This is a genomic window from Stenotrophomonas sp., from assembly GCF_035634915.1.
In the GTDB taxonomy this organism is placed as follows: domain Bacteria; phylum Pseudomonadota; class Gammaproteobacteria; order Xanthomonadales; family Xanthomonadaceae; genus Stenotrophomonas.
Map to the genome: position 1 here is coordinate 115,344 of NZ_DASQCB010000024.1, position 57,671 is coordinate 173,014.

At 67.4% G+C, this 57,671-nt stretch carries 46 protein-coding genes (2 of these 46 cut by a window edge); 21 read left to right on the forward strand and 25 right to left on the reverse strand.

From position 1 onward, the window contains the following. Together VER16_RS18985 and VER16_RS18990 are read right to left on the reverse strand one after the other, a co-directional pair. A protein-coding gene (locus VER16_RS18985) for an Ig-like domain-containing protein (protein ID WP_324810795.1) crosses the window boundary here: on the reverse strand, window positions 1–1,742 show its beginning. Its footprint begins 13,318 nt before the window's first position; 1,742 of the gene's 15,060 nt are visible here — the first part of the coding sequence; it begins with the start codon at window positions 1,740–1,742; its stop codon lies beyond the left edge, outside the window. A gap of 111 nt (window positions 1,743–1,853) precedes the next feature. Continuing rightward, complete coding sequence (locus VER16_RS18990) at window positions 1,854–3,938, reverse strand: hypothetical protein (protein WP_324810797.1); 2,085 nt, start codon at window positions 3,936–3,938, stop codon at window positions 1,854–1,856. Between the two features lie 396 nt (window positions 3,939–4,334). Here VER16_RS18990 and VER16_RS18995 point away from each other — a divergent pair, with 396 nt between their 5' ends. Further along, window positions 4,335–4,688, forward strand: a complete 354-nt coding sequence (locus VER16_RS18995; protein WP_324810799.1) for a helix-turn-helix transcriptional regulator — start codon at window positions 4,335–4,337, stop codon at window positions 4,686–4,688. Between the two features lie 18 nt (window positions 4,689–4,706). Here the strand turns inward: VER16_RS18995 and ung are convergent, their stop codons facing one another. The 5 genes from ung to rhlB form a co-directional block, all read right to left on the reverse strand. Then, window positions 4,707–5,420, reverse strand: a complete 714-nt coding sequence (gene ung, locus VER16_RS19000; protein WP_324810801.1) for a uracil-DNA glycosylase — start codon at window positions 5,418–5,420, stop codon at window positions 4,707–4,709. Window positions 5,421–5,430: 10 nt separating this feature from the next. Then, window positions 5,431–6,273, reverse strand: a complete 843-nt coding sequence (locus VER16_RS19005; protein ID WP_324810802.1) for a response regulator — start codon at window positions 6,271–6,273, stop codon at window positions 5,431–5,433. 7 nt (window positions 6,274–6,280) lie between these two features. Continuing rightward, window positions 6,281–7,228, reverse strand: a complete 948-nt coding sequence (gene ftsX / locus VER16_RS19010) for a permease-like cell division protein FtsX (protein ID WP_324810805.1) — start codon at window positions 7,226–7,228, stop codon at window positions 6,281–6,283. Between the two features lie 3 nt (window positions 7,229–7,231). Then, window positions 7,232–7,918, reverse strand: a complete 687-nt coding sequence (gene ftsE, locus VER16_RS19015; protein ID WP_324810807.1) for a cell division ATP-binding protein FtsE — start codon at window positions 7,916–7,918, stop codon at window positions 7,232–7,234. Between the two features lie 169 nt (window positions 7,919–8,087). Next, window positions 8,088–9,806, reverse strand: coding sequence for an ATP-dependent RNA helicase RhlB (gene rhlB / locus VER16_RS19020; protein ID WP_324810808.1), 1,719 nt, complete (start codon window positions 9,804–9,806; stop codon window positions 8,088–8,090). Between the two features lie 524 nt (window positions 9,807–10,330). On the opposite strand from rhlB, the gene trxA reads away from it, so the two are divergent. Beyond that, the gene (trxA, locus tag VER16_RS19025; RefSeq protein ID WP_025878607.1) at window positions 10,331–10,660 is read left to right on the forward strand and encodes a thioredoxin; all 330 of its coding nucleotides are present in this window, start codon (window positions 10,331–10,333) and stop codon (window positions 10,658–10,660) included. Window positions 10,661–10,887: 227 nt separating this feature from the next. After that, entirely contained in the window at window positions 10,888–12,654 is a 1,767-nt protein-coding gene (gene rho / locus VER16_RS19030) for a transcription termination factor Rho (protein WP_324810812.1), read from the forward strand. Window positions 12,655–12,756: 102 nt separating this feature from the next. On the opposite strand, the gene VER16_RS19035 is transcribed toward rho, so the two are convergent. Both VER16_RS19035 and VER16_RS19040 read right to left on the reverse strand, forming a co-directional pair. Then, window positions 12,757–13,824: a hypothetical protein gene (locus VER16_RS19035; protein ID WP_324810814.1), complete on the reverse strand. Its 1,068-nt coding sequence runs from the start codon at window positions 13,822–13,824 to the stop codon at window positions 12,757–12,759. Between the two features lie 138 nt (window positions 13,825–13,962). Further along, a complete protein-coding gene (locus tag VER16_RS19040; protein WP_324810816.1) occupies window positions 13,963–16,494 on the reverse strand; it encodes a glycoside hydrolase family 3 protein in 2,532 nt (843 codons plus the stop codon). Window positions 16,495–16,835: 341 nt separating this feature from the next. Between VER16_RS19040 and VER16_RS19045 the strand changes: the two genes are divergently transcribed. From VER16_RS19045 to VER16_RS19065, 5 genes are all read left to right on the forward strand, one after another. Beyond that, window positions 16,836–17,843: a LacI family DNA-binding transcriptional regulator gene (locus VER16_RS19045; protein WP_324810818.1), complete on the forward strand. Its 1,008-nt coding sequence runs from the start codon at window positions 16,836–16,838 to the stop codon at window positions 17,841–17,843. Between the two features lie 185 nt (window positions 17,844–18,028). Then, window positions 18,029–18,298: a hypothetical protein gene (locus VER16_RS19050; protein WP_324810820.1), complete on the forward strand. Its 270-nt coding sequence runs from the start codon at window positions 18,029–18,031 to the stop codon at window positions 18,296–18,298. Window positions 18,299–18,398: 100 nt separating this feature from the next. Continuing rightward, entirely contained in the window at window positions 18,399–21,386 is a 2,988-nt protein-coding gene (locus VER16_RS19055; RefSeq protein ID WP_324810822.1) for a TonB-dependent receptor, read from the forward strand. 82 nt (window positions 21,387–21,468) lie between these two features. Continuing rightward, window positions 21,469–22,485 carry a cupin-like domain-containing protein gene (locus VER16_RS19060; RefSeq protein WP_324810824.1) on the forward strand — a complete coding sequence of 339 codons (1,017 nt, stop codon included), beginning with the start codon at window positions 21,469–21,471 and terminating at the stop codon, window positions 22,483–22,485. Window positions 22,486–22,593: 108 nt separating this feature from the next. Further along, window positions 22,594–24,168: a sensor domain-containing diguanylate cyclase gene (locus tag VER16_RS19065; RefSeq protein ID WP_324810826.1), complete on the forward strand. Its 1,575-nt coding sequence runs from the start codon at window positions 22,594–22,596 to the stop codon at window positions 24,166–24,168. 48 nt (window positions 24,169–24,216) lie between these two features. Here VER16_RS19065 and VER16_RS19070 read toward each other — a convergent pair whose 3' ends face one another. The 7 genes from VER16_RS19070 to VER16_RS19100 all read right to left on the reverse strand — a co-directional run bounded on the left by VER16_RS19070 (window position 24,217) and on the right by VER16_RS19100 (window position 31,830). After that, window positions 24,217–25,089, reverse strand: coding sequence for an energy transducer TonB (locus VER16_RS19070; protein WP_324810828.1), 873 nt, complete (start codon window positions 25,087–25,089; stop codon window positions 24,217–24,219). A gap of 72 nt (window positions 25,090–25,161) precedes the next feature. Further along, the gene (aceK, locus tag VER16_RS19075) at window positions 25,162–26,892 is read right to left on the reverse strand and encodes a bifunctional isocitrate dehydrogenase kinase/phosphatase (protein WP_324810830.1); all 1,731 of its coding nucleotides are present in this window, start codon (window positions 26,890–26,892) and stop codon (window positions 25,162–25,164) included. Window positions 26,893–26,988: 96 nt separating this feature from the next. After that, window positions 26,989–27,348 carry a hypothetical protein gene (locus VER16_RS19080; RefSeq protein ID WP_324810832.1) on the reverse strand — a complete coding sequence of 120 codons (360 nt, stop codon included), beginning with the start codon at window positions 27,346–27,348 and terminating at the stop codon, window positions 26,989–26,991. 53 nt (window positions 27,349–27,401) lie between these two features. Next, window positions 27,402–27,818: a roadblock/LC7 domain-containing protein gene (locus VER16_RS19085; protein ID WP_324810834.1), complete on the reverse strand. Its 417-nt coding sequence runs from the start codon at window positions 27,816–27,818 to the stop codon at window positions 27,402–27,404. Next, window positions 27,811–28,359 carry a GTP-binding protein gene (locus VER16_RS19090; protein ID WP_324810836.1) on the reverse strand — a complete coding sequence of 183 codons (549 nt, stop codon included), beginning with the start codon at window positions 28,357–28,359 and terminating at the stop codon, window positions 27,811–27,813. The genes VER16_RS19085 and VER16_RS19090 overlap by 8 nt, the downstream gene beginning before the upstream one ends. Further along, the gene (locus VER16_RS19095; RefSeq protein ID WP_324810838.1) at window positions 28,352–29,299 is read right to left on the reverse strand and encodes a hypothetical protein; all 948 of its coding nucleotides are present in this window, start codon (window positions 29,297–29,299) and stop codon (window positions 28,352–28,354) included. The genes VER16_RS19090 and VER16_RS19095 overlap by 8 nt, the downstream gene beginning before the upstream one ends. A 308-nt stretch (window positions 29,300–29,607) precedes the next feature. Next, window positions 29,608–31,830, reverse strand: a complete 2,223-nt coding sequence (locus VER16_RS19100; protein ID WP_324810839.1) for an NADP-dependent isocitrate dehydrogenase — start codon at window positions 31,828–31,830, stop codon at window positions 29,608–29,610. A gap of 353 nt (window positions 31,831–32,183) precedes the next feature. Here VER16_RS19100 and VER16_RS19105 point away from each other — a divergent pair, with 353 nt between their 5' ends. Continuing rightward, window positions 32,184–32,540, forward strand: a complete 357-nt coding sequence (locus VER16_RS19105; protein WP_324810841.1) for a hypothetical protein — start codon at window positions 32,184–32,186, stop codon at window positions 32,538–32,540. 66 nt (window positions 32,541–32,606) lie between these two features. After that, complete coding sequence (locus VER16_RS19110) at window positions 32,607–33,380, forward strand: hypothetical protein (RefSeq protein WP_324810843.1); 774 nt, start codon at window positions 32,607–32,609, stop codon at window positions 33,378–33,380. Between the two features lie 66 nt (window positions 33,381–33,446). Here VER16_RS19110 and VER16_RS19115 read toward each other — a convergent pair whose 3' ends face one another. From VER16_RS19115 to VER16_RS19130, 4 genes are all read right to left on the reverse strand, one after another. After that, on the reverse strand, window positions 33,447–33,956 hold the full coding sequence (locus VER16_RS19115) for a hypothetical protein (protein WP_324810845.1): 510 nt from the start codon (window positions 33,954–33,956) through the stop codon (window positions 33,447–33,449). Between the two features lie 60 nt (window positions 33,957–34,016). Then, window positions 34,017–34,310, reverse strand: coding sequence for a LysM peptidoglycan-binding domain-containing protein (locus VER16_RS19120; RefSeq protein ID WP_324810847.1), 294 nt, complete (start codon window positions 34,308–34,310; stop codon window positions 34,017–34,019). A gap of 151 nt (window positions 34,311–34,461) precedes the next feature. Further along, a complete protein-coding gene (gene queF, locus VER16_RS19125; RefSeq protein ID WP_324810849.1) occupies window positions 34,462–35,280 on the reverse strand; it encodes an NADPH-dependent 7-cyano-7-deazaguanine reductase QueF in 819 nt (272 codons plus the stop codon). A 537-nt stretch (window positions 35,281–35,817) separates the two neighbouring features. Then, window positions 35,818–37,125 carry a M20 family metallopeptidase gene (locus tag VER16_RS19130; RefSeq protein ID WP_324810851.1) on the reverse strand — a complete coding sequence of 436 codons (1,308 nt, stop codon included), beginning with the start codon at window positions 37,123–37,125 and terminating at the stop codon, window positions 35,818–35,820. A gap of 186 nt (window positions 37,126–37,311) precedes the next feature. Here VER16_RS19130 and VER16_RS19135 point away from each other — a divergent pair, with 186 nt between their 5' ends. The 10 genes from VER16_RS19135 to VER16_RS19180 all read left to right on the forward strand — a co-directional run bounded on the left by VER16_RS19135 (window position 37,312) and on the right by VER16_RS19180 (window position 53,476). Then, a complete protein-coding gene (locus tag VER16_RS19135) occupies window positions 37,312–38,553 on the forward strand; it encodes an efflux RND transporter periplasmic adaptor subunit (protein WP_324810853.1) in 1,242 nt (413 codons plus the stop codon). Between the two features lie 74 nt (window positions 38,554–38,627). Next, on the forward strand, window positions 38,628–41,861 hold the full coding sequence (locus VER16_RS19140) for an efflux RND transporter permease subunit (RefSeq protein ID WP_324810855.1): 3,234 nt from the start codon (window positions 38,628–38,630) through the stop codon (window positions 41,859–41,861). A 31-nt stretch (window positions 41,862–41,892) separates the two neighbouring features. Next, window positions 41,893–45,015, forward strand: a complete 3,123-nt coding sequence (locus tag VER16_RS19145; protein ID WP_324810856.1) for an efflux RND transporter permease subunit — start codon at window positions 41,893–41,895, stop codon at window positions 45,013–45,015. Between the two features lie 236 nt (window positions 45,016–45,251). Then, window positions 45,252–47,309: a TonB-dependent receptor gene (locus VER16_RS19150; RefSeq protein WP_324810858.1), complete on the forward strand. Its 2,058-nt coding sequence runs from the start codon at window positions 45,252–45,254 to the stop codon at window positions 47,307–47,309. Between the two features lie 127 nt (window positions 47,310–47,436). Continuing rightward, window positions 47,437–49,617 (forward strand): YccS family putative transporter, encoded by a 2,181-nt coding sequence (gene yccS, locus VER16_RS19155; protein WP_324810860.1) that lies wholly within the window; start codon window positions 47,437–47,439, stop codon window positions 49,615–49,617. A 235-nt stretch (window positions 49,618–49,852) separates the two neighbouring features. After that, window positions 49,853–51,739 (forward strand): MFS transporter, encoded by a 1,887-nt coding sequence (locus VER16_RS19160; RefSeq protein WP_324810862.1) that lies wholly within the window; start codon window positions 49,853–49,855, stop codon window positions 51,737–51,739. Between the two features lie 174 nt (window positions 51,740–51,913). Further along, window positions 51,914–52,201: a CD225/dispanin family protein gene (locus tag VER16_RS19165; RefSeq protein ID WP_116862760.1), complete on the forward strand. Its 288-nt coding sequence runs from the start codon at window positions 51,914–51,916 to the stop codon at window positions 52,199–52,201. 36 nt (window positions 52,202–52,237) lie between these two features. Next, window positions 52,238–52,516: a CD225/dispanin family protein gene (locus VER16_RS19170; protein ID WP_324810866.1), complete on the forward strand. Its 279-nt coding sequence runs from the start codon at window positions 52,238–52,240 to the stop codon at window positions 52,514–52,516. A 43-nt stretch (window positions 52,517–52,559) separates the two neighbouring features. Then, on the forward strand, window positions 52,560–52,985 hold the full coding sequence (locus VER16_RS19175) for a DUF2752 domain-containing protein (RefSeq protein WP_324810868.1): 426 nt from the start codon (window positions 52,560–52,562) through the stop codon (window positions 52,983–52,985). Window positions 52,986–53,035: 50 nt separating this feature from the next. Then, the gene (locus tag VER16_RS19180) at window positions 53,036–53,476 is read left to right on the forward strand and encodes a hypothetical protein (RefSeq protein WP_324810870.1); all 441 of its coding nucleotides are present in this window, start codon (window positions 53,036–53,038) and stop codon (window positions 53,474–53,476) included. A 144-nt stretch (window positions 53,477–53,620) separates the two neighbouring features. Here the strand turns inward: VER16_RS19180 and ampE are convergent, their stop codons facing one another. The 5 genes from ampE to VER16_RS19205 all read right to left on the reverse strand — a co-directional run bounded on the left by ampE (window position 53,621) and on the right by VER16_RS19205 (window position 57,305). Beyond that, window positions 53,621–54,508: a regulatory signaling modulator protein AmpE gene (ampE, locus tag VER16_RS19185; RefSeq protein WP_324810872.1), complete on the reverse strand. Its 888-nt coding sequence runs from the start codon at window positions 54,506–54,508 to the stop codon at window positions 53,621–53,623. 144 nt (window positions 54,509–54,652) lie between these two features. Next, a complete protein-coding gene (gene nudC, locus VER16_RS19190; protein ID WP_324810874.1) occupies window positions 54,653–55,558 on the reverse strand; it encodes an NAD(+) diphosphatase in 906 nt (301 codons plus the stop codon). Between the two features lie 107 nt (window positions 55,559–55,665). Then, the gene (gene erpA / locus VER16_RS19195) at window positions 55,666–56,058 is read right to left on the reverse strand and encodes an iron-sulfur cluster insertion protein ErpA (RefSeq protein ID WP_079223859.1); all 393 of its coding nucleotides are present in this window, start codon (window positions 56,056–56,058) and stop codon (window positions 55,666–55,668) included. Between the two features lie 31 nt (window positions 56,059–56,089). Continuing rightward, complete coding sequence (locus VER16_RS19200; RefSeq protein ID WP_108747526.1) at window positions 56,090–56,557, reverse strand: bactofilin family protein; 468 nt, start codon at window positions 56,555–56,557, stop codon at window positions 56,090–56,092. A gap of 4 nt (window positions 56,558–56,561) precedes the next feature. Next, window positions 56,562–57,305, reverse strand: a complete 744-nt coding sequence (locus VER16_RS19205) for a DUF6776 family protein (RefSeq protein ID WP_324810877.1) — start codon at window positions 57,303–57,305, stop codon at window positions 56,562–56,564. A 178-nt stretch (window positions 57,306–57,483) separates the two neighbouring features. Between VER16_RS19205 and VER16_RS19210 the strand changes: the two genes are divergently transcribed. Beyond that, on the forward strand, window positions 57,484–57,671 hold the start of the coding sequence (locus VER16_RS19210) for a DUF4126 domain-containing protein (protein ID WP_324810879.1). 430 nt of this gene lie beyond the right edge of the window; 188 of the gene's 618 nt are visible here — the first part of the coding sequence; the start codon lies at window positions 57,484–57,486; its stop codon lies beyond the right edge, outside the window.

Below are 57,671 nucleotides of genomic sequence, written 5' to 3' on the forward strand. Positions count from 1 at the left end.
TTGGCGGCCACGCTCACGGTCACCGTCGCGGTATCGCAGACGCTGCCATTCGGTGCCGGCAGGCACAGCTGGTAAGTGAAGGTGTCCGGGCCGGTATTGGCGTTGGCCGGGGTATAGGTGAAGGTACCATCGGCGTTGACCACGGCCGTGCCGCGGGTGGCCTGGGTGCCCAGGCTGAAGATCGAGCCGCTGGCGAAATTGTCATTGCCCGCCAGGGTGCCGGTGACCGGTCGGCCACCGCCCGGGGTGCTCACCGCATCGTTCACCGCATCGGGGCTGATCACCAGGTTGGCGGTGGCCGTGGCGCAGTTGGTTGGCGTGGCGTTGTCGCAGAACCGGTAGGTGAGCGCCAGCGGCCCTGCCGTGGCGGTGGCCGGCACGACGATGGTGCCGTTGGGGTTGATCGAGAAGCCGCTGGGCGCGCCGACCAGGCTGAGCGTCACCCCGGCCTGCGGCACCGCATTGCCGTCGAAGGTGTCGTTGTCCAGCACGCTGGGCGTGGTACCGCCCGCGCCCGGCGGCAGCGGCGTGGCAAAGGTATCGTCGTTGGCGACCAGCACGTTGGCGTTGACCAGCACCGCGGCGGTCGCGGTGGTGCAGACACTGCCATTGGGCGCTGGCAGGCACACCTGGTAGGGAATCGATACCGGCTGGGTAATGCCGCCGGCGGGCGCGTAGGTCAGCGTGCCGGTGCTGCTGATGGTGGCACCCGCAACCGGTGCACCCGACGCGCTGTAGGTGGCGCCGGCAGGTGCGTTGTCGTTGGCCGCCAGATTGCCGGTGACCGTCGTGGCGCCTGCCTGCGCGTTGATGCTGTCGTTCACCGCGGTGGGCGCGATGACCAGGCTCGCCGTGGCGGTGGCGCAGTTGGTCGGCGAGGCGTTCTCGCAGATCTGGTAGCCGATCGACGTCGCACCCGCCGCAGCACCGGCCGGCACCGCGATGACGCCGGCACTGTTGATGGTGAAGCCTGCCGGCGCGTTCTGCAGCGAGATGATCAGGTTGGCCCCAACCACCGGCTGGCCGTTCAGGGTGTCGTTGCCCAGCACCGTCGGCGTGCTGCCACCGCTGGTGGAGGAAATGGGCGTGGCGAAGCTGTCGTTGACCGCGACCAGCGCGTTGGCCTGCACCGGCACGGCCGGCGTGGTGGCGCTGTTATCACCCGGTGTCGGGTCGGTCGTGCCCGAAGGCAGCACCAGCGAAACCGTGTTGGCCGGCACCGTGGCCGGGGTCGCTGCTGCCGGTGCCGTGCCATTCACCAGCAGCACCACGCTGTCACCCACGCCCACGTTGACCAGCACGTTCACCGCGTTGCCGCTGCCACTGGGCTGCGCGCACGACGATGCCGCCGTGGTCGGCTGGCAGGTCCAGGTCACGCCGGTCAGCAGCGAGGACACCGTATCGACCACGGCAACACCACTGGCCGCGGACGGGCCGGCGTTGTTCACCTGGATGCGGTATTGCACCGGGCCACCCGCTGCCACCGGCGTGGCACTGGTCAGGCTCTTGCTTACGCTCAGCTGTGCCTGCAGGGCCAGCGCGTTGGTGTCGGTAGCGCTGTTGTTGCCCGGCGTGGGGTCGGCCACGTCGGTCGGTGCGGTCACCGTGGCGGTGTTGTTCAGCGGGTTCGGGTAGCTCTGTGCAAGCAGCGGCGGCGGCAGCAGCAACGCCAGCACGGCCACGGCATGCGCGATGCCTGCCGATGCCCTGCCTGCCCTGCCCTGCCTGCCTGTTGCTGCCATGCGCCCGTCCTCGAATGCACGCCGTCGCCTGCTGCAGGCATCCGGCATCGGTGGTCCCGTCCTTCACCCGCGCACAGGGCATTCCCCGTGCGCACTGCACTGCACCGCGCGCTAGTACGCGCCCGGGTTGCTGCTGAAGCTCACTGGCACGCTGATCGTTGCCTGGCCACCGTTGACCAGGTTCACGCCCACGTTCACCGCGTTGCCGCCCACCGCGCCGCCACTGGCCGCCGCGCAGGTACTGCCGCTGGTCGCACTGCACGTCCAAGCGCCGCGCAGCGTGGTGCCGTTGGGCAGGGTGTCGGTGACCGTCGCATTGGTCACTGCATCGGGCCCGTTGTTGACGACCTGCAGCGTGTACGTCGCGGTGCCACCCGGCGTGTAGGTGCCGCTGCCATCGCTCTTGGTGATCGACAGATCGGCCTGCCGCGTACGGTTGGTGATGCGGCAGACCAGGGTGGTGGCGGTAGCCGTCATGGCCGGCGCCTGCAGGGTGAAACTGCTGCCACTGCCGGAGGACACCACCGTGCTGTTCTGGTCGGTGCACTGCCAGGTGCTGGCATAGCGGGTCAGCGTGGTGCCCGCTGCGGCGGCTTCGGCCAGCGCGTAGCTGCCGCCGGGCACAGTGATGATGGCGGCCGTGGCGCCGTTGTTGCCGACGTTGCTGGCCGAGCCGACCGTGCTGCCGTTGTAGGTGATGGACAGGTTGAAGCGGCCGGTGTCACTGGTCGGCTGCAGGTCCTTCACCAGCTGCAGGGTGGCGGCGCAGGCCTGGGTCACGCCTTCGACGGTGAACACCGCCTGGCCCACGCGGATGCCGAGCAGGCCGAGCAGGTTGTCGACCACCCCGCCCAGCACGGCAGTCAGCACCGGTGTCACCAGCGCGTTGACCAGGGTGCGTACCGGCGTCAGCAGGGTGTTGACGATGCCGTTGACCAGGTCGGCCACCGGCAGCGGCAGCGGCAGCGACCCCAGCAGGGTCACCTGTGGATTGCCGGCGGTGAGCTGGATGCTGAGTGAATTGACCAGGGTGGAAACGAGCGTGGCCGCGCTTACCGTGCCGGCGGTGAGCGTGCGCGTCTGTGGATACGGCCCGGTGAAGCTGGCGCTCTGCAGGCCCGGGGTCGCGGTGGCATAGCCGCGGATACCCACCGCGATGGGAATGGTGATGTCGGCCACCGGGACCACTGCGCCGAGCACGGTCACGCCTACCCGCACCTTCACGCTGAGGTTGGTCAGCGTGGCGGCGGTGAGCGCGGTGTCGGTCAGCACGGTGCTGCGGTTGAAGAAGGTGGCGTCGCTGATCTGGCCGACATACAGGTTCACCAGGCCCGGCCGCGCCTGCAGCGTCACCGCGTTGCCGACCAGGTTCACCGCCGAGATCGAACCTTCGGCGCGCGCGACATCGGCGTAGACCTGCAGGTGCAGTACATCGGCGCTGACGCTGGTGTTGGACAGCGATACGCCGAGCAGATTCAGGCCGTTCAGTGCGGCGGTGAGGGTGCCGGTATTCAGGCCCTGGACCAGATCCATGTCCAGCTTGATGCGGATGGCCGCACTGTGGAACGCCGCACCCACAGTGCCGCAGTTGTAGCTGGGCGGCTCGATCACCTGGGCCCACAGGCGCACGTTGGCCACGCCGTTGAGGCCCAGGGCAGCGGTGTTCACCGCAATCGGCGTCGGTGTGGTCAGTACGTTGCGGAAGTTGTAGAGCTGCACGCCACCGGTAATCAGGTCCAGTACGTTCAGGCGCACCGTGGTGAGCGAACCGGTGGGCAGCGAGACCTGCAGGATATCGGCCAGGCGGATGCTGCCGGACGTGCCCGCCACACCCAGCGGCAGTGCGTTGAGCACATTGGCGGCGGCGGTCTGGCCGTCGGCCTGCAGCACCTGCACCATGGCTGCACGCAGCTGGCCCAGGGTGATGTTGGTGTTGAGCACCTGGCTGGGGTCGCTGACGGTGACGCCGCCGTTGAGCTGGGTCAGCAGTGCGTTGAGATTGACGTTGGCGCCGGCCAGGCTGTTCCAGTCGGCCACGCTCAGGTTGAGACTGGTGCCGGGCAGCAGCGCACCGAACAGCAGGTTGAGGATCGGGCTCTGGGTCGAATCGACCGAGACCAGCCGCGGCCCGGCACTGACACAGGCCCCGGCGGTGCAGGCGGACTGGGCCGACGCGCGACCCAGGCAGGAGAGCATTACCAGAACGACAAGCAGCACCATTGCCGGCCAGCGCAATGACGATGCTTTCACGCTCTTCACATTAACCATGCATCCGTCTCCGCCGAATTGGGGCAGAGGCTTACCGTAGCGACGTCAATCCGCACGTCGCCCTGGCGAAATCGCTCTGCCGGTGTCGCTGCCCGTCCAGGACTGCGTTCATTGCCGGTTCGGTGTGATTAATGCGAGGCAACGAAATGCCGTCAAACAAGACGGCGTGAAATCAGGGGGAAGAGGCGCTTACTGGCACGCAATGACGGCGCGCAGGCCTCGGAAGGTGCAGAAAGGGACAGCAGTTCTGTACACGCAGAAAAAGTATTGCTGCCAGGGAAGCAGCGCTTACCGAACATGGAGAGGGGGTGAAAAATGCAGGCTATGTGCGACAGAATCCGTCGGGCCCGATTAACGGCTGGCCTATCCCAGATGCAGTTGTCGTTGCACTGCGGCGTCCGGCGTAGCGCCGTCGCTCAATGGGAACGTGACGGAGGTACCGTTCCCAGTGTGCAGCATCTCTCAAAAATTGCCATCGTGACCGAGGTTCATTTTGAGTGGCTGGCCACCGGGCGCGGCCCCGGGCGCCCCGAGGAGGGCGAACTGGCCGCTCCGGAATCTGTCGTGATCGACGCGGCACGCAACACCCAGGAAAGCGCGATCCTGGTGCTGCTGCGGCGGCTGCCGCCGCGCAAGCGGCAGGTCGCCCACGCCATCATCGAAATGCTGACCGAGTAGGGTCGGGCCCGCGCGCTGTCAGAGTGCGGCGCGCGGCGGCAGTGACCAGTCGATCGGTGCCTGGCCCTGGCGCTGCAGGTACTCGTTGGCCATCGAAAAATGCCGGCAGCCGAGGAAGCCGCGGTGCGCCGACAGCGGCGAGGGGTGCGGCGACTTCAGCACGCGGTGGCGACGGGTGTCGATCACCTTGCCCTTCTTCTGCGCGTACGCGCCCCAGAGCATGAACACCAGTCCGTCGCGCTCGCGGTTGAGCACATCCACCACATGGTCGGTGAAGCCTTCCCAGCCACGCCCCTGGTGGGCACCGGCCTGGCCCTCCTCCACCGTCAGCACCGCGTTGAGCAGCAGCACGCCGCGCTGTGCCCAGGGCACCAGGCAGCCGTGGTCGGGGCGGGCGATACCCAGGTCGCCTTCGATTTCCTTGTAGATGTTCAGCAGCGACGGCGGCACCGGTACGCCCGGCGCCACCGAGAAGCTCAGGCCATGGGCCTGGCCGCGGCCGTGGTACGGGTCCTGGCCGAGGATCACCACCTTCACCTGCTCGAACGGCGTGGCGTCGAAGGCGGCGAAGATCTGCGGGCCCGGTGGGAACACCGCCGCACCGGCCGCCTTGCGCTGGCGCAGGAAGGCGGACAGCTCGCGCATCTGCGGCTGCAACAGGTAATCACCGACGTGCTGCTTCCAGCTCGGTTCCAGCTGGATCGTCGGGGTGTCCACTACGTCATCGGTCATCGCGCCACTTCTATCGCAACAGGGGTCCATCATTCAAACGGGCCAGCCGCAGCTGGAACAGCACCTTGGTCACCAGCAGGCGCTCCTCGATCGGCTTGAGCACCAGATCGTTGGCACCGGCCTGCAGCAGCCCGGTCTGGTTGTGCGGGTTGCCGTCGCCGGTCATCACCAGCACCGGCAGGCGGCGCTTGCCGTAGCCGAAATCCACGCGCACGCGCTGCACCACATCGCGGCCGCTCAGTTCCCCCTTCAGGGTGACATCGGTCAGCACCAGGTCGATGCGGTGGCGGCTGCGGCCCAGCGATTCGGCGGTGAGCAGGGTGAAGGCTTCCTCGGCACTGACCACATGCAGCACGTTCAACTGCTGCCGCTCGAGCATGCGCTTGGTCGCCTCGGCCACCACACGGCTGTCCTCGACGTAGAGGATGGTGGCGCCGGGAATGGTCTGCGGCTGCACGTAGCCGCGGATGAAGGTCGCCAGCGCCTCGTGGCCGAGTGCCTTGTCGAAATAGTCGGTGACGAACTCGGTGAAGCGGCGTTGTTCCAGGTGCTGCTGCGCATCGCCGGAGACCACGATCACCGGCACGTAGGCCTGGCCGGCGGCTTCACGCACGCGCTTGGCCAACGCCAGGCCATCGCCGTCGCGCAGGGTCAGCGAGGTCGTGACCAGGTCCACCGGGCCCTGTGCCAGCACCTTCTGCGCTTCTTCGATGCTGTCGCAGCCGATCACCTCCACGCCCGGCAGGTCGCGCTGCAGGACGTCAGCGATCAGCTTGCGGACCAGCTTGGAACCATCGACCACCATCACCCGCGTCGCGGGCCCTTCAAGGTGCTTCAACGCTTGCGGCTGCATGCTGGTCTCAGGTGTCGGTGGGGCGGGTCTGGCGGAGGAAATGACCGGTCACCAGCCAGGCACCCAGCCAGCCCAGCAGCAGGGTGCCGAGCAGCACCAGGCTGCCGTGCAGCAGGTCCAGGCCGTGCAGGACGAACGGGCTGCCATAGCTGCGCGACAGCTCGGCCAGCGGCGCACGCAGGGCGGCACCGGCCACACCGATCAGGGCCAGCGCGACCGCGCCGGCGCCCAGGCCATACCAGGCGCCCAGGTACAGGAACGGGCGGCGGATGAAACCATCGCTGGCGCCCAGCAGCTGCAGCACACCGATTTCCTCGCGGCGGGCCTGGATGTCCAGGCGTACGGTGTTGCCCACCACCAGCGCGGCACCGGCGCCGAGCAGCGCGGACAGCACCTGCACCAGGCGCGCACCAAAGGCCAGCCAGGCATCCAGACGCTGCCGCCACAGGGCGTCGTGCTGCACCAGGTCGGCCCCCGGCAGGCTTTCCAGCGCGCGCGCCAGCCTCGCGTCATCCTGGCCCTGGCCCGGGGTGACCACCAGCAGCGACGGCAGCGGGTTGTCGTTGAGTGCATCGATGGCCTCGCCGAGGCCGGCATCGCGCAGTTCCTGCAGGCCCTGTTCGGGCGTACGCACGGCCACGTTGGCCACGTCCTGGCGGTCGCGCAGCTCGCCGGCCAGGCGCAGCGCCCCCGGTCCATCCACGTCGGCCTTCAGGAACACATTGATGTCGCGCGACTGCTGCACGCTGCCGGCGAACTGCTTGAGGTTGTCCAAGGCGATGGACAGGCCCAGCGGCAGGGCCAGCGCCAGCGCCATGACCATTACCGTCAGCAGCGTCGCCCACGGCTTGCGGCAGGCGCGGCCCAGGCTGAACACCACGCTGTGGGCGTGGTGGTGGAACCACACGCCCAGGCGCGAGGGTGCGGCGGCTTCGCTGTTTTCGTTCTTGCCCATGGGTTACTCCGCCAGGTCCTGCGGCGAGATGTCGTCCGCCAGCCGGCCATGGTCGAGGATCAGCACACGCTTGCGCATGCGCCGCAGCAGCGGCAGGTCGTGGCTGACCACCAGTACGCTGGTACCGCGCGACGGCAGTTCGGCGAACAGGGCCATGATTTCCGCCGCCAGCGTCGGGTCGAGGTTGCCGGTCGGCTCGTCGGCCACCAGCAGCTTGGGTTCGCCGACGATCGCGCGGGCGATGCCCACGCGTTGCTGTTCACCGGCTGACAGCTGCGAGGGCAGCGCCTTTTCGCGGTGCCCCAGGCCCATGCGTTCCAGCACCGAACGCACGCGCTTGCCGATGTCGCCGCGGCGGGTGCCGCGCAGGATCAGCGGCAGCGCTACGTTCTCGGCGATGGAGCGGTCCATCAGCAGGCGATGGTCCTGGTAGACCGCCCCCACCGCGCGCCGGTGGCGCGGGATGTCATCGCCGCGCACCTTCAGCAGGTTGCGCTCGTCGAACACCACGGCGCCGCGGCTGGGCCGCTCGTCCAGGTGGATCAACTTGAGCAGGGTGCTCTTGCCCGCCCCGGAATGGCCGGTGACGAACAGCATTTCGCCGGGGGCCACTTCGAAGCTGACATCGGTCAGGGCTTCGTGGCCACCGGCGTACTGTTTGCTGACATTGTCGAAGCGCAGGACACTCATGCCCCGATTATGCAGGAGCGGCGCGACATCGTGGAGATGGTGGGGCGATGGGTGGTAGCCGCAGGAGCAGCCGAGCGTAGGCTCGGCTCTACAGGGCGGCATGGGGGCTGTAGAGCCGAGCCCATGCTCGGCTCAGTGCGGACCCAGGTCCGCACCCACCATCGGCGGCTCAGTTGCCCGACAGCATCCGGCGGATCTTGCGGCCGATGCGGGTCAGGAACGAGTCACCGGTGTCGGCCGCGGTACGCACCGGCTTGGCCACCACCTGCACCGGGGTGACCGGGCCGTTGCTGTTGCCCTGCACGCCCTCGGCACCTTCGACCGGACGGCCGTGGCGACGACGACGACGCTTGCGCGGCTTGTGCTCGCCGTCCACCGCACCTTCCGGTGCGCCTTCGGCACGCGGCGGGCGCGGCGGACGCGGGGCCTGGGCGGCGGCGCCTTCGGCACCGGCGACCGGCGCGGCAGCGCCCTGCTCGCCTTCCACGCGCGGCTTGCGCGGGCCACGCGCGCGGCGTTCGCCGCTGCGCTCACCATCGCGACCACCACGGCCACCACCGCCGCTGCCGGAACGGCCGCCACTGCGGCCACCGCCTCGACGCTCTTCCTCGGCAGCGCGGGCTTCGCGCGCTTCGCGGAAGATCTGGCCCACGCTTTCGTTGTCGTCGCCTTCCTCGCCTGCGGCCGGGGCCGGGCGTTCCGGGCGCGGCAGCGGGGTCATCAGTTCCTTGGTGACCGGCTCGGACGGAATCTTCTGCTCGATGTACGCCTCGATGTCCGGCAGGCCCATCGCGTAGCGCTCGCAGGCGAAGCTGATCGCATCACCCTCTTCGCCCAGGCGCGCGGTACGGCCGATGCGGTGCACGTAGTCTTCGGCGTCGAACGGCAGGTCGTAGTTGTAGACGTACTTGATGCCGTCGATATGCAGGCCGCGGGCGGCCACGTCGGTGGCCACCAGGATTTCCAGCTGGCCCTTCTGGAAGCGGTTGAGCAGGCTCTCGCGCTTCTTCTGCGGCACGTCACCGGACAGCACGCCGACGCGGTAGCCGGCCTTTTCCAGCGAACGGGCCACGCGCTCGACGAACACCTTGGTGTTGACGAAGACCATGGTGCGCGCGCCTTCGCTGCGCGACAGCAGGCCCAGCAGCAGCGGGATCTTCTCGTCATCGGCCGGGAAGTAGATGCGCTGGCGCACGCGCGCGGCGGTGATGGTCTCGGCTTCGACCACCAGCTTCTGCGGCTCGTTCATGTGCTCGTAGGCCAGCTCCAGCACGCGGTGGCTGAGGGTGGCGCTGAACAGCAGGGTCTGGCGGGTGGTGCGCTCCGGCATGCGGCGCAGCAGGAAGCGGATGTCCTTGATGAAGCCCAGGTCGAACATGCGGTCGGCTTCGTCCAGCACGCAGATCTCGCAGGCATGCAGCGACACCACCTTGTGCTGCTTGACGTAGTCGATCAGGCGGCCCGGGGTGGCGATGATGACGTCCACGCCCTGCTGCAGCAGCTCGCGCTGCTTGTCGTAGTCCACGCCGCCGTAGACCAGGGCGAAACGCAGGCCCAGGTCAGAACCGAACTTCACCGCATCCTTGTGGATCTGGATGGCCAGTTCGCGGGTCGGGGCCAGGATCAGCGCGCGCGGGTCTTCCGGCTTGCGGTCGGCCAGGGCCGGACGGGTCAGCAGGCGGTTCACGACAGCAACCAGGAAGGCCAGGGTCTTGCCGGTGCCGGTCTGGGCCTGGCCGGCGACATCACCACCGGGCAGCGCGACCGGCAGGGTCAGCGCCTGGATCGGGGTGCAGCGGGTGAATCCGGCTCCTTCAAGGCCAGCCTGCAGGGCCGGATGCAGCTCAAAGGAGGAAAAGGTCAAATCGGTCAGCGGTTTGTCGCTCATGAGTCCGTCTTGGTATGGCCGCCGGCCCTCGGGGCGGCTGGCACTTCATCGTCTGGGGGGCACCGTCGCAAACTGCGGCCCCTGCGGCGGGTTGGGGGGCGGGGACCAGCCGGTCCGCACGCCGCACAATGACCCAGTTTAACGCACTCGGGCCGGCAAACCGGAACCACCCGTCTCACTGCTTCTGGAGACGCCTCGCAGGGACGGCATCTTCACCCAGCCACACGCCACTTGAACGGCACCGACGCGGCCACTGGCCCCGTCCCGATGCCATCCCCATCTGCTGGGAGACAGTGAAATCCGACACATACCGGGGTCCACCACGATCACGATACGCTGGGTTCCAGCCAGCAACTGTCCCCGCCCCGCGATAGGGGTACACTGCCGGCCGTGAGCGTCCAGGCATCCCGCCGAACGCACCGCGGCAGACCGCCGCGAGGCAACGACGAGGGTCGCGCCACCGGGCATGGCCCAGTTCACCCACCTCCGGCCTGGCCGGGTGCAATCCAAGACGAGAAACCAAGATGAGCGACAAGGTTGTACACGTCGGCGATGCCGACTTTGATAGCGCCGTACTGAATTCCAAGGAACCGGTGCTGGTCGATTTCTGGGCCGAATGGTGTGGCCCCTGCAAGATGATCGCCCCGGCGCTGGACGAACTGGCTGACGCCTACCAGGGCCGCGCCAAGATCGCCAAGGTCAACGTCGACAACAATCGTGCGCTGGCCGCCAAGTACCACGTGCGTTCGATCCCGTACCTGGTCGTCTTCAAGGACGGCGAGAAGGTCGGCGAGCAGATCGGTGCGGTGGGCAAGGCCCAGCTGGCCGGCCTGCTGGACAAGGCCCTGGCCTGATCCTGCTGTTCCACGGCAGCCGCTGACCGCGGCTGCCGCGGGGCGCCCCGCGCCCGCATGAATGCAGTTCCCCGCAGCCCTTGCATGGCGCTGCAGGCCGATGATAGTGTCGGCATATCCGGCCGCGTTCGCGTGCCGCACCCTCTGGACGCAGTTTCTTCCAGACCCATTCCCAACGTTCGCCGCCCCAGCCGGGCGCTCGCACCTTCAAGCGAGGAATAACGCTCTTGTCCGATAACACTCCTGAAACCGGCAGCGCCGATGCGCCCGCCGAAAAGCGCGTGCGCAAGCCCCGCGTGAGCAAGGCCGCCGCACCGGCTGCCGCCGAAACCAGTGCTGCCCCCGCGCAGCCGACCCTGCCGCTGGCAGCCGCGCCCGACGCGTCGGCACCGGCCGCAGCCGCCGCCCCCGTAGCCACCCCCGCGCCGAGCGCGCCTGCTGCTGAAGCCCCCGCCGCCGGCGGTGGTGATGGCGGCGAAGGCCGCGAATCCGGCCAGCCGCGCCAGCAGCACCATCAGGGCGGTGGCCAGAACCAGGGCCAGAACAACAACCCCTACAACCAGGGTGGCCAGAACGGCCAGCAGGGCCAGGGCAACCGCCGCGACCGCTTCCGCAACCGCCGCGACCGTGACCGCAACCGCGGTGGCCGCGATGACGGCATGCCGCAGGACGGCGGCGAGCAGCAGCCCTTCGTGCCGCGCCCGCACGCCAACGTGCCGGAAGGCTTCCCGGTCTATTCGCTGAGCGACCTCAAGCGCATGCCGGCGCAGAAGCTGCTGGAAATCGCCGAGCAGCTGCAGATTTCCGAAGGCGTCGCCCGCGCCCGCAAGCAGGACGTGATCTTCGCCCTGCTGAAGGTGCTGACCCGCCACGGTGACGGCGTCGCCGCCGACGGCGTGCTGGAAATCCTTCCCGACGGTTTCGGTTTCCTGCGCGCGGCCGAGGCCAGCTATCTGGCCGGCCCGGACGACACCTACATCTCGCCCAGCCAGATCCGCCGCTTCAACCTGCGCACCGGCGACCACATTTCCGGCCGCATCCGCTTCCCGAAGGACGGCGAGCGCTACTTCGCACTGAACATCGTCGACACCATCAACGGTGAGCCGATCGAAGCGTCGAAGAACAAGGTGCTGTTCGAGAACCTGACCCCGCTGTTCCCGCGTCGCCGCTTCACTCTGGAGCGCGGCAACGGTTCGTCGGAAGACATCACCGGCCGCATCCTCGACCTGATGGCACCGCAGGGCAAGGGCCAGCGCTCGCTCATCGTTTCCCAGCCGAAGGCCGGTAAAACGATGATGATGCAGCAGGTGGCCACGGCCATCACCACCAACCACCCGGACGTGCACCTGATCGTGCTGCTGATCGACGAGCGCCCGGAAGAAGTGACCGAAATGCAGCGCACGGTGCGCGGCGAGGTCATCAGCTCGACCTTCGACGAACCGGCCGCGCGCCACGTGCAGGTGGCCGAAATGGTCATCGAGCGCGCCAAGCGCCTGGTCGAGCACAAGAAGGACGTGGTGATCCTGCTCGACTCGATCACCCGCCTGGCCCGCGCCTACAACAACGTGGTGCCCAGCTCGGGCAAGGTGCTGACCGGTGGCGTGGACGCCAACGCCCTGCACCGCCCGAAGCGCTTCTTTGGTGCCGCGCGCAACGTGGAAGAAGGCGGCAGCCTGACCATCATCGCCACCGCGCTGGTCGACACCGGCTCGAAGATGGACGAGGTGATCTACGAAGAGTTCAAGGGCACCGGCAACAGCGAAGTGCACCTGAGCCGTCGCATTGCTGAAAAGCGCGTGTTCCCGGCCATCGACATCAACCGTTCGGGCACCCGCCGCGAAGACCTGCTGATCGAACCGGAACTGCTGCAGAAGATCTGGATTCTGCGCAAGCTGCTGCATCCGATGGATGAAATGGCCGCGATGGAATTCCTGCTGGACAAGATGAAGAACACCAAGTCCAACGACGAGTTCTTCGGTTCCATGAAGCGATAAGAAGAAAGCCCCGCATTGCGGGGCTTTTTTTTGTTTTCGGGAAGGCCCATCCACGCATGGCGTGGATCTACCGATAGCGCCGGGCCGTGCCCGGCGGGGGCACTATGCACAGACCTCGCGCGGGTCCAGGCCGAGGTCACGGCAGATGCGGTCGTGGGCCAGGCCGGCACATCGCAGGCTGCCGCCCAGCATTTCGCTGAGCTTGCTGTCGCCGCGATAGGCAAGGTGGCACCACGGTTCGACCGGCACCTTGCCGCCCTGCGCCTTCATCACCAGCCGCGCCTCTTCCCAGGCACCGGCGAAGTACAGCGCCAGCGCGAAGTCGGCGCGATAGCGGCGCTCGCGCGTGGACGTGCAGGCCGACAGCGCGCGCTGCAGACCAGCAGGCTCCACGTCCAGCCAGTCCAGCAGGGCCTTGCGCACCAGATCCGCAAGGCCCGGCACGTTGGCTGCACGCACCGCGCCGACAATGTCCAGCGGCGCGTCGCACTCATCCATCCATGGGTAGGTCCATTCCACGACGTGCGCCGCGATCGCCGCATGTGCGTCGCGGCCACGCGGGGCGTGTTCGCTGATCCAATGCAGGTACGCCCACATTTGCTCGTCGCTGCCGCTCCACTTCTCCATGCTGGCCTTGGCCATGATGTAGACCGAAGGTGCATGGAAGGGCGCCAGCGCCATCACCTGGGCGAACCGCTCGCCACGTGCATCACGTTCGATGCCGCACACCACATCACAGTGCAGCAGGCCATAGAACGCCAGCGGCGGTGCCTCCGCGCGTCCGGCTAGTTCCTTGAACAACCGCTGTGCAGCCTGGAACTTCAGCGGGAAAGCACGTTTGCGATCCTCGGGAATCTCGTGGTAATAGGTCTCGCCACGCAGGCGCCAGCCCTCGCCCAGCTCGGCAAAGGCCAGCAGCAGTGCGGCGTGGGGGGAATCGGGTTCGTGTGCGCGCCACTGCGCGGCCAGCGCAGGTGCCTGCACCTGTTGGCCGAGGTAGTAATAGAAATTCACCTCGCTGCCTTCGTGAAGCCCGGCCATCATGGCCGCAGCCTGCGCATAGGCACCCTTCTGCAGGTAATCCAGCAGGGCCCGCGCTTCGGTGACAGACGTGATGTCGATGGTGGAAGCGTAAGGCTGCAGCCTCACGCTCTGGAACAAACGTCGCATGATCGTCCTTGTGTGTGGATCCACGCCATGCGCGGATCGCTTCCTGGTGCGCCAGTGTAACGGCGCACCAGGATCAACGGACAGAACAGCATCCCGTTTTGCCGCCCGCACCGGCGTGCGCCGGCGCGGGCGCACGGCTCACGGGCAGGCCACCGCACCCTCGGCGTTGGCCGTGTTGGCGGTCAGCTTGACCTGGGTGAAGGCCGCCGCGAACGGCGTGTCCGCAGTCACCACGAACGGGGCTTCCACCGCGCCCAGGGCAACACCCTGTTTGGCGAAGCACGCCAGCGGCACGGTCACCGTCTGCTTCTGCCCGGGCGAGAGCTTGGCCAGCAGCGGGGCGATGTCCACCCCACCCTCGCAGCCACTGCCGCACTGCATGGTCACCTTCACCGGCGAAGCAGGTCGCTGCGCCAGCTGCACATCGAACTGCAGCGCACCGCTGCTGCGCGCCAGGGCGCCCAGGTTGCGGCGCGAGGTGCTGCGTGCGATCAGCTGCGCGGGGGCCAGCCAGGTCACTTCCTTGGCGTCCTGCTGGGTGTTCACCTGCACGGTGCGCACCTGCACCACCGGCTTGGCGGTGGGCCAGCGCAGGGTGGCGTTGAGGTCGCTGCCCAGCGGCTGGGTCGCACCGGCAGCCGCCACGTGCAGCGCGAACGGCGGCGTGTCGGCACGGTTGAAGATCGGCAGCACGGTCACTTCGCCGCAGCTGTCCGGGTCGGCCTCGGCCAGCCTGGCGACCTTGCCACCCTTGGCGTAGCTGAGGCCATAGCCGAGCGCGAACAGCGACGGCTTCTTCGCGTCGGGCTGGTCGATCGGGGCCGGGCACGGCACGCCCGGCCACGGGAAGCTGAGGCGGCCACGGAAGTCGTGCGCGGGTTGGCCGCCCTTGCCGGCCACCAGCACATCGGTCACGCCCTTGCCTTCGGTACCCGGCAGCCAGGCCGCAACGAAGGCGCTGGACAGATTCAACAGGTCGTTGGTGTACATCGGACGGCCGGACAGATAGACCGTCACCACCGGCTTGCCGGTCGCAGCGGCGGCCTTCAGTGCGGCCAGGTCCTGCGGGTAGGCACGGCTGTGGCTCACGGTGTCCGAGGCGAGGATGTCACCGTTGGTTTCCGCATACGGCGTTTCGCCAATCACCGCCAGCACCACGTCAAACGCCTTCGGATCGATGCCCTGGCCATCGGCGCTGTAGCTGACCTTGTCCGCGCCCAGTTCAGCGCGCAACGCGCCCAGCACCGAATCGGCGTTGGGGAAATCGGCATTCCTGTTTTCGGTGCCCTGCCAGGTCAGCGACCAGCCACCGGACTGGTCACCGATGTTGTCGGCGCCCTTGCCCACCACCAGCACACGCGCATCGCGGCGCAGCGGCAGTGCATGGTCTTCGTTCTTCAGCAGAACCAGCGATTCACGCACTGCACGGCGCGCCAGATCACGGTGCTGCACGGCGCTGGCGTCGCCGGCATAGCGGCTGTCCGACGGCTTGTGCTCGAACAGCCCGGCGCGCAGCTTCACCCGCAGGATGCGCGTCACCGCATCATCGATGCGCGCCATCGGGATCTCGCCCTTCTGCACCTGCGCGGTGGTGTTGTCGATGAAGGCCTTCCAGTCGTCGGGCACCATCACCATGTCGATGCCGGCGTTGATCGCCTGTGCGCAGCTGTCGTTGCGGCAACCGGGCACCTGGGCGATGCCATTCCAGTCGGAGACGACGAAACCGTCAAAGCCCATTTTGTCCTTCAGTGCGTCGGTCAGCAGTGCCTTGCTGCCGTGCATCTTGCCGTAGTCGACGCCGGCGGCACGATCGTTCCAGCTGTTGAACGAGGCCATCACCGTCTGCGCGCCTTCAGCCAGTGCGCCGTAGTAGCCCTGCGCATGCACGTTGATCATCGTCGCCCTGTCGACCAGCGCCTCGCCCTGGTCGCGGCCGCTGTCGGTGGCGCCATCGCCCAGGTAGTGCTTGGCGGTGGTGACCACGTTGCCATCATCCTTGAACGCGCCCTGCGCGCCCTTGACGTAGGCATGGGCGAAGCGGCGGATCACCGCCGGGTCGGACGAATAGCTTTCGTAGGTGCGGCCCCAGCGCGGGTCGTGGGCCACGGCCAGGGTGGGCGCGAACACCCAGCCGATGCCGGTGGCGCGCACCGAACGCGCGGTCGCCTCGCCAATGCGTTCGATCAGCTCCGGATCACCGGCCGCGCCCAGGCCGATGTTGTGCGGGAACAGGGTGGCACCCAGAACGTTGTTGTGGCCGTGCACGGCATCGGTGCCCCAGATCACCGGTACCGGCGTCTTCGCATCGGTGGCCAGCGAAGCGTCGTGGTAGGCATCAGCCAGCTTCAGCCAGTCCTGCACGCCGGCGTGCTTGTCCATGCCCGGCCACGAGCCGCCGCCGTTCAGCACCGAACCGATGTAGTAGCGGCGGACCTGCTCCGGCGTGATCGTCTTGATCTCGGCCTGGGTCATCTGCCCGATCTTCTGCGCCAGCGTCATCTGCGAAAGGATCTGCTGCACGCGGCTTTCGATTCCCGCATCGGTGGTGATCGCGCTGTGCACGCGCGGCCAGTCCTGCAGGCGTTCACCGCTGGCCGGTGCGGCGCCGACGGGCGCGGCAAGGGCGGCCAGCAGGCAGCTGGCAAGAACGGTCTGGGTGGGGCGATTCACTGGGCTCTACCTCCGTGGATGAAGTTCCTGGCGCGCGCGGCTGCGCCGGCGCGTGGGCATGGGCGCTTGCGCACCGCTCCTGACAGCGCTGTCATATAAGCCCGCCCACGCACTGTCAATCGTTGTTCGCGTTCAAGGGGGTGCGTGTCACGCAACAGCAGGCTCCGGCGCACCCATTGCGCGTTGTCGGCACGCGCGGGTGCTGCATCGCGACACGAAATCGGGACGTGCCAGCCCCCCTCATGTCGTGGCAACATCCGCCTGCTTCGGCAACATCGACCGGGCCACCAGGCACTACCATCGCCGCGAGCCCGCCGCCTTCCAGGAGGATCCATCGCACCATGCGCAGTCGAATCGAGGATGTCGCCGCCGTTGCCGGAGTGTCGATCAAGACCGTGTCGCGCGTGCTCAACCACGAGCCCAACGTGCGCGAGCAGACCCGCGAACGCGTGCTGGCGGCAGTGGCACGGCTGGGCTACAAGCCCAATCCATCGGCACGCAGCCTGGCCGGCCAACGTTCGTATGCGCTGGCACTGGCCTACAACAATCCCTCGCGCAATTACCTGATGGAAATCCAGAGCGGCATGCTGGAAGCCTGTCATGCGCAGCACTACAACCTGATCCTCGGCCCGGTCGGCACCGGCCGCCGCACCCTGCCCGACCTGGCAGCGCTGTTCGAGAATTCGCGCCCGGACGGCGTCGTGCTGATCCCACCCCTGACCGATGACGAGGTGGTGCTGTCCTACCTGGAAGAGCACGGGATTCCCTTCGCGTGCATCGCCCCGCGGCATCCTCAAGGCCGCATCGGCGTACGCATGGATGAGACCACCGCCGTGGTCGAACTGATCGGCCACCTGGTCGCGCAGGGCCATCGCCGCATCGGCCATATCAAGGGCCCGCGCGCACACGGTGCCTGCCAGTGGCGCCACGCCGGCTACCGGCAGGCGCTGCGCGAGGCCGGCATCGCCTATGACGCGGAGCTGGTGGTCAACGGCCAGTTCTCGTTTGAGTCGGGCGTGGCCGCGGCCACGCTGCTGCTCGACCTGGACGATCCGCCGACGGCGATCTTCGCCGCCAACGACGACATGGCCGCCGCGGTGTACCGCGTGGCCGGCGAGCGCGGCCTGCGCGTACCGCGCGATCTGTCGGTGTGCGGCTTCGACGACACGCCGATCGCGGGCCACATCTACCCGGCGCTGACCACCGTGCGCCAACCGACGGCGCACATGGGGCGGCTGGCCACCGAGCAGCTGATCGAGCACATCCGCACTGAGACGGCCGGACGCATGATCACCGTCGAGCATGCGGTGCTGGATCGCGAATCCACCGCCGCGCCACGGCGGCGCTGACCCCGGCCGCAGCGGGCGTTCGCCTTCGCTGCGGGTCTCCACGCGTGCGCAGGCACGCGCACGGCCGAGCCGTGCGCCGTGGCGTGCCCGTGCGCAGGCGATGCCGTACACGCGTTGTCCGCGCGCGGTGGCTGCCATGTCCATAACCTGTCCTCCCCGCCATCGATTCAAGCCATCAAGCAGACATGCGCGACATCCGCTTTCCCTTCTGCTTGTCCAGCGCTGTCAGTCCGTCGCGCATGCTGCCTTCCAGCACCGCACGGCGGCATCTGCGCAGTTTCGTTCTGCACCGCACAACACTTTTCCGCATTTCAATTGGCAGCGCTGTCATGGCTGAAAAATCGCTGGAAATGCCGAAAGCAAAGGCAATTCATCAGCGTGACCGTGTTCATGGCAACGTTTACATGACACCTCATGCACGCATCGATCCGGCGCACTTGATGGCAGTTTGTTGACAACGCTGTCAACCGTAGCTCCAATCCGCCCACATGCAGTAGCCCGCGATCACGACGACGCCACAACGACACCACCGAATTCCCTGGGGAGGGAGCTTCCATGAAGACGTACAAGGCAGTACCTCGCAAGACGATGCTCACTTCCGCGCTGCTTGCAGCGCTCGCTGCACCGGCCTGGGCACAGGACGCACCTGCCGGCGAAACACCCGACCCGGCCACGCTCGATACGGTGCAGGTCACCGGTATCCGCGGCAGCCTGGAATCCTCCATGAACCTCAAGCGCGACAGCCAGGGCGTGGTCGATGGCATCGTTGCCGAGGACATCGGCAAATTCCCGGATACCAACCTGGCCGAATCACTGCAGCGCATCAGTGGTGTATCGATCGACCGCACGTCCAGCGGCGAAGGTTCAAAGGTGACCGTGCGTGGCATCGGCCCGGACTACAACCTGGTGCTGTTGAACGGACGGCAGATGCCGGCATCCAACCTGGGCAACGGCGGTGGCGGCCTGTCCGGCTCGCGTTCGTTCGACTTCGCCAACCTGGCGTCCGAGTCGGTTTCGGCAGTGGAGGTCTACAAGACCAGCCGCGCCGACAACCCGGCCGGTGGCATCGGCGCGACCATCAACATCAAGACCCTGCGCCCGCTGGAATCAGCGCCGGTGATCAGCCTCGGCCTGAAAGCAGTCAACGATTCGTCCAACGACAACCTGCCGCGCACGCTGCAGGGTTCGAACATCACCGGCGAGCTGTCGGGCATCTTCAGCCAGCGCTATGCCGACGACCGCTTTGGCGTGTCGCTCAGTGCCAGCCACCAGGAGCGTGATTCGGGCTTCAACCAGGCCACCGTGGCCGAGGGCTGGGCCACGATGTACGGCGATGACACCACCGACTGGCGCGCCCTGCCGCAGCCCGGCCAGGGATATTCGGACCGCATCACCAACCGCCCGGGCCCGGACGATGTGTACGGCCGCCCGCAGAACACCGCCTACAACGTCAACGGCGTGCAGCGCCAGCGCACCAACGCGCAGGCCACTTTCCAGTGGAAGCCGGCCGACAATGTCACCACCACGCTGGACTACACCTATGTCGAAAACAAGGTGCAGCAGCAGCGCAGCGAGCTGTCGGTGTGGTTCAACTACGGCCCGGGCGACAGCATCTGGACCAACGGCCCGGTGTCGGCGCCGATCATCTACAGCGAGGACATGACCAACTCGGACGTGTCGATGGGGGGCGCGCGTCTGGCCACCAAGACCGACATGCATTCGCTGGGCTTCAACGTGGACTGGGAAGTGAACGACGCGCTGGACCTGTCGTTCGATGCGCACAACTCGCAGTCCGAATCGCAGCCGGACAGCCCCTATGGCTCGGCCGGCGTGCTCGGCGTGGCCGCCTTCGTGCGCGGCACCACCACGGTCGACTACAGCGGCGACCTGCCGATCATCAACATCGCGCTGCCGCCGGGCGGCGTACAGGCCTCCGATGCCCTGGTCACCGGTTCGGTGTTCCAGAACAGCTACAACAAATCCAAGGTGCAGCAGTACCAGGGCCGCGGTACGTTCCGCTTTGCCGACTATTCCGCGCTGGATTTCGGCATCGGCCACACCCAGGTGGAGAACCGCTCGGCGTCGGCCATCATGCAGCGCAACAGCTGGGGTGGCGTCGGTTCGCCGGCCGACTATGCCGATGACATCTGGTACGCCGACAACATGGCCAAGTACTTCAAGGCCTTCTCCGGGCACAGCGATCCGCGCCTGACCGGCCAGTTCCTGGTGTTCGACTTCGACCGCCTGATCGACCGCGCCGCGCAGGTCGGCACCGCCTCCGATCCGGCCTGCCCGACCTGCTATTACGCGCCGACCGAGTACTCCGAAGACATCCGCACCACCGAGAAGACCCGCAGCGCCTACCTGCAGTACCGCACCACCCTCGACTGGTCGATGCCGCTGCACGTGGCTGCCGGCGTGCGCTATGAGCAGACCGAAGTGGAATCCAGCGCGATGGTGCGCGTGCCCACCGGCATCAGCTGGGGCTCGGCCAATGAACTGAACATCGTCTACGCACCGGAAAGCAGCTTCGTCGGCGGTCGCGGCAAGTACGACTACGTGCTGCCCAACGTCGACCTGAAGCTGGACCTGAGCGATACGCTGGCACTGCGCGGCAGCTACAGCCGTACGCTGGGCCGGCCCAGCTGGACGCAGATCCAGAGCGGCCAGTCGCTGGCCGACATCGTGCGCACCCAGGGCGGCAGCGGCAGCCGTGGCAACCCGGGGCTGGAACCGCTGATCTCGGACAACTTCGATCTGTCGCTGGAGTGGTACTACGGCGAAGGCAGCTATGCCTCGGCCGGCTTCTTCCGCAAGAACATCAAGAACTTCATCAGTGACACCGTAGTGCGCGAGAACGCCGGCAACCTGCACACCCCGGTCGGTGGTGCGTACTGGAACGAAGCGCTGGCTTCGTGCGGAGGCACCGACATGCCGTGCATCCGCGATTACATCTTCACCAACCACGCCGGCGACCCGGGCGTGAACTTCACCGGGGTGAACTCGGCCGGCCAGCTGACCGGCACCATCGAAGGCCTGCCCACCGACCCGATTGCCGGTTTCGACGTCACCGTGCCGGCCAACCAGCATTCGGACCACCTCGATGGCTGGGAACTGACCGTACAGCACCTGTTCGGCCAGTCCGGCTTCGGCCTGGCCGCCAACTACACCAAGGTGAAGTCCGGGCTGACCTTCAACAACCTCAGCCTGGGTGACCAGTACCCGATGATCGGCCTGAGCGACTCGGCCAACCTCGTTGCGTTCTACGACAAGAATTCGTGGCAGATCCGTGCGGCCTACAACTGGCGCGACAAGTTCCTCAACGGCATCGGCGGCCAGGGCCCGAACCCGAACTACACTGCCGCCTACGGCCAGCTCGACCTCAACATCAGCTACGCGGTGAGCGAGCAGCTGAGCCTGAGCCTGGAAGCGATCAACCTGACCGACGAGACCATGCGCACCTACTCGCGCCACACCAACATGCTGCGCTATGCCACCCAGACCGGCCCGCGCTACATGTTCGGCGTGCGTTACAAGTTCTGACCGCTGCAGTACCGTGGAGCCGAGCGTGGGCTCGGCTCTACAGGGAGCGGCTCGTGCACCACTCCGCACTGGATGACCGCGCATGCTGCCACTGCCCCGCCCCATCGAAGAGATCCACGGCCTGGACCCGGCGCAGCTGCCCACGCAGCTGCCCACCTGGACCACGCCGAAGGTGATCCGCGGGCTGGTGGCGCACTGGCCGCTGGTGCAGGCTGCGCGCCGCTCCGCCAGCGAGGCCGTGGCCCATCTGGCGACCTTCGACCACGGCCAGATGCCGGTGACGGCGACCACCGCCGCACCCGACACGCACGGCCGGCTGTTCTACAACGCGGACATGAGTGGGTTCAATTTCCGCCGCGAGCAGATCCCGCTGAAGGTGGTGCTGGCCACCTTGTTGAAATACGCCAGCGATCCCGCACCGCCCTCGATCTACGTCGCCTCGACCACGCTGGACAGCTTCCTGCCCGGTTTCAGCCAAGCCAATCCGCTGCACCTCGGCGTGGCCGATCCGCTGGCCAGCATCTGGATCGGCAACCGCTCGCGCATTGCCGCCCACCAGGATGTGCCGGACAACCTGGCCTGCGTAGCCGCCGGCCGCCGACGGGTCACCCTGTTCCCGCCCGCGCAGGTCGGCAACCTGTATGTCGGCCCGCTCGATTTCACCCCGGCCGGGCAGGCGATCAGCCTGGTCGATTTCCATGCCCCGGACCTGCAGCGCTTTCCGCGCTTTGCCCACGCGCTGGAACATGCGCTGGTGGCCGAGCTGGAACCCGGCGATGCGGTGTTCATTCCCTCGCTGTGGTGGCACCACATGGAAGGGCTGGAAGCGTTCAACGTGCTGGTCAACAGCTGGTGGCGACCGGTGCCGGCATGGATGGACTCGCCGATGAACGCGCTGATGCTGGCCATCCTCGCCCTGCGCGACCTGCCGCCGGAACAGCGCGCGCAGTGGCGCGCGATGCTCGACCACTACGTGTTCGACGCCGGTGAACATACGGCGGCGCATGTACCGCACACCGCGCGCGGCGTGCTGGCGCCGCTGGACGCGGCCGGTGCGGAACGGGTGCGCGACACGCTGCGGCGGCGCCTGCAACGCTGACACCGGGAGACCGTACTTAACCCCAGCCCGGGCGAATGTGCCCATAATGGCGGCTTCCCCACCGCTTCTGCCTGGCAGCCCCTCGGCTGCGCCGGGCGCCGCTGCCGCATGCCACCGATCTCCAACCGCCTCAACCTGGGCAAGCTGATCCTTGCGCTGGCCCTGCTCAGTACGCTCATCGCCCTCGGCAATACCCTGCTGGCCAGCTACCGCGTGCAGCGCGACCAGCTGGTGAGCAACACCCTGGAAGCCAACCGCGTCTACACCAGCAAGCTGGCTGAAACGACGCAGACCTTCCTGTTGTCCGCGCAGCAGCAGCTGGCCTATGCAGCCACCCGGCTGGGTGAAACCGGGCTGGAGCCGGCGCAGGCGCAGCGCGAAGCCAGTCGCCTGCAGCTGCAGTCCAGCAGCTTCAACTCCTCGCTGGTGGTGAACGCCAATGGCCTGGTCATCGCCACCTCACCACAGACCCTGCAGCTGCAGGGCGAAGTGCTGAAGAGCGTCGGCAGCAGGATGGCGCTTGCGCGGCGGCAGCCCTTGATCAGCGACCCCTACCAGTCGGCCACCGGCAAGCTGCTGATCTCGCTGTCGCACCCCATCTTCGACCGCCAGGGCACTTATCTCGGTTACGTCAGCGGCACCCTGTACCTGCGCCAGCGCAGCGCGCTGCACACGCTGCTGGGCAAGCACTACTACCGCGATGGCTCGTACCTGTATGTGGTCGACCACAACGGCCGCATCATCTACCACAACAATCCCAAGGAAGTGGGCACCTACGCACTGGAAAACGCAGCGGTGAAGGACGTGATGCGTGGGCGCTCCGGCAGCCAGCAGCTGGTCAACAACCATGGCGTGGCCCAGCTGTCCGGCTACGCACCGGTACCGGCCACCGGCTGGGGCATCATCGCCCAGCGCCCGACCGAGGCGACCCTGCAGCCGCTGTCACGGTTGATGACCTCGGTCATCTGGAATGCAATTCCACTGGGCGTGCTGTCGCTGCTGATCACCTGGTGGTTCGCGCGACGCATCTCGATGCCGCTGTGGCAGCTGGCGCGCAACGTGCAGGAAGGCGAAGACACCGGCAACGCGATCGACCACGTCACCGGCATCCGCGCCTGGTACTTCGAAGTGGCGCAGCTGAAGCAGGCCGTGCTGTTCAGCTTCAACGCACTGCAGGACCGCATCGGCACCCTCAACCGCGCCAGCCGTACCGACCCGATGACCGGGCTGCTGAACCGCCGTGGCCTGCAGCATGCGCTGGAGGTACTGCAGGCGCAGGGCCTGCCGTTCGCGATCGTGGCGCTGGACATCGACCGCTTCAAGTCGATCAACGACGGCCACGGCCATGACGTCGGCGATGCCGCCATCGTCCATATCGCCGAGCAGATGCGCCGTCATTCGCGCGAAACCGACGTGCTGTGCCGCGCCGGTGGCGAGGAGTTCCTCGTGCTGCTGCCCGGCGTGGGCGTGGCCGCCGCCGAACAGACCGCCGAGCGCCTGCGCCAGGCGATTGCCGCCCAGCCTTTCGCACCGGTCGGGACCATCACGGTGTCGCTGGGCGTGGCCCACTTCCCCAGCTTCCATGCCGACCCCGAACAGGCGATGCGCTTGGCCGACAAGGCGCTGTACCTGGCCAAGGAACAGGGCCGCAACCGCGTGGTGGTCTACCCGCACGCGGATTGAACGCCGCCTGCAGGCGCCGGGCAGCACCCGGCGCCCTGGTCGCGGCGGTCAGCCCAGCGGGGTCAGCAGGCGCGGGCCATCGTTGCGGCCGACCATGTAGATGCCGCCCTCGGGCAGCAGATCGGTACCGGTGGCCTTTTCGTCTTCGCCAGTCCTCCAGGGGGCCTGCTGGCGCGGTCCCGGGATATAGGCCGACCAGCGGCCGTAACGCTCTTCCCGCTGGGAGAAGTCATAGCGCACCGGCACCCGCACGGTCCAGAACGCGTCATCCTTGTTCGCGCCGGTGGTGGGCGGATTGAACGTCCAGCTGCGGGCCGTATTCACACTGGCCTTGGCCAGCACATCACGCAGCATCTGCATCTGTCGTTCGGGCGCCACCACCGTCAGGTTGGTCTGCTCGGCGATCACGTCGGCCACCTTGCCATCGCGCCCGACCTTGACCAGCAGCATCACGTCGCCCTGTCCACGGATCGCCGCCGCGCGTTCCGGGTAGGCCGGCGCGCGCATTTTCAAGCTGCTGACGTTGTCGGTGGACGGCTTGTTCTCGTCACTCACCGGGCCGAAGTTCGCATCAGCCACGCGGATCTGCATGGTGGTGCCGGTCAAGCTGTCAGCCAGCAGGCGCAGCCGCACCTCGGTGCGCGCCGACACGGCCTTGCCGTCGACCAGCACCGGTTCGAAGCGCCAGTTCCTGACCGTGCCTTCGACCATCGACGCCACGTCGGCAGCAACCTTGTCGCGGCGGTCCAGCTGGAAGGCTTCGACCTGGCCTTCGCGACCGATATTGATGACGCCATTGAGCGTCATGCTGGCCTCCATCTGCTTGCGCACTTCGCGCACGCTCTGCGCGTCGGCGTTGCCGATGCAGGCGGTACCACCACCAAGGGCCAGGGTCAGGGCCAGGAAAAGGGAAGATCGCATCACACTCACTCCTTGTGTTCGAGGTGCAAAGCCTACCCCAGGTTGCGGTGCGATGCGCTATCGCAGGGCCAATCACGCCAGGCGATGATCAGCGCCGTAGGGCGGCGTATCCGGGTAATCGCCGTTGCCGAAACGGGCCTGCAGCCCCTGCCACCAGGCCGGATCGAACAGGTGGCGGTAGTGCTCGCGCACCACTGCCAGCTCCTGCGCCGGCAGCCCCATGAACGGGCCGAAACGCTCGGGAAAAACGTCACGCGGACCGACATGGAACCACGGTTCATCGGCAAGTGCTTCTTCCGGCGTGCGCGGCTGTGGCCAGGCACGGAACACGCAGTCGCTGACCAGGCACAGCTCGTCGTAGTCGTAGAAGACGGCGCGGCCATGACGGGAGACACCGAAGTTCTTCGGCAGCATGTCGCCCGGGAAGATGTTGTTGCGGGCCATGTCGGTGATGGCCTGCGCATAGTCCAGCACGGCCGCGCGCACACCTGCTGCAGCCTGTTCGCGCAGGTACAGGTTCAATGGCCGGAAGCGACGCTGCACGTAGCACAGCGCGATCTCGATCTCATCGCCGCGCACCTGCACGCTCTGCGCGCACTGCTGCAGCAGCTCCTCCAGCAGGGCCGGGGCGAAGCGCTCGCGCGGGAAGCGCAGATGGCGGTAGGGCTGTGCATCGAGCAGGCGGCCGACACGGTCCAGATTGAACACCAGCGCATACTTCTCCTCCACCTGATGCCGTGACATCGCCTTGGGCCAGGCAAAGCGGTCGCGGATCAGCTTGAACACCAGCGGGTAGCTGGGCAGGGTGAACACCGCCATGACCATGCCTGGCGTGCCTTCGGCATGTACCAGCCGCTCATGCGGGTGTTCGCTGAAATGACGGAAGAAGGTGCGGTAGCGCTCGGTCTTGCCCTGCTTGGCACGGCCGAGCACGGTGTAGATCTCATCGATCGGCTTGCCCGGCAGCAGGCTGCGCAGGAACACCACCGCGTCACCAACGGTGGCCAGGTCGGCCTGGAAGTAGCTGCGTGACACGCCAAACAGATGGGCGACATCGCGGCGACGTGTCAGCACCGCATCGGCGCGCAGGCCGTGCTCGTCGTTGACCAGGGCAATGACACAGGGCGAAAAGCGGTGTTCACCAAACACGCGCCCGACCAGGTAGGCGCGGCGCTCGCGATAGAACACGGTGTCGAGCAGCTCGATGCTGCGCACCGGGGTGTCGCCCCAGTGCGCGAGGTCATCCTGCAGGCGGATGGCGATGGCGGCGGCGCAGCGCAGCTGGTGCGCATACGGCACCTCGAAGCGGTAATCGGCCAGCACCCGCTGCAGTGCCTCCACCGGGCGCGTGGGCGACACCGCGTAGGTATGGCGTGCCACCGGGTGGGTGATCGCATCGGAAGGTTCGATGTCGAACGCAATGAATTCCAGCGCCGGATCCACGCCACGGGTGGCGAACAGGCGCCGCGCCAGGGTGTTGTAGAAGGTCTTGTACAGTTCGGCATCGATCAGCCCCTGCAGCAGCGCACTGTAGTGCGCGTGCACCTGCAGCCACAGCGCGCGCTCGCCGATGGCCTGGCCGGCCATGCGCCGCAGCGCATCCATGCGTTCGGCGATGCACAGGTCGTACAGGGCGATGCGTTCGACCGCATCCTGCCGCGCACCGGCCCAGTCACGCTGCTCGAAGCGCAGCCGCGCCCGCGCGGTGATCGCCGCGAAGCGCGCGTGGTAATCCTCGAAGCCATCACGGATGGCCCCGGCAATTCGCGTGGCCAGATCAGCGGCGATGTCAGGCTGGGACATGCACGGCTCGACAGGGAGACGGGCATTCACCATACGCCGGCGTGGGGTGACTTGTGTAGAGCCGAGCATGGGCTCGGCTCTACAACAACCGGTGGTTCAGATCGCCAGCTCGGCTTCCACGTCCTGCACCTTGCGGCGGGCCAGCGCCAGGTTGCTCTTTGCACGGTCCAGCACGATGTAGAAGAACAGGCCCTTCTTCTTTGCTACCGGGCGCATGATGTGGTATGCCCTGCCAAGCGAGATGAGGATGTCCTCGATGCTGTCGTTGAGATTGAGCGAGGCGGCGGTTTTCATCTTGGCGCGGATCACCTCCGTGTTGCCCGCAGCGGCCACTTCCATGTCCATGCCCGCACCGGCTTCGCCCAGCAGCATGCCGCTCTCATAGTCGACCAGCGCCACGGCCTGTGCGCCGTCGATACCCATCAGTGCATTCAGCGATTCAGTCAGTCCAGCCACGTCGCACCCCTTGTCGATGTTGATTCGAGCCCCACGTTCCCCTGCGGTCGGGCTCATGATCCGCCGAGTTCGGCCAGGATCGCCTGGCCACATTCCCTGCTCTGCCACAGCACCTGGCCGATCACGCTGCGCTGGTCGCAGGCAGCCATCAGCAGCAGCGGCGGACGACCTTCGGCCTGGATGGCCAGCATCAGCACCTTGCCGCCCAGCGCTTCGAGCATCAGCGTCTGCAGGTCGCCCAGCGCCAGTTCGCGCCCCACCGCTGCGGCCAGGGCCAGCATCGCGCTGGTCATCGCCGCCAACCGCTCGCCGCGGCCTTCGGCACCTGCGCTGACCAGGGCGAAGCCATCGACGCTGGCCAGCACCACCGTGCGTACGCCTTCCACCCGCCGCTGCAGATCCTGCAACAAGGGCTGCAGGCGTTCGCGCTGGGCTGCATCGGGCAGTGTCGCCCCCTGTCCATCAGCCATGCAGGGCCACCAGCGCGTGCGCTTCCATTTCGCTCATCAGCACATCCATCAGCAGGAGCCCTTGTTCGCGGTCACGGGCATCGACCGGCAGCAGTGGCAGGGGCTGGTCGTCCAGGCACGCGCGGCTCGCCCAGTCATCCAGCAGCGCATCCGGCACCTGGTCCAGATGGGTCACCGCCACCACCAGTGCCAGCGTGCCGGCGAACGGCCGCAGCGCCTGCAGGTAGGCATCCAATTCAGAGGCGATGCCGGCACGGCGCGCATCCAGCAGCAGCACCGCGCCACGCGCGCCCTGCAGCAGGATCGGCCACAGGAAATCGAAGCGCTGCTGGCCGGGTGTGCCATACAGGCGCAGGCGCTCGCCATTGGGCAGGTCGATGTCGGCGTAATCCAGGGCCACCGTGGTGGAGGCTTTGTCCGCGCCGCTGCGGTCGCTGTTGGCCACGTCGGTATCGATCACCGCACCGGCGGCGATGCTGCGCACCAGGGTCGATTTGCCACTGCCCATGCCGCCAAGCACCACCACCTTGTGCTCACGCATGGCGCTCGCTCCCGCGCAGGCTGCGCCACAGGCGGGCCAGCAGTCCGTGGTCGGGGCTGCCCGCGCGTGCGGCCAGCGGTGCCGGCGCGGTGTTGACCACCTGCGCGTAGCCGCACAGATAGGCCGCGTGGATGAAGTCGCGCACCGCGGCGGGCGGCAGCTCCAGCAGCGTCGCGCACTCTTCCACCGTACAGGCGCGCTTGAGCAGCAGCGAGCACAGCCGGAAACCATCATGGTCGTGGCCGAGCACGCGGAAATCGGGCCAGCGCAGCAGCTTGACCGCAGCACTGCGCAGGCGCTCATCCAACGCCTGCCAGTGGCGGCTGCGCTGCGCCCATTGCCACAGCAGCGGTCGCAACGGCTGGCGCGCGCGGTTGCCGGCCAATGCCTGGTACTGCGTCGCCGTCAGCGCGTCGAGGTACAGGTGCTCAAAGCCCTGCGCCAGCCGTTCCACCAGCGCGCTGGCCGATTCTTCCAGCAGTACCGCCTGGTCCTGCTGCAGATCCAGCAGCAGCAGCGGCTGGTCGCCCTCGCCCAGCAGGGCGTGGCCCTGCCGCAGGGGCAGGCGCTCCCGCAGCAGGCGGGTGATGGCGTGGGCACCGTCGGCCAGGCGGATCGGTGCCGGCCCGGGACTGCTGCCCTGCATGCCACGCAGCGCGCGACCGATCGCACCATCATCCAGTACATCCTGGCAGCCATGGCCTTCACGCAGCTGTCCGCCAGTGTCTTCAATCCAGCAATGCAGGCGCGGCCGCTGCTGGCGCATGCGCAGGGCAGCGTTGCGCAGGGCCGGTGTATCGCGGATCACCAGCAGGTCACAGTCGTCCAGATCCTGGCTGCGGCACACCTGCCCCTCGGGCAGCGCCGAGGCCAGGCGCAGCCGCTGCAGCAGGGCCTGTTCGCCCTGGAGATCGGTCCCCACCACCAGCACGCGTGCCATCGTGTTCCCCGGGCGACCGCCTCCCCGGCGGTCTCGCAGCGCCAAGGCTAGGTCATCGCCACGCGCAAACGTCGTGATCGACTGCTCAGATCCATCGCGACCCGGAACACGCATTGATCGGTTCTGCGACGGCCATCGTGGGCAAGTTTCATGCCGTTTTGACGTCAGCCTGGCGTCCGACGGAATTCACGGTTCTGGACCACAGTAGATCCACGCCATGCGTGGATGGAAGGCCGCAGCAAACCTGGCCCAAAAAGAAACCCGCGCCGGAGCGCGGGTTTCCAGGTCCAACAACCGGGCGGCGAAGATCAGCCGCGCAGCTGCTCCAGCGCGGTGTTCAAGGTCGCGCTCGGGCGCATGGCCTTGCCGGCCTTGGCCACGTCCGGGCGGTAGTAGCCACCGATGTCCACCGCCTTGCCCTGCACTGCGGCCAGCTCGTCGACGATGGTCTGCTCGTTGTCGGTCAGTGCCTTGGCCAGCGGTGCGAAACGTGCCTTCAGGGCGGCGTCTTCGTCCTGTGCGGCCAGGGCCTGGGCCCAGTACAGCGCGATGTAGAAGTGGCTGCCGCGGTTGTCGATGCCACCCAGCTTGCGCGACGGCGACTTGTCATTGTCCAGGAACTGGCCGTTGGCCTCGTCCAGCGCCTTGGCCAGCACGCGGGCCGCAGCATTGTCGTAGCGGTTGCCCAGGTGTTCCAGCGACGCAGCCAGGGCCAGGAATTCACCCAGCGAATCCCAGCGCAGGTAGTCCTCTTCGACGAACTGCTGCACGTGCTTCGGCGCCGAACCACCGGCGCCGGTCTCGAACAGGCCACCACCGGCCATCAGCGGCACGATCGACAGCATCTTCGCGCTGGTGCCCAGTTCCATGATCGGGAACAGGTCGGTCAGGTAGTCGCGCAGCACGTTGCCGGTCACCGAGATGGTGTCCTCGCCCTTGCGGATGCGGTCCAGCGAGAAGGCGGTCGCTTCCACCGGCGGCAGGATGCGGATGTCCAGGCCGTTGGTGTCGTGGTCCTTCAGGTACTGCTCGACCTTGGCGATCACCTGCGCGTCGTGGGCGCGGGCGGCGTCCAGCCAGAACACGGCCGGGGTGCTGCTCAGGCGGGCGCGTTCGACAGCCAGCTTCACCCAGTCCTGGATCGGCGCGTCCTTGGTCTGGCACATGCGCCAGATATCACCGGCTTCCACGGCGTGTTCGAACACCACGGTGCCGGCCTCGTCGGTGACCTTGACCACGCCGTCGGCAGCGATCTGGAAGGTCTTGTCGTGCGAACCGTACTCTTCGGCCTTCTGTGCCATCAGGCCGACGTTCGGCACCGAGCCCATGGTGGCCGGGTTGAAGGCGCCGTTGGCCTTGCAGTCGTCGATGACGGCCTGGTACACGCCGGCGTAGCAGCGGTCGGGGATGACGGCCTTGGTGTCCTGCAGCTTGCCTTCGGCATTCCACATCTTGCCGGAGTCGCGGATCATCGCCGGCATCGAGGCGTCGACAATGACGTCGCTCGGCACATGCAGGTTGGTGATGCCCTTGTCCGAGTTGACCATGGCCACGGCCGGGCGCTGCGCGTACTCGGCAGCCAGGTCGGCTTCGATCGCGGCGCGGGTGGCTTCCGGCAGCGACGGCAGGCGCGCGGCCAGGTCGCCGATGCCGTTGTTGGCATCGAAACCGGCCTGCTTGAGCACGTCGGCGTGCTTGGCCAGCACGTCCTTGTAGAACTCGTTGACGGCCACGCCGAACATGATCGGGTCGGAGACCTTCATCATGGTCGCCTTCAGGTGCAGCGAGAACAGCACGCCCTGCGCCTTGGCATCGGCGATCTGCTCGCCGATGAAGGCAGCCAGTGCCTTGCGGCTCATCACCGCGGCATCGACGATCTCGCCGGCCTTGACCGCGGTCCTTTCCTTCAGCACGACAGCGCTGCCGTCCTTGCCGTGGAAGGTGATCTTCAGCGAACCGGCGTTGGCCAGGGTCGCCGACTTCTCGCTGCCGTAGAAATCACCGGCGGCCATGTGCGCGACGTGCGACTTCGAATCGGCAGCCCAGGCGCCCATGCGGTGCGGGTGCTTGCGCGCGTAGTTCTTCACCGACAGCGGTGCACGGCGGTCGGAGTTGCCTTCGCGCAGCACCGGGTTCACCGCGCTGCCCTTGACCTTGTCATAGCGCGCCTTGTAGTCGCGCTGCTGGTCGTCGGCCGGGGTTTCCGGGTAAGCCGGCAGCGGGTAGCCCTGGTCCTGCAGTTCCTTGATGGCCGCCTTCAGCTGCGGCACCGAGGCAGAGATGTTCGGCAGCTTGATGATGTTGGCGTCCGGGGTGGTCGCCAGCTGGCCCAGCTCGGCCAGGTCGTCGCTGACCTTCTGCGCATCGGACAGCAGTTCCGGGAACTGCGACAGGATGCGGCCGGACAGCGAGATGTCACGGGTTTCCACCACGATGCCGGCGGTGGCGGTGTAGGCGTCAATGATCGGCAGCAGCGACTGGGTAGCCAGGAACGGTGCTTCGTCGGTCAGCGTGTAGAGGATCTTGGACATGGGGGACTTGGACTCTGTAGCAGTTCTCAGGGGAAGGCCGGCGCAGGCGCCGTGCCACGTGCAACCGTGTCACTTCCCCCGCCGCCGTCAGGGTGGGCGCGCGGCGGGGAAACCCCTGCATTGTCGCGTTTTCAGCCGCGCGGGGCAAAGCCATGCCATACGCAGCGGTACTGGAGGGGTACCCTGCGCGGGCCTTGCCGTCCCTGCAGCGGAACGGCACTGATGTTTCCTTAACCTGGCAGGGGCTTATAGTTGGGAGGATTGGACGAACCAGGACTGTCGTCATGTTCAAACCACGGCTGCCATCGGCCACTGCGTTGTTGATGATCACGCTTGCATCAGGAGGATGCGCGATGTCTGAATCCGCTCATGCGGTTCCCGAATCTGCTGCGACGCTGCACGTTGCTCCGCAGACGCCCACACAGAAGGTGTTCGAGTGCGCCAGGCAACGCCTGGCCCAGCTGGGCGAGGATGATGCCCTGTGGGACCACAAGGTCACCCGCGAGGACGTGCCCCACGGAGTGCTTGAAACCGGCGACTTCCCGGAGGACAACATTTCCGGCTTCCGCCTGCACCTGCAGCACGACCCTGCGTCCGGTTCGGTGGCGCTCCGCCTGCGCGGTGCAGGCGCGTACTTTGTCGACCAGGGTGTCGAAGCGGGCCTGAAGACCTTCGAAGAAGGGTTCAGTCGCTGCCTGGCTGCCCCCTGAGAGCAGCGCTGAACACCGGGCAGGCGCGTGAGCGGCCTGCGTGGACCCCATCAAGGAGATGATGCAATGCCAGACGGATATTCCATCGAGGCCCGTTCGTTGCGGGTAGCCGGTATCGCCAGCCACGATTTCTGGGTCCTGCGCGACCCGCAGGGCAAGGCCCTGGCCGAACTGCATGGCCTGGCCACCGACCGTGAAACCCAGCGCGCCATACCGATCGGCACTGACGAAAAGAAGCACTCCCTGCGTGTGTGGCACTTCGCCCACGACAAGGAATTTGCGGCCGAACACGGTGCCAAGCCCACGTCTGAAAGCTACATCAAGGAGGGGCAGCAGCACCACACCGCGATGACCGGCAGCAAGGAGGAGGTGATGGGCCGCTGGAATGCAGCGGTGGCCGCCAAGGAAACGTTGAACGAGAAGGACCTCAACTACCCGAACTATGGTTTCAAGGTGTTTGGGGACACGGTCAACAGCAACTCCACCTACCGTACCCTTGGGGAGATCATGGGGGTGAAGGTGCACGATTTCGGTGGGGTCATCGAGCCAGGCCTGGACAACCGCATGACCACCCCGGAAGAAATCGAAAAGCTGCGGGATCCGAAGTACCCCCCGCTGACGTCGACACAGGGCGATCAGCAGCCGACCCGGGGCAATGCCGATGCCCTGCTTGCGGGTGCACGCGAAGGCGGTGACAGCCTGTCTTCGGCCATGCGTGATCTGCAGGCGTCACCGCAGGGCCAGGAGTTCGCAGCGCGCGCGCAGGAGTCGGCCCAGCAGCAGCACGCTGCCGACGCTGCGCGCCAGGCCTCCGCGCAGGACGCCCCCGCACGCGCCTGAGGAAAAAAAGACGCAGCCTCGCGGCTGCGCCCATCGTGAGTCCCGCCGGGAGAGAGTCGGCGGGACTTACTTGACCTCGAACTCCTGCGGCGTTCCGGCCGCCTTGCCATCAACCATGACTTCCGCGCGGTACTTGCCCGCCGGCCAGCCATTGGCGTTCTTGAACGTGATGTTGGTGGTTTCTGCACCGCTGGTGTTCAGCGTGGCGCTCTGCTCACCGGCGACCTGGCCATCCTGGAACGTCAGCTTCGCGCCCACGTTGACATTGCTGGCGGCGCCATCGGTCTTCACCGAAACGACCACATCATCCTTGGGCGCAAACAGGGCGGCGGTGGCAACGGACTTGTCCGCAGCCGCGCTCTTGCCCACGGTGACCGAAGAGACGTTGACTGCTGCAGCGGCCGCCATCGGCGGCGGTGCGCCGGTCATTGGCGCCGGTGCCGGCTCGGCCGGGGTGGTCGCCGCCGGAGCCGCGTTGTTGTCGGTGGACTCTTCCTTCTTCTTGCAACCGACCAGAGCAACACTGCCCAGAAGGGCAGCGATCAGGGCGGTCTGGAGCGGGCTGGTCTTGATCATTCGGGTGTTCCTCCCAGGGTTTGGCGGACGGCCTGCGTGCGCCGGTCGGCGCGGACCGGCTTACTTCGGCGGCAGCTTCAGGGTCTGACCCGGGAAGATCCTGTCCGGGTCGTCGAGCACATCGCGGTTGGCTTCGAAAATCTTCTTCCAGGCATTGGCATCGCCCAGGTGCTGCTTGGCGATCTTCGACAGCGAATCTCCCTTCTGCACGGTGTAGGTGCCGCCGCTGACAACCTCGGCGGTGCTGTCCACCGATGCGCTCACGCCGGAAAAGTCCGCCTTGGGAACCTGTTGGGCGGTACTGTCGACGCTGGCGCTTACGCCGGAGAAATCGGCCTTCTTCTCGGTACTCATCCACGCACTCCCATCTGCATGACTACGTGCATGACACGGTGCCATGGCGGTTGTTAAATGGGGATGGTGCAGATGTGAAGCCGCCCCGGGGGGCGGCTGAACAATCGGGGTAGCGGACGCCCCCGGCGCCAGCCGTAACCGCCTGCGGCGGTTACTGGCGCAGTTCGCGGAAGGTCGCGGCCGGGCCGGCGATACCGTGGCTGGCGCGCCAGGGGTTGATGTCCAGGCCGCCGCGGCGGGTGTAGCGCGCTTCCACTTCCAGCCACTGCGGCTGGCAGCGCGTGGAGACCTCGCTGAAGATGCGCTCCACGCACTGCTCGTGGAACTCGGCGTGCTCACGGTAGCTGACCAGATAGCGCAGCAGACCGGCGCGGTCGATCTTCGGGCCACGGTAGCGGACGCTGACCGTGGCCCAGTCCGGCTGACCGGTAACCGGGCAGTTGGATTTCAGCAGGGACGAGACCAGGGTCTCCTCCACCACCTGGCCAGCATCGGCAGCGAGGTAATCCGCCTGCGGCGGGCCGTAGCAGTCGATCTCCACGTCCAGGCCGTCGATCGATTCGCCCAGCGGCGATTCGACCAGCGGTGGCAGGCCGAACTGCACCTGCACCGCCGCACCCGCGCAGGCCGACAGATCGGCCACCAGGCGCTCGCGCAATGCTTCGGCGCTGTCGATGCGGGTGCTGTTGAGGGAGTTGAGGTACAGCTTGAACGACTTCGATTCGATCAGGCGTGGGGAAGTGCAGGGCACCTGCACGGTGGCCACGGCCACCTGCGGCTTGCCGCGCGGGTCCAGCCAGCTCAGCTCGAAGGCGTGCCAGCGGTCGTGGCCGACAAACGGCAGCGCGGCGTCATCGAGGCCGATCTCGGCGCGGGCGCCGATGCGGGGGATGGGAAACAGCAGGCCGGGATCGTACTGCGACGGGTAACTGACCTCGCGACCGAGGCTGGAGTCCTGGGGGGTGTTCATGGGCGGCATTGTATCGCGCGCAGAGCGGGCCTTCGGCCGGGCCGGCCAACGGCGGAGCCCCTCCGTGGTGCGTGCTGAAAGCCTGGGGACTGAGGGTTGGCCGGGAGGGTGGATTGGCTGGGGGACGCCGTGAATCCGTCCATGGAGGCTCGGTCGCCGCATCCATGCGGCTCACGCCCCCAGCCAACCCACCCTCCCGGCCACGGACAGTTTCCCGTGCCCCCCGGGAAAGATCAGGAAAATCAAAATCAAAAGCCGATCCTTCAGACGTTCATGACGCCCGCCGTGTCGACCAACGGTCGGCACCCACCAAAGCAGAAGGGCGTTCCGACAGATCGCGGAAGTCTGTCGAAGGCGGGGTGGGTCCGGTTGAGGGGGTGTGAGCGGCATGGATGCCGCGACCAAGCCCCCATGGATGGGTTTACGGCGTCCCCCTCAACCGGACCCACCCCGCCATCCCACGGAAAGCCAGCTTTTGAAGTTGACGTTGCCGTGGCTTGAAGCGGGTGCAGGGCTGCAAGCCCTGCCGAAATACCCTCAGCCAGCACCGTTCAAGTAGTCCAGGCTCACCTGCAGCAACGCCCGGAACCCGACATCCAGCGCTTTCTCATCCAGCAGGAACTTCGGCGAATGATTCGCCGGCGCCTTCGCCGGGTCGATCCCCACGCTGGTCGAACCGACGAAGAAGAACATGCCGGGCACTTCCTTCGCGTACAGCGAGAAATCCTCCGCCCCCATCTGCAGCGGCGGCTCGTACACGTTGTCCTTGCCCACCACCGCCTGCAGGCTCGGCAGCATCTTCGCGGTCAGCGCGGGGTCGTTCACCGTGGCCGGATTGCCTTCCGATTCGTAGATGTCGGTCACCGCCTTGGCACCGTGCGCGGCCGCAGTGTGTTCGGCCACGTTGCGCAGGTCGGCGAAGATCTGCTGGCGCATGCCCTCGTCGAAGGTGCGGATGGTGCCGACCATCTCCACTTCATCGGGAATGATGTTGTAGCGGATGCCACCGTTGATCGCGCCGAAGGTCAGCACCGCCGGCTGCTTGGACAGGTTGCTGCGGCGGCTGACGATGGTCTGCGCGGTGCCGATCAGGTCGGCGGTGGCCACGATCGGGTCCACGCCGTTCCACGGTGCCGAGCCATGGGTCTGACGGCCGATCACCTTGATGCCGAAACGATCCGACGCCGCCATCAGCGGGCCGCCGCGCACCGCGATCTGGCCCGCCTGCACGCTGGAGAACACATGCAGGCCGAACACCGCCTCCGGCTTGAAGTCGGCAAACAGGCCTTCCTTCAGCATCAGCGCGGCACCGCCCTCCTCCGGCGGCGGTGCGCCTTCTTCGGAGGGCTGGAAGATCAGCATCACCTGGCCCGGCAGGTCCTTCTTCATCGCCACCAGCGCCTGCGCCACGCCCAGCAGGGTCGCGGTGTGCGCATCGTGGCCGCAGGCATGCATCACCCCCACGGTCTGGCCGCGGTACTGCGCGGTGGCCTTGGAGGCGAACGGCAGGCCGGTCTGTTCGGTTACTGGCAGCGCATCCATGTCCGCGCGCAGGGCGATCTTCGGGCCAGGCCTGCCGCCTTCGATGATCGCCACCACGCCGTGGTGGGCAATGCCGGTCCTGGGCTTCAGGCCCATCGCGCGCAGGCGCTTGGCGACCTCGGCCGAGGTGCGCTCCTCGCGGTTGGACAGTTCCGGATGCGCGTGGAAGTCACGCCGCCACTCGACCACCTGGGCCTGCAGGCGCGTTGCCGCGGCGGTCACCTCCGGGCGCTCGGCCTGCTGGGCGTGGGCAAGGGCCGGCAGGGCCAGCAGCAGGGCGGACAGCAGCAACGAACGACGCATCGGGGGTCTCCACGGAAGGGGTCTGCACCTGAATGTAGGCCAACACCGCCGCCACGGGAACCTCCTCCGCCGCAGCCGGTCTTAGCGCCCGTCCCATACGTCATGCAGGAAACGTAGCGGGCCACAGGTATGCTTTGCGCATTGCCACCCGGGGTCCGCCCCGTCCAGCCCTCTTGGAGTCCTTGAATGTCACGTGTTTGGAAGATCGTGCTGCTGGTCGTGGCAGTGCTGGTGCTGGCGGTGGTGGGCGTACGCGTCCTCGGTGGCGGCAAGGACAAGGCCGGTGGCCAGGCTGCAGGCGCGCGCCAGGGCGGCGAGGATCCCGATGCCGGCCCGGTGCCGGTCACCGTGGTCGATGCCACCCGCCAGGACGTGCCGGTGTATGCCAGCGCACTGGGCACGGTGACCGCGATGAACACCGTCACCGTCAGCCCGCAGGTCGGCGGCCAGCTGATGAGCATCAATTTCCGCGAGGGCCAGGAAGTGAAGCAGGGTGACCTGCTGGCACAGATCGACCCGCGCAGCGCCCAGGCCAGCTACGACCAAGCCGTGGCCGCCAAGCGCCAGAACGAAGCGCTGCTGGCCACCGCGCGTTCCAACTACCAGCGCTCCAACGCGCCGGAGTACCGCCAGTTCGTCGCCAAGACCGATCTGGATACACAGCGAAATCAAGTGGCACAGTACGAAAGCGCGGTGGCCGCCAACGAAGCCAGCGCGCGTGCCGCGCAGGTGCAGCTGCAGTACACCCGCATCACCGCGCCGATCTCGGGCATCGCCGGCATCCGCGCGGTCGACGCCGGCAACGTGGTCAGCGCCGGTACCGCGCTGGTCACCCTCACCCAGATCCACCCGATCCACGTGCTGTTCAACCTGCCCGAGCGCCAGCTCGGCGACGTGCGCCAGGCGCAGAACGCCGGCAAGGTGCCGGTGGCCGCGCTGGACCGCGCCGACTCGCACGTGCTGTCCGGTGACGGCACGCTGGACGTGGTCGACAACCTGATCAGCGCCGACAGCGGCACCTTCAAGGCCCGCGCGATCTTCGACAACACCGACAACGGCCTGTGGCCGGGCCAGTTCGTCAACGTGCGCATGCAGCTGCGCACCATCGGCGGCGGCGTGGTCATTCCCACCCAGGCGGTGCTGCGTGGCCCGGATGGCGAGTACGTCTATGTCGTGCAGGGCGACAACACGGTGAAGATGCAGACCGTGCGCAGCGGCGTGGAAGTGGGCGACAGCCAGGTGCAGATCGCCGAAGGCCTGAAGGGCGGCGAGCGCGTGGTCAGCGAAGGCCAGTTCCGCCTGAAGCCGGGCAGCAAGGTGACCGCGCTGAAGCCGGGCGAGACCCCGGCCGCGCCGACCGAGGCCGAACTGAAGGCCGCCGAACAGAAGAGTGGCGGCGGTGGCCGTCGTGGTGGCGGCCCGCGCTGAGCGCAGGCCACCCTTTCCTTTCGCGCCGGCCTCGCAGCCGGCGCTGCCATTGAAGCACCAGCAAGGATCCGTCCGTGGGCTTTTCGACGATCTTCATCCGCCGTCCCATCGCTACCTCGCTGTTGATGGCGGGTCTGTTGCTGCTGGGCATCCTCGGTTACCGCAAGCTGCCGGTGTCGGCGCTGCCGGAAATCGATGCGCCCAGCCTGGTGGTCACCACCCAGTACCCGGGTGCCAACGCGACCACCATGGCCTCGCTGGTGACCACGCCGCTGGAGCGCCAGTTCGGGCAGATCTCCGGGCTGGAACTGATGACCTCCGATTCCTCGGCGGGGTTGTCGACGATCATCCTGCAGTTCTCGATGGACCGCGACATCGACATCGCCGCGCAGGACGTGCAGGCGGCGATCCGCCAGGCCACCCTGCCCTCCTCGCTGCCGTACCAGCCGGTCTACAACCGGGTGAACCCGGCCGACGCGGCCATCGTCACCCTGAAGCTGACCTCGGACACGCGCCCCCTGCGTGACGTCAACAACTACGCCGACTCGATCCTCGCCCAGCGCCTGTCGCAGGTGCAGGGCGTGGGCCTGGTGTCGATCGCCGGCAACGTGCGCCCGGCCGTGCGCATCCAGGTCAACCCGGCGCAGCTGTCAAACATGGGCCTGACCATGGAGGAGCTGCGCAGCGCGCTCACCCAGGCCAACGTCAATGCACCGAAGGGTTCGCTGAACGGCAAGACCCAGTCCTACAGCATCGGCACCAACGACCAGCTGGCCAGCGCCGCCGAATACCGCGACACCATCATCAGCTACAAGAACGGCCGCCCGGTGCGGCTGTCCGACGTGGCCGAGGTGGTCGATGGCGTGGAGAACGACCAGCTGGCCGCCTGGGCCAACGGCAAGCCGGCCGTGCTGCTGGAAGTGCGCCGCCAGCCGGGCGCCAACATCGTGCAGACCGTCGAGCGCATCCGCGCGATCCTGCCGCAGCTGCAGGGCGTGCTGCCGGCCGACGTGCACCTGGAAGTCTTCAACGACCGCACCGAGACCATCCGCGCCTCGGTGCATGAAGTGCAGTTCACCCTGATCCTCACCATCGGCCTGGTGGTGGCGGTCATCTTCGTGTTCCTGCGGCGGTTCTGGGCCACCATCATCCCGTCGGTGGCGGTGCCGCTGTCACTGGCCGGCACCTTCGCGGTGATGGCCTTCGCCGGCATGTCGCTGGACAACCTTTCGCTGATGGCGCTGGTGGTGGCCACCGGCTTCGTGGTCGACGATGCGATCGTGATGATCGAGAACATCGTCCGCTACATCGAGCAGGGCAAGAGTGGCAAGGAAGCGGCCGAGATCGGTGCGCGCCAGATCGGCTTCACCGTGCTGTCGCTGACCGTGTCGCTGGTGGCGGTGTTCCTGCCGCTGCTGCTGATGCCCGGCGTCACCGGCCGCCTGTTCCACGAATTCGCCTGGGTGCTGAGCATCGCGGTCGTGCTGTCGATGCTGATCTCGCTGACGCTGACTCCGATGATGTGCGCCTACCTGCTCAAGCCCGACGCCCTGCCCGAGGGCGAGGACGCGCATGAGCGGGCAGCGGCGGCCGGCAAGCAGAACCTGTGGACGCGCACCGTAGGCCTGTACGAGCACAGCCTGGACTGGGTGCTGGGCCACCAGCGCCTGACCCTGGCCGTGGCTGGCGGCGCGCTGGTGCTGACCGTGCTGCTGTACGTGCTGATTCCCAAGGGCCTGCTGCCCGAACAGGACACCGGCCTGATCACCGGCGTGGTCCAGGCCGACCAGAACATCGCCTTCCCGCAGATGGAGCAGCGCACCAGACAGGTGGCCGAAGCCCTGCGCCAGGACCCGGACGTGACCGGCGTGTCGGCCTTCATCGGCGCCGGCAGCATGAACCCCACGCTCAACCAGGGTCAGCTGTCGATCGTGCTGAAAGAACGCGGCGAGCGTGACGGCCTGGATGAAGTCCTGCCGCGCCTGCAGAAGGCCGTGGCCGGCATTCCCGGCGTGGCGCTGTACCTGAAGCCGGTGCAGGACGTGACCCTGGATACACGCGTGGCCGCCACCGAGTACCAGTATTCGCTGTCCGACGTGGATTCGGCCACCGTGGCCACCCAGGCCACGCGCCTGACCGAGGCGCTGCGCAAGCGCCCGGAACTGGCCGACGTCGACAACAACCTGTCCAACCAAGGCCGCGCCCTGGAACTGAACATCGACCGCGACAAGGCCAGCGTGCTGGGCGTGCCGATGCAGACCATCGATGACACGCTCTACGATGCGTTCGGCCAGCGCCAGATCTCGACCATCTTCACCGAACTCAACCAGTACCGCGTCGTGCTGGAAGTCGCACCGGAGTTCCGCACCAGCACCGCGCTGATGGAACAGCTGGCCGTGGCCTCCAACGGTGCCGGCGCGCTGACCGGCACCAACGCCACCAGCTTCGGCCAGGTCACCTCGTCCAATTCGTCCACCGCCACCGGCATCGGCGCGCAGAACACCGGCATCACCGTCGGTGCGGGCAACATCATCCCGCTGTCGGCACTGGCCGACAGCAAGGTCACCAGCGCGCCGCTGGTGGTCAGCCACCAGCAGCAGCTGCCGGCGGTGACGGTGTCGTTCAACATCGCCCCGGGCTACTCGCTGTCCGATGCGGTCAAGGCCATCGAAGAAACCAAGGACAGCCTGGACATGCCGGCCCACCTGCATGCCGAGTTCATCGGCAAGGCGGCCGAGTTCACCGGCAGCCAGACCGACGTGGTGTGGCTGCTGCTGGCCTCGCTGGTGGTCATCTACATCGTGCTGGGCGTGCTGTACGAAAGCTACATCCACCCGATCACGATCATCTCCACCCTGCCGCCGGCCGGCGTCGGTGCGTTGCTGGCGCTGATGGTCTGCGGCCTGAGCCTGTCGGTGGATGGCATCGTCGGCATCGTGCTGCTCATCGGCATCGTCAAGAAGAACGGCATCATGATGGTGGACTTCGCCATCGAGGCACGCCGTGCCGGTGCCAACGCGCATGAAGCGATCCGCCGCGCCTGCCTGCTGCGCTTCCGCCCGATCATGATGACCACCGCCGCGGCCATGCTCGGCGCGCTGCCGCTGGCGCTGGGCACCGGCATCGGCTCGGAGCTGCGCCGCCCGCTGGGCATCGCCATCGTCGGCGGCCTGCTGCTCTCGCAGCTGGTCACGCTGTACACCACGCCGGTGATCTACCTGTACATGGAGCGCTTCTCGGAGTGGATGGCACGCCGCCGCGAGCAGCGCGCCCTGCGCGACGGCACGCTGCAGGAGCCGCAGGCATGATCCACGCCCCGCTGCTGCGCAGGGCCGCACGATGAACCTGTCCGCCCCCTTCATCCGCCGCCCGATCGGCACCGCGCTGCTGGCCGTCGGCCTGTTCATGGTCGGCGTGATCTGCTATCTGCGGCTGGGTGTTTCGGCACTGCCCAACATCGAGATCCCGGTGATCTTCGTGCATGCCAACCAGGCCGGCGCGGATGCGGCGACCATGGCGTCCACGGTGACCGCACCGCTGGAACGCCACCTCGGCCAGCTGCCGGGCATCGACCGCATGCGCTCGTCCAGCTCGGAGGGCAGCTCGCTGGTGTTCATGATCTTCCAGAGCGACCGCAACATCGATTCGGCCGCGCTGGACGTGCAGACCGCGATCAATTCGGCACAGGCCGACCTGCCCTCGGGGCTGGGTTCGCCGATGTACCAGAAGGCAAACCCGAACGACGACCCGGTCATCGCCATCGCGCTCACTTCACAGACACAGTCGGCCGATGAGCTGTACAACGTCGCCGATTCGCTGCTGGCCCAGCGCATCCGCCAGATCAGCGGCGTGGCCTCGGTGGACATCGCCGGTGCCTCGACGCCGGCCGTGCGCGTGGACGTCAACCTGCGCCTGATGAACGCCCTCGGGCTGACCGCCGATGACCTGCGCAACGCGGTGCGCGCGGCCAACGTGACCTCACCTACCGGCTTCCTCAGCGACGGCAACTCCACCACGGCGATCATCGCCAACGACTCGGTGGCGCGCGCGGCCGATTTCGCCGAGCTGGTGGTCAAGACCCAGGGCGATGGCCGGGTGATCCGCCTGAAGGACATCGCCAACGTCTACGACGGCCAGCAGGATGCCTACCAGGCCGCGTGGTTCAACCACAAACCGGCCGTGGTGATGTACGTGTTCACCCGCGCCGGCGCCAACATCGTCGAAACCGTGGACCGGGTGAAGGCGCAGATTCCCGGCCTGCGCGACTACCTGCAGCCCGGTACCACGATGACGCCGTACTTCGACCGTACGCCGACCATCCGCTCGTCGCTGCATGAAGTGCAGATCACCCTGCTGATCAGCCTGGCGATGGTGGTGCTGACCATGGCGCTGTTCCTGCGCCGGCTGGCGCCCACGCTGATCGCCGCGGTCACCGTGCCGCTGTCGCTGGCCGGTGCCGCGCTGGTGATGTACGCACTGGGCTTCACCCTGAACAACCTGAGCCTGCTGGCGCTGGTGATCGCGATCGGCTTCGTGGTGGACGATGCCATCGTGGTGATCGAGAACATCATGCGCCACCTGGACGAAGGCATGCCGCGCATGCAGGCCGCTTTCACCGGCGCGCGCGAGATCGGCTTCACCATCGTCTCGATCACCGCCTCGCTGGTGGCGGTGTTCATTCCGCTGCTGTTCGCCAGCGGCATGATGGGTGCGTTCTTCCGCGAGTTCACCGTCACCCTGGTGGCGGCCATCGTGGTCTCGATGATCGTCTCGCTGACCCTGACCCCGGCGCTGTGCAGCCGCTTGCTCAGCGCGCATGACCACACCGCGGCACCGTCGCGCTTCGGCCGCTGGCTCGATGCCGGGCATGACCGCATGCTGCGCATCTATACGGTGTTCCTGGACTTCTCGCTGCGCCATGCGCTGCTGCTCTCGCTCACCCCGCTGATCCTGATCGGCGTCACCATCTTCCTGTTCGGTGCGGTGAAGAAGGGCGCGTTCCCGCCGCAGGACACCGGCCTGATCTGGGGCCGCGCCAATTCCAGCGCCACCGTGTCCTTCGAGGACATGGTGGCCCGCCAGCGCCGCATCACCGACATGCTGATGGCCGACCCGGCGGTGAAGACCGTGGGCGTGCGCCTGGGCAGTGGCCGCCAGGGCTCCAGCGCGCAGTTCAACGTCGAGCTGAAATCACGCAAGGATGGCCGCCGCGAGACCACCGCGCATGCGCTGGCGCGCCTGAGTGCCAAGGCCGACCGCTATCCCGACCTGCAGCTGCGCCTGCGCGCGATCCAGGATCTGCCCAGCAACGACGGTGGCGGCAACAGCCAGGGCGCGCAGTACCGCATCTCGTTGCAGGGCAACGACCTGGCCGCGCTGCAGGAATGGCTGCCCAAGCTGCAGGCGGCGCTTAAGAAGAACCCGAAGCTGCGTGACGTCGGCACCGACGTCGACAACGCCGGCCTGCGCCAGAACATCGAGATCGACCGCGCCAAGGCCGCGCGCCTGGGCATCAGCGTGGGTGCCATCGATGGTGCGCTGTACGGTGCCTTCGGCCAGCGCCAGATCTCCACGATCTATTCCGACATCAACCAGTACAGCGTGGTGGTCAATGCGCTGCCGTCGCAGACCGCCACGCCGGCGGCGCTGGACGAGGTCTACGTGAAGGCACGCAGCGGCGAAATGGTGCCGATCACCGCGGTGGCCCGCCAGGCGCCGGGGCTGGCGCCGTCGCAGATCACCCATGAAAACCAGTACACGACGATGGACCTGAGCTACAACCTCGCGCCCGGCGTCAGTGCCGGCGAGGCCAAGGCGATCATCGATTCGACGGTGGCAGGCATGCGCATGCCGGGCGACATCCGCCTGGCCGACGATGCGGGCTTCGGCTTCAATTCCGACCCCAGCGACATGCTGATCCTGGTGATGGCGGCGATCCTGACCGTGTACCTGGTGCTGGGCATGCTGTACGAAAGCCTGATCCACCCGGTGACGATCCTGTCCACCCTGCCGGCGGCCGGCGTGGGCGCGCTGCTGGCGCTGTTCGGCACCAACACCGAACTGTCGGTCATCTCGATGATCGCGCTGGTGCTGCTGATCGGCATCGTCAAGAAGAACGCGATCATGATGATCGACTTCGCCCTGGTGGCGCAGCGCGAGCATGGCCTGGCGCCGCGTGAGGCCGCGCGTGAGGCCAGCATCGTGCGCTTCCGCCCGATCATGATGACCACGATGGTGGCGATCCTGGCGGCGGTGCCGCTGGCGATCGGCCTCGGTGAGGGCTCCGAGCTGCGCCGGCCGCTGGGCATCGCGATGATCGGCGGCCTGCTGTTCTCGCAGAGCCTGACCCTGCTGAGCACCCCGGCGCTGTATGTGATCTTCTCGTGCCTGGCCGAACGCTGGCGGGCCCGTCGCGCACGCAGGCGCGAAGCGAAGCTGCTCAAGCGCGCACAGCGCGCGTGATGGGATCGGCCGGGCATGGCCCGGCGCTACCGGGTGGGTGCGGACCGTTGGTCCGCACGCGATTTGACGCGCCATAACGAAAAGAGAACAATTCCCATCCAGCCATGGTCCTGCGCCGCTTCCCCCAGGGGCGCCCCGCTGCTCGTTCCCGGCCAGCCTGCGTGATCCCAGCCATCGACCCCTTCCCTTCCGCCACCGCGGACGGTCGTGTGCTGTCCGCGAAGGATCCCCCACCGATGCTGCCCACCCGTTCCCCCCGCCTGGCCATGCTGGCCATGGCCCTGTCCGCCGCCTGTGCCGCCCACGCCGAAGCCCCGGCCGATACCCGCAGTGCCACCGACCTGGATGCGGTCAAAGTCACTGCCGAACGTACCCATACCGAAGCCGGCGCCCTCGGTGACCGCGCCCTGCGCGACACCCCCTTCGCCATCACTGCCGTCGGCCGCGAGCAGATCGAGCAGCGCCAGGTCGTTTCGCTGGGCGAAGTCTTCCTGTTCGACCCGTCGGTCACCACCCAGGTCAGCGCCTACGCCAGCGGCTGGAGCTCGCCGATCCGCAACCGCGGCATCGACCTGAACTACGACAGCTACCGCGTCAACGGCCTGCAGGTCTCCTCGTGGGGCACCGAATGGCCGCTGGAAGTGATGGAGCAGGTCGACCTGCTGAAGGGTCCCGGTGGCTTCCTGTACGGCTTCGGCGCACCGGGCGGCATCGTCAACTACATCACCAAGAAGCCGACCGATACGACCACGCTGTCCGCGCAGCTGGGCTGGCGCGAGCAGGGCATCGTCAGCGGCGGCGTCGACGTCGGCGGCCGCTTCGGCAACGAACAGATGTTCGGCTACCGCTTCAATGCGTACCAGGAGAAGGGTGAAACCTTCAACGGCGGCCACGTCGACCGCAAGGTCGGTGCGCTGTCGCTGGATGCGCGCCTGAGCGATGCACTCACCTGGACCTTCGACGGCGTGTTCCAGTCGCGCGACCTCAGCGAGGAATCGCCGCAGTACTACTTCATCGGCCTGACCTCGCTGCCGCGCCCGATCGCCGGTGACGTCGACAACAGCGTGCCGGGCACCTACTACGACACCCGCTCCAGCCTGCTGTCGACCGCGCTGAACTGGCAGATCAACAGTGACTGGAAGGCCAGCCTGAGCTACGGCGTCACCACTTCGTGGAACGACGTCAACAAGATCTTCGCCTACATCGACGATCTGAACGGCGGCTACGACGTCAACGTCTACGAGCTGGGCGGCAAGAGCGAATGGAAGCTGGCCCAGGCACTGGTACAGGGCAGCTTCCAGACCGGTCCGCTGCGGCACCAGCTGGTGGCCGGCATCAGCCACCAGACCGGGCTGGGCTGGGACCGCCCCTACGAGTGGAACACCATCGGCCGCGCCAACCTCTACCAGCGCTCGGCCATCGTCCATGACGCGGTGGGTTCGCGCGTCCTGACCCGCGGCGACGAAACCGTGCAGCAGGCGGTCTTTGCCAGCGACACCATCGATTTCGGCGGTGGCTGGTCGGTGCTGGCCGGCTGGCGCTACAACGACTTCGAGACCAAGGGCAGTTACCACACCTACCCGGTCACCCCGACCTACGCGGTGATGTACAAGCCCAGCGAAGCGGTGACCCTGTATGCCAGCTACATCGAATCGCTGGAAGCCGGTGGTCGCGTCGGCAACACCTACATCAACGCCGGCACCGTGCTCGACCCGACCATCAGCAAGCAGTATGAGATCGGCGCCAAGGTGGAAGCGCCGCGCTGGAACGCGAACGTGGCCGCGTTCCGCCTGGAACGCGGTGCCAACATCGACCTGCTCACCGATGCCGGCAAGTACCTGGTGCAGGATGGCATCACCCTGTACGAAGGCGTGGAAGCCAGCGCCGACCTGCACCTGGGCGATGCGCTCACCGTCGGCGGCGGCGTGACCTGGCTGGACCCGACCTACGACAAGCTGTCCCCGGCCAGCGCGTCACAGGAAGGCAACCGCACCGCCGGCGCGGCGCGCTGGAGCGGCGTGCTGCACGCCAACTACCAGCTGCCGTGGGTGGATGGGCTGGAAGCCTACGCCGCCGTGCGCTATTACGGCGACGTCTGGTACGACACCGACAACACCCTGAAGCTGCCCGACTACACCCTGGTCAATGCCGGCGTCGGCTACCACCTGGTTGCCTCCGGCCACCCGGTCATCCTGCGCGCCAGCCTGGAAAACCTGGGCAACCGCAAGTACTGGTCCAACGCAGGCGTCGGCCTGCCGCGCACCTTCGCGGTCAGCGTGCGCTGGGAGATGTGACCCCGGTAGCGCCACGCATGGCGCGGCGCTACCGGGCTCCGATGTGCGGACCGCTGGTCCGCACATCCAACGCCCCATTTCACGCAAGGCCCGCAATAATGGGGGGCATCCCGCCCCCCGAGCCTGCATGTCCACCCGCGAATCCCGCTTCAGCCGCCTGTGGGCCCACGAAAAGGCCAGCTATGGCCTGCGCGTTTTCATCGCCCTGACCACCGCGCTGGGCGTGTGCTGGCATCTGGATGCGCTGCCGGCCCTGCCCGGCGTGTTCCTCGGCATCATCGCCAGTGCCATCGCCGAGACCGATGACAACTGGTGGGGCCGGACCAAGGCGGTACTGCTGTCGCTGCTGTGCTTCTGCATCGCCGCCGCGTCGGTCATCTGGCTGTTCCCGCTGCCGTGGGTGTTCATCGGCGCACTGGCGCTGTCCACCTTCTGCCTGACCCTGCTGGGTGCGCTGGGCGAGCGCTACGCCTCCATCGCCCAGGCCACGGTGACGCTGGCCATCTACACCATGATCGGCATGGAGCAGCATGGCGGGGCCGGCGACCTCGCACGCGCCCTCGATGCGGTCGCCCACCTGCTGGCCGGTGCGGTCTGGTACGGGCTGCTGTCGATCCTGTGGACGGCCCTGTTCGCCAACCGCCCGGTGCGCGAACGGGTCGCCCGCCTGTACGTGGAACTGGGCCGCTACCTGCAGCTCAAGGCCACCTTGTTCGAACCGGTGCGCGAAACCGACCTGCAGCGCCGCCAGCTCGACCTGGCCGAACAGAACCGGCGCGTGGTCGGCGCGCTGAACGAAGCCAAGGCCGCGATCCTGGCCCGCTTCGGCCGCTCCGGCCGGCCGGGCGTCAATTCCGGCCTGTACCTGCGCCTGTACTACATGGCGCAGGATTTCCACGAGCGCGCCAGTTCCTCGCATTATCCCTACGGTGCGCTGGTCGACGCGTTCTTCCACAGCGACGTGCTGTACCGCTGCCAGCGCCTGCTCGATCTGCAGGGCCAGGCCTGCGCGCGCCTGGGCGAGGCAATCCGCCTGCGCCGCCCGTTCGTGTACGGCGAAAGCAACCAGCAGGCCGGCCGCGATCTGGCCGATGCACTGGCCTACCTGCGTGAACAGCAGCGCCCGCAGTGGCAGCGCCTGCTCGGTTCGCTGGACCTGCTGGTGCACAACCTGCGCAGCATCGAACGCCGCCTGCTCGACGCCGAGCGTTCCGACGCCAGCCTGGACAATGTCGATACACGCCTGCGCGACAGCAATCCGCACACGCTGCGCGAAATGGGCGTGCGCATCCGCCAGCAGCTCACGCCGGGCTCGGTGCTGTTCCGCCACGGCCTGCGCATGGCCGTGGCGCTGATCGCCGGCTTCCTGGCCATCCGCCTGTTCAACGCACAGAACGGCTCGTGGGTGCTGCTGACCATCGTCTTCGTGTGCCGGCCCAACTTCGGCGCCACCCGCCAGCGCCTGGCCCAGCGCATCGTCGGTACGCTGGCCGGCCTGGTGTTCACCTGGGCGCTGCTGCAGCTGTTCCCGCAGCTGCACGTCCAGCTGCTGATCGCCCTGCTGTCGGCGCTGGTGTTCTTCTACAACCGCACCGACCGCTATCTGGTCGCCTCAGCGGCCATCACGGTGATGGCGCTGACCTGCTTCAACCTGATCGGCGATGGCTTCGTACTGATCGTCCCGCGCATGGTCGATACGGTACTGGGCTGCGCGATCGCCGCCGCCGCGGCTTTCCTGATCCTGCCCGACTGGCAGGGCCGGCAGTTGCACCGGGTGCTGGCGCGGGTGCTGGATACCGCCGCGCGCTATCTCGAATCGGTATTGGACCAGTACCGCAGCGGCATGCGCGACGACCTGGCCTACCGCATCGCCCGCCGCGACATGCACAACGCCGACGCGGCGCTGTCCACGGCGCTGTCGAACATGCTGCGCGAGCCCGGCCACGTGCGCCGCAACCTGGATGCAGGCTTCCACTTCCTGGCGTTGTCCAACACCCTGCTCGGCCATCTGTCGGCACTGGGCGCCCACCGCGACCAGGTGGACAGCTATGCCGGCGACCCGCTGGCCCTGGCCGCCGGTGAGCGCGTGCGCAGGGCCCTGCAGCAGCTGGCCTCGGCACTGGGCGCGCGGCAGCCGGTCAGCGAGGACGACAACGATGCCGACCGGGCGGTGGCCGCCGAGCTGGAGCAGATTGAAGATGCGATGCCGCCGAAGCTGCAGCTGATCCGCACGCAGATGGCACTGGTGCTGCGGCTGCTGCCGAAGGTGCGCGCGGCGGCCAATGAGGCGGTGCGCAGCCTGACCTGATCGCGGCGCAGGGGGAGGCGGGTGCCTGTGCCTGTAGAGTCGAGCTTGCTCGACTGTTCTGCCAACAGCAGTCGAGCAAGCTCGACTCTACGACGGACCGCATCGCGGCAACGTGCGGCGCGGGCATCGTGACAGCATCGCGGGATCGCTCGGGCAGAGCGCCAAGGCTTCGCATGGCCACCCCGCACCCGCCGTGCAGGCAGGGATGCTAGGCTGCGCCGGTCAAGGAGGTTCCATGTCCGGTCACAACCAGTTCGCCCTGCTGCGCCAGCGCCGTTTCCTGCCGTTCTTCATAGTGCAGTCGCTGGGCGCCTTCAATGACAACGTGTACCGACAGGCGATCATCGGCCTGTTGTTCTACCTGGGGGTGTCCGAGGCCGAGCGCTCGCTGTACACCAACCTGGCACCGGCCATCTTCATCCTGCCCTACTTCCTGTTCTCCGCGCTGGCCGGGCAGATTGCCGACAAGCTGGAGAAATCGCGACTGATCGTGATCACCACCACCATGGAGATCGTGATCATGTCGCTGGCCGGCATCGGCTTCTTCACCCAGCACATGGGCGTGCTGCTGGTGGCCCTGTTCTGCACCGGCCTGCAGTCGACCCTGTTCGGGCCGGTGAAGTATTCGGTACTGCCCTCGGTGCTGCGCCCCGAGGAGCTGACCGGCGGCAACGGCCTGGTGGAAATGGGCACCTCGCTGTCCATCCTCACCGGCATGATCTTCGGTGGCCTCATCTTCACCCTGGCGGGCAGCCACGGCCCCACCGTGGCCGCCACCGCCGTGGTGCTGCTGGCCGTCTGCGGCAACGTGGCCGCGCGCATGATTCCGCGCGTCGATGCCGGCGCGCCGGACCTGAAGATCAACTGGAACCCGCTGCCCGAATCGCTGGCCGTGCTGCGCATGGCGCGCAAGCAGAAGGCGGTGCGCAACGCCATCCTCGGCGTGTCCTGGTTCTGGTTCGTCGGCACCATCCTCACCTCGCAGCTGCCCAGTTACGCAGTGGTCAACCTCGGCGGCGAACCCACGCTGTACATCTTCGCCCTGGCCCTGTTCTCGGTCGGTACCGGCGTCGGCTCGCTGCTGTGCGAAAAGCTGTCGGGGCGCACCGTGGAAATCGGCCTGGTGCCGCTGGGTGCGTTCGGCATGACCGCCTTCCTGCTCGACCTGTACTTTGCCCGTGCCGGCGTGGCCACCGCGCAGGGGCTGTCGCTGTCGCAGTTCGTGCATGCAGCGGGAAGTGTGCGCATCATCATCGATCTGGTCGGCATCGGCCTGTTCACCGGCTTCTTCGTGGTGCCACTGTTCGCGCTCATCCAGAGCCGCACGCCGAGGGCGGAGATGTCGCGCGTGTTCGCCGCGCTGAACATCCAGAACTCCGGTTTCATCGTGGCGGCGGCGTTGATCGGCCTGGCCGCCAGCAAGCTGGGCGTCACCATTCCGCAGCTGTTCCTGGCCCTGGCCATCGCCAATGCCATCGTGGCGATCTACATCTTCACCATCGTCCCCGAATTCCTGATGCGGTTCCTCAGCTGGGTGATGGTGCGTACGCTGTACCGGCTGCGCCCGCACGGCATCGAGGCCAACGTGCCCGATGAGGGCGCCGCGCTGCTGGTCTGCAACCACGTCAGCTACATGGACGCGCTGATCCTGTCGGCGACGATCCCGCGCCCGGCGCGCTTCGTCATGTACTACAAGATCTTCAACATCCCGGTGATGCGCTGGATCTTCCGCACGGCCAAGGCCATACCCATCGCCGGTGCACGCGAAGACCCGGCGCTGATGCAGCGCGCGTTCGATGAAATCGATGCGGCGTTGGCCGAGGGCGAACTGGTCTGCATCTTCCCCGAAGGCGCACTGACCAGGGACGGCACGATGGCACCGTTCAAATCCGGCGTGGAGAAGATCCTCGAACGCCGGCCGGTGCCGGTGGTGCCGATGGCCCTGCGTGGCATGTGGTCGAGCATGTGGAGCCGGCGCGACACGCGCCTGGGCCGCATGCGCGTGCCGCGGCGATTCCGCGCCACGGTGCAGGTGGTGGCCGCCGCGCCCGTGGACGGCCGCAGCACCGATGCGCCCACGCTGGAAGCGCAGGTCCGCGCCCTGCGCGGCGACCACGCCTGAGGCAGGGCGGTGCTGACACCGCGGTGGCCGGACAGGCTGGCGTACAGCGCCAGCCCAGGCGTGGCGGGCATGTAAACGCATACATACGGCGTCGCTTGCGGTAGATTACCCACCCAAAGGGGGAGGTCCGGCCTGCGCGCTGCGGGTCGACCACCAAGGGAATGGAGTCTTGCTTTGAATCAACCACCATCGCTCAGCCGCCCGGTCTACATCCCCAACCATCTGGTCTGGGCGATTCTGACCACGCTGTTCTGCTGCCTGCCGCTGGGCGTGGTGTCGATCGTGTATGCCTCCCAGGTCGACGGTCTGCGCGCCGCCGATGATCTGCCGGGGGCCTACGCGGCGTCGCGTAAGGCGGGCTGGTGGGCAGTGGCTTCCGCTGTCGCCCTGCCGGTCCTGTTTCTGTTGTGGCTCGGGCTGTTCGGCGGTCTCGCCGTGCTGGGCGCTCTTTCCGAACATTGATTCACCACTACCACCACCCAACGAGGCATTCGCACCATGAACACCACCACCCCGTACATCCCGAACAATCTGGTCTGGGCCATCCTGTCCACCCTGCTGTGCTGCCTGCCGCTCGGCATCGTGTCGATCGTCTACGCCGCACAGGTCAACGGCAAGCTGGCCGCCGGTGACGTCGCCGGTGCCCAGGAATCGGCGGACAAGGCCAAGAAGTGGGCCATGTGGTCGGCCATCGCCTGGCTGATCCTCGTCGTCCTGTATGTGCTGTTCTTCGTTGTCATGGGCGGCATCGGCGCCATGAGCAACAGCGGCTACTGATGCCGTGCACGGGATCCGGCGCAATGCCGGATCCCGACCCCACATGTACGTCGCCCCCGCTCAATCACGCCTGGCCCGCTGGGCGCCGCTGCTGGCCTCGTCCGGGCTGGCTGCCGGTGCTGCGGTGGTGCTGCGCCACGTCAACCCGTACGTCGCCGGCAACCCGCTGCCGAGCTGCCCGCTGTACGCGCTGACCGGCTTGTACTGCCCTGGCTGCGGCAGCACGCGCTGCCTGTACTCCCTGGTCCACTTCGACCTGCCCGGCGCCATGGCAATGAACCCGCTGATGGTCATTGTCCTGCCCCTTCTGTTTCTGATGCTGCTGCACACCGCCGGCGTGCGCCCGAAGGTGCTCGACCCGTTGATGCGGCTGCTGGCCAATCCGAAATTCTGGCTGTGGGTGCTGCCCGGGTATGCGCTGCTGCGCAATCTGCCGTGGGCACCGTTCACCGCGCTGGCACCGGTATAGGTAGCGTCGACTGTCAGTCGACTGACGCTGCGCTCGGCTATGCTGGTGCGATGACTGATCGACGTGATGAATTGACCGCGGCCATGAAGGCGGCTGGCTGCCTTGATCCGCGCAGCTGGGTGAACAGCGAACTGGGCGAGGACCTGCCGCAGTTCGCGCGCTTCCTGATGCTGCGCGATGTGCACGCGCTGGCCGATGATGTGGACGGCGCGTTGTCCGAGGCGCTGTTTGATCGCCCGGAACTGGAACACACGCTGGCGGCGCTGCGCGGTGCGGTGGATCCGCAGGCCCTGCACGTGCTGCTGCGTGCCTACGGCAAGGCGCTGGGCAACAGCTTCGTGATGGCCGTGGACGAAGGTCCGGCGATGCGCGAAGACGGCATGCCCGGCTGGGTGCTGATGGAAACCGGCGCCGACGACGAACCGACCGGCCGCCTGGTGCAGGGCCTGCACGAGGATTACCTGGATTTCGAAGACAGCGGCGCGGCGTAGTGCGGACACGGGGTCGGATCGCACGCACGCCATCCACGCATGGCGTGGATCTACCGCCCCGCTCTGGTAGGTGCCAACCTTGGTTGGCACATCCCGGCGTCGCCGGGACCCGGTTACAGCCCGTCCACGCACGGCGTGGATCGCCTAGGTCACCCAGCCGGCAATCACCAGCAGCGCCAGCACCGCCAACCACAGCAGCAGCATCCGCCACACCAGGCTCATCGCATCGCGCAGGTCCGGCAGCCGCTGCCACACCGGCAACAGGCCCACTTCGGTGTAGTCATGCGCTTCTTCGCGCAGCTCGGCATTCACGCTGGCCCGCGCCACCGCACCGAGGAAGCCGATGTCACCGGCCAGGCGCTCGCCATGGGCCTGCCGCCACGCCTTCCACGCCGTGTCGAAGTTGCCGACCAGCGCCATCGAGAACGCCATCAGCTGAGCCACCGGCCATTCGATCCAGGCCAGCAGGCGCTGTGCCAGCGCCAGCGGCTCCACCGGCACCCGCGCGCGCATCGGGCTTTCGGCCATCAGCGCCAGCAGGCGATAGCCCAGGGCACCGACCGGGCCCAGCAGCAGGAACCAGAACAGCACCGCGAACCAGCGCCGCAGTGCGTTGAGGACGGTCGCCTCGACCAGCGAAGGCACGTCCTCGCGCAGGCTGCCACCGGCCGCCTGCAGGTTACGCGCCGCGGCCTGGCGGCTCGCCGCATCGTCGGCATCAATGATGGCTTCGATATCGCGGTCCAGGTCGCGCGGGCCCCAGCACCAGGCCAGCACCGCCACGCCCAGCAGCAGGCCGGGCAGGCCGAACAGCACCCCGCGCAGCATCCAGGCCAGCAGCGCCATCAGCAGCAGCGGCGGCACGATCGCAAGCGCCACCCCGGCCGCTCCCTGCCATGCCCGTCCGCCATGCGCGTCCAACCAGCCCAGCCAGCGCCGGAAACCGTCGAAACGGCGCAGCGAGGCGGCAGCAGCCGGGGCAACGTGGCCCAGGGCCAGCGCCACCAACACGGCGACCAGGGTGGTGAACATGGCAGGTCTCCCGACGAACAAGCGTTCTGCGCCGCTACCTTACCTGTGGCAGCGGCGCGTTCAGCAGTGAAACCCACTGTAACCCGACGCGTGTTCAGGTGGCGGCAATGCTGCCACCGGCGCGCGCCAGCACAGCAGCGACCCTCAGCCCCGCTGCTGCCGATACCAGTGTTCGATCAGGCCGCGCGAGATTGAAACCGGCGGCGACAGGCGGATGCCTTCGCCATCATCCTCGACGTCACGTGCCAACGCAGCGCCCACCTCGTCGGCTGTGAACCAGCGTGCATCTTCCAGCTCACCATCGACGGTCGGCACGTCGTCGTGCGCCTGCGCACCGAACCCCACCATCAACGCGCCGGGGAACGGCCACGGCTGCGAGCCGAGGTACTGGCAGGCAGTCACCCGCACCTTGCTCTCTTCGTGCACTTCGCGCGCCACGGTCTGCTCGAAGGTTTCACCGGGTTCAACGAAGCCGGCCAGCACCGAGTAGCGGCGCGGGGCCCAGTTCGACTGGCGGCCCAGCAACAGGCGCCCCTGGTTTTCCACCGCCACGATCACCGCCGGATCGACCCGCGGGTAGTGCTCGGTGGAACACTGCGCGCAGCGGCCGACGAAGCCGCCGCGGGCGAACGCCACCGCGCCGCCGCACACCCCGCAGAAGCGGGTGCGCGAATGCCAGTAGGACATGCCGCGGGCGTAGCTGAAGGCGGTGGCGTCGGCCACGCTCCACAGCAGCGCCGCCTGGCGCAGGTCCAGCCGGCGCGGTGCGCTCTGGGTGACGTTGGCGGCTTCGACGGAAAACCAGGCCTGGCCTGCGCGCAGGCCGAGGAAGATGGCCGAACCGGGGCCACCGCCGATGTCGGCGCCGGTCAGCGCGACCGGCTGGTCGTCTTCACCGGTGAAGGCGGTGCCGTCCTGGTCCAGGACAAGAATGCGCGCATCCGGCCACAGGCGTGCCAGGGCATCGGCATCATCGCGCAGGGCATCGGCGCGCTCGAGCGGCTCGGCCACGAAGGCGAAACCGGAAAGCGGCGAAGGAGTATTGGGCATCCGACAAGCCTGCCGCCAATTGCCGCAGGTGGCAAGGTCGGCGCTGTGCGCAATCCGTCGGCGTTGCGCGCAACTGTCGCGCAGGGCATCGGCCCCGCGCCCGGCATTTACATGCTGAAGCTGCTGCCGCAGCCGCAGGTGGTCTTCGCGTTCGGGTTGCGGATCACGAACTGCGCACCGGTCAGGCTCTCGGTGTAGTCCACCTCGGCGCCCATCAGGTACTGCAGGCTCAGCGGATCGACCAGCAGGGTGACCCCGCTGGTCTGCACCGCCAGATCATCCTCGGCGCGGTTCTCGTCGAACTCGAAACCGTACTGGAAGCCCGAACAGCCACCGCCCTCGATGTACACACGCAACGACAGGTCGGGGTTGCCCTCGTCCTGGATCAGTTCCTTCACCTTGGCCGCGGCCGATTCGGTGAAGTTCAGCGGCCGCTCCAGCGACTGGTAGTCGGGAGCGGCGGCCGGCGTGGCGCCGGGCAGGGAAACTAACGTGCTCATGGCCCCAGCATGGGGGCGCCGGGGATGGCTTTCAAGCCATCGCCTCGGCCAGCTTGCGGCGCGCGGCGGTGCCGCCCTTGCCTTCAGCCGCCTCGCCTTCGCCTTCCGGCGCCGGCAGGGCCGCAACCGGGCTGCTGGCGTGGATCAGGCGGCCATTCAGCTGGGCGCCGGCGTTCATTTCCACCACCTGGTAGTGGACATTGCCGTTGACCCGCGCGCTCGGGGTCAGCTCGACCTTTTCGCTGGCATGCACGTCGCCATCCAGGCGGCCGCTGATGACCACCACCTGGGCGCGGATCTCGCCTTCGATGACCCCATGCTCGGCCACCGTCAGGGTTGCGCCGCTGGCACCTTCCTGGGCGATCACCTTGCCATGGATGCGGCCTTCCACGTACAGGCCACCACTGAATTCCACATCACCGCGGATCACCACCTGGTTGCCGATCAGGGCATCCACCACCAACTGGCCATCACGGCTGGATTTGCTGTTTCCGAACATCTGCCTACTCCCCTTTGCTGGCCGGTGCGCCGGCCTGTTTCCAGTCAAATACCTGCGTGGTGCCCCCTGCACCACTCCCCAGTGTCACCCGCACCCGTTGCGGGGTGAAGTCTGCCGGCAGCATCACGCTGCCGGTGAGCTGCTGGAAGTACCGGAACGAGTAATCCTGTCCCGGCACCTTGCTGCGCTGGTGCAGCTCATCCCAGCTGATCGTGGCCAGTTTGCCGTTCTTCACACCCTCGACGGTGAAGCGCATCTGCCCTTGGCTGATGGCCCCGCGGTTGAGGTTCTGGGTCAGCACCACGGCGTACTGCCAGGTGCCGGCCGATTCGGGGCTGAACTCGATCGAATGGGTGTTCAGGCCCTTGCGCTGGCTGGTCGAGCCGACCAGGCGCTCGTAGAAAGCCACATCGGCACGCAGGCCGGCGATCTCTTCGTCGCGCTCGGCCAGCGAGGACTGCACCTCGGTGTTGGCCGCGCGGCTGATGCGGTCGGAGGCTTCCAGCGTGGCCTGCTTCTGGCGCAGTTCGGTCAGCTGTGCCTGCAGGGTGTCGGCGTGCTTCTCGGCCGCCTGGAGGCGCTGGCCCTGGGCGTCGCGCGGCGCGCCCAGCCAGCAGCCGCCCAGCACCGCCAGCACCAGGCTGAGCAGCCAGATGCCGGCGATGACCAGCAGGCGCCGCCGGTCGACCGGGGGCGGGTTCGCGCCCGGCAGGCGGACCTGCACGCGCATCGGTGGGCGGTTGTTCATGGGTAGTCTCCGTGGACTCGCAATGGCGACACCAGCACGGCCCCTGTAGCAAGCGACGGGCTAGTGTATGACAGGAACGGCGGCATTCCCCGATGACGGCCGGTAGCTGGCGGTGGTGTTCAGCCACGTCATCGCCGATAGTGTGGCACCCCGCACAGTTCCGTCGCCGGAGCCCGCCATGACCGAAGCCCACCTGTTCGTGATCGGCATCCTGCTGGCCTGGCTGGCCGGCATCCGCGTGTACCTCACCGTGTTCGGCGTCGGCCTGGCTGGCCTGCTCGGCTGGGTCGACCTGCCGCCGGCCCTGCAGGCCACCGAATCGTGGTGGGTGCTGGGCACCTCGGCGGTGCTGGCCATTGCCGAATT

Coding starts and splice junctions, on each gene's coding strand:
- VER16_RS18990 (WP_324810797.1), bottom strand. CDS start 3,938: ATGCTCTCCTGCCTGGGTCGCGCGTCGGCCCAGTCCGCCTGCACCGCC.
- VER16_RS18995 (WP_324810799.1), top strand. CDS start 4,335: ATGTGCGACAGAATCCGTCGGGCCCGATTAACGGCTGGCCTATCCCAG.
- ung (WP_324810801.1), bottom strand. CDS start 5,420: ATGACCGATGACGTAGTGGACACCCCGACGATCCAGCTGGAACCGAGC.
- VER16_RS19005 (WP_324810802.1), bottom strand. CDS start 6,273: ATGCAGCCGCAAGCGTTGAAGCACCTTGAAGGGCCCGCGACGCGGGTG.
- ftsX (WP_324810805.1), bottom strand. CDS start 7,228: ATGGGCAAGAACGAAAACAGCGAAGCCGCCGCACCCTCGCGCCTGGGC.
- ftsE (WP_324810807.1), bottom strand. CDS start 7,918: ATGAGTGTCCTGCGCTTCGACAATGTCAGCAAACAGTACGCCGGTGGC.
- rhlB (WP_324810808.1), bottom strand. CDS start 9,806: ATGAGCGACAAACCGCTGACCGATTTGACCTTTTCCTCCTTTGAGCTG.
- trxA (WP_025878607.1), top strand. CDS start 10,331: ATGAGCGACAAGGTTGTACACGTCGGCGATGCCGACTTTGATAGCGCC.
- VER16_RS19035 (WP_324810814.1), bottom strand. CDS start 13,824: ATGCGACGTTTGTTCCAGAGCGTGAGGCTGCAGCCTTACGCTTCCACC.
- VER16_RS19045 (WP_324810818.1), top strand. CDS start 16,836: ATGCGCAGTCGAATCGAGGATGTCGCCGCCGTTGCCGGAGTGTCGATC.
- VER16_RS19050 (WP_324810820.1), top strand. CDS start 18,029: ATGCGCGACATCCGCTTTCCCTTCTGCTTGTCCAGCGCTGTCAGTCCG.
- VER16_RS19055 (WP_324810822.1), top strand. CDS start 18,399: ATGAAGACGTACAAGGCAGTACCTCGCAAGACGATGCTCACTTCCGCG.
- VER16_RS19060 (WP_324810824.1), top strand. CDS start 21,469: ATGCTGCCACTGCCCCGCCCCATCGAAGAGATCCACGGCCTGGACCCG.
- VER16_RS19065 (WP_324810826.1), top strand. CDS start 22,594: ATGCCACCGATCTCCAACCGCCTCAACCTGGGCAAGCTGATCCTTGCG.
- VER16_RS19070 (WP_324810828.1), bottom strand. CDS start 25,089: ATGCGATCTTCCCTTTTCCTGGCCCTGACCCTGGCCCTTGGTGGTGGT.
- aceK (WP_324810830.1), bottom strand. CDS start 26,892: ATGTCCCAGCCTGACATCGCCGCTGATCTGGCCACGCGAATTGCCGGG.
- VER16_RS19085 (WP_324810834.1), bottom strand. CDS start 27,818: ATGGCTGATGGACAGGGGGCGACACTGCCCGATGCAGCCCAGCGCGAA.
- VER16_RS19090 (WP_324810836.1), bottom strand. CDS start 28,359: ATGCGTGAGCACAAGGTGGTGGTGCTTGGCGGCATGGGCAGTGGCAAA.
- VER16_RS19095 (WP_324810838.1), bottom strand. CDS start 29,299: ATGGCACGCGTGCTGGTGGTGGGGACCGATCTCCAGGGCGAACAGGCC.
- VER16_RS19100 (WP_324810839.1), bottom strand. CDS start 31,830: ATGTCCAAGATCCTCTACACGCTGACCGACGAAGCACCGTTCCTGGCT.
- VER16_RS19105 (WP_324810841.1), top strand. CDS start 32,184: ATGTCTGAATCCGCTCATGCGGTTCCCGAATCTGCTGCGACGCTGCAC.
- VER16_RS19110 (WP_324810843.1), top strand. CDS start 32,607: ATGCCAGACGGATATTCCATCGAGGCCCGTTCGTTGCGGGTAGCCGGT.
- VER16_RS19115 (WP_324810845.1), bottom strand. CDS start 33,956: ATGATCAAGACCAGCCCGCTCCAGACCGCCCTGATCGCTGCCCTTCTG.
- VER16_RS19120 (WP_324810847.1), bottom strand. CDS start 34,310: ATGAGTACCGAGAAGAAGGCCGATTTCTCCGGCGTAAGCGCCAGCGTC.
- queF (WP_324810849.1), bottom strand. CDS start 35,280: ATGAACACCCCCCAGGACTCCAGCCTCGGTCGCGAGGTCAGTTACCCG.
- VER16_RS19130 (WP_324810851.1), bottom strand. CDS start 37,125: ATGCGTCGTTCGTTGCTGCTGTCCGCCCTGCTGCTGGCCCTGCCGGCC.
- VER16_RS19135 (WP_324810853.1), top strand. CDS start 37,312: ATGTCACGTGTTTGGAAGATCGTGCTGCTGGTCGTGGCAGTGCTGGTG.
- VER16_RS19145 (WP_324810856.1), top strand. CDS start 41,893: ATGAACCTGTCCGCCCCCTTCATCCGCCGCCCGATCGGCACCGCGCTG.
- VER16_RS19150 (WP_324810858.1), top strand. CDS start 45,252: ATGCTGCCCACCCGTTCCCCCCGCCTGGCCATGCTGGCCATGGCCCTG.
- yccS (WP_324810860.1), top strand. CDS start 47,437: ATGTCCACCCGCGAATCCCGCTTCAGCCGCCTGTGGGCCCACGAAAAG.
- VER16_RS19160 (WP_324810862.1), top strand. CDS start 49,853: ATGTCCGGTCACAACCAGTTCGCCCTGCTGCGCCAGCGCCGTTTCCTG.
- VER16_RS19170 (WP_324810866.1), top strand. CDS start 52,238: ATGAACACCACCACCCCGTACATCCCGAACAATCTGGTCTGGGCCATC.
- VER16_RS19175 (WP_324810868.1), top strand. CDS start 52,560: ATGTACGTCGCCCCCGCTCAATCACGCCTGGCCCGCTGGGCGCCGCTG.
- VER16_RS19180 (WP_324810870.1), top strand. CDS start 53,036: ATGACTGATCGACGTGATGAATTGACCGCGGCCATGAAGGCGGCTGGC.
- ampE (WP_324810872.1), bottom strand. CDS start 54,508: ATGTTCACCACCCTGGTCGCCGTGTTGGTGGCGCTGGCCCTGGGCCAC.
- nudC (WP_324810874.1), bottom strand. CDS start 55,558: ATGCCCAATACTCCTTCGCCGCTTTCCGGTTTCGCCTTCGTGGCCGAG.
- erpA (WP_079223859.1), bottom strand. CDS start 56,058: ATGAGCACGTTAGTTTCCCTGCCCGGCGCCACGCCGGCCGCCGCTCCC.
- VER16_RS19200 (WP_108747526.1), bottom strand. CDS start 56,557: ATGTTCGGAAACAGCAAATCCAGCCGTGATGGCCAGTTGGTGGTGGAT.
- VER16_RS19205 (WP_324810877.1), bottom strand. CDS start 57,305: ATGAACAACCGCCCACCGATGCGCGTGCAGGTCCGCCTGCCGGGCGCG.